The organism is Alginatibacterium sediminis, from assembly GCF_003610775.1.
GTDB classification, from domain to species: Bacteria; Pseudomonadota; Gammaproteobacteria; order Enterobacterales; family Celerinatantimonadaceae; genus Alginatibacterium; species Alginatibacterium sediminis.
Window position 1 is genome coordinate 1,081,865 of the sequence record NZ_RAQO01000004.1, and the last position, 57,671, is coordinate 1,139,535.

The 57,671-nt window shown below is 43.2% G+C and carries 55 protein-coding genes and 2 pseudogenes (2 of these 57 running past the window's edge); 30 read left to right on the forward strand and 27 right to left on the reverse strand.

The features are described 5' to 3' along the window. Together DBZ36_RS07905 and DBZ36_RS07910 are read right to left on the reverse strand one after the other, a co-directional pair. A protein-coding gene (locus DBZ36_RS07905; protein WP_120354358.1) for a M3 family metallopeptidase crosses the window boundary here: on the reverse strand, positions 1-424 show its 5' end (the start). It extends 1,424 nt beyond the left edge of the window; the window shows 424 of its 1,848 coding nt (coding positions 1-424); it begins with the start codon at positions 422-424; its stop codon lies off the left edge, out of view. 473 nt (positions 425-897) lie between these two features. After that, entirely contained in the window at positions 898-1,245 is a 348-nt protein-coding gene (locus DBZ36_RS07910; RefSeq protein WP_120354359.1) for a GNAT family N-acetyltransferase, read from the reverse strand. A 236-nt stretch (positions 1,246-1,481) separates the two neighbouring features. Here DBZ36_RS07910 and DBZ36_RS07915 point away from each other — a divergent pair, with 236 nt between their 5' ends. The 8 genes from DBZ36_RS07915 to DBZ36_RS07950 all read left to right on the forward strand — a co-directional run bounded on the left by DBZ36_RS07915 (position 1,482) and on the right by DBZ36_RS07950 (position 10,345). Next, positions 1,482-2,978 carry an arylsulfatase gene (locus tag DBZ36_RS07915; RefSeq protein ID WP_120354360.1) on the forward strand — a complete coding sequence of 499 codons (1,497 nt, stop codon included), beginning with the start codon at positions 1,482-1,484 and terminating at the stop codon, positions 2,976-2,978. Between the two features lie 106 nt (positions 2,979-3,084). Next, on the forward strand, positions 3,085-3,939 hold the full coding sequence (locus DBZ36_RS07920; RefSeq protein ID WP_233558103.1) for a formylglycine-generating enzyme family protein: 855 nt from the start codon (positions 3,085-3,087) through the stop codon (positions 3,937-3,939). A 63-nt stretch (positions 3,940-4,002) separates the two neighbouring features. Then, the gene (locus DBZ36_RS07925) at positions 4,003-4,989 is read left to right on the forward strand and encodes an AAA family ATPase (RefSeq protein WP_120354361.1); all 987 of its coding nucleotides are present in this window, start codon (positions 4,003-4,005) and stop codon (positions 4,987-4,989) included. A 9-nt stretch (positions 4,990-4,998) separates the two neighbouring features. Continuing rightward, on the forward strand, positions 4,999-5,949 hold the full coding sequence (locus tag DBZ36_RS07930; protein WP_120354362.1) for a DUF58 domain-containing protein: 951 nt from the start codon (positions 4,999-5,001) through the stop codon (positions 5,947-5,949). Between the two features lies 1 nt (position 5,950). After that, positions 5,951-6,436 (forward strand): DUF4381 domain-containing protein, encoded by a 486-nt coding sequence (locus DBZ36_RS07935; protein ID WP_120354363.1) that lies wholly within the window; start codon positions 5,951-5,953, stop codon positions 6,434-6,436. After that, entirely contained in the window at positions 6,429-7,484 is a 1,056-nt protein-coding gene (locus tag DBZ36_RS07940) for a VWA domain-containing protein (protein WP_120354364.1), read from the forward strand. Before DBZ36_RS07935 ends, DBZ36_RS07940 begins: the two co-directional genes overlap by 8 nt. Continuing rightward, positions 7,474-9,093, forward strand: coding sequence for a vWA domain-containing protein (locus DBZ36_RS07945; protein WP_120354365.1), 1,620 nt, complete (start codon positions 7,474-7,476; stop codon positions 9,091-9,093). The genes DBZ36_RS07940 and DBZ36_RS07945 overlap by 11 nt, the downstream gene beginning before the upstream one ends. Beyond that, positions 9,071-10,345, forward strand: a complete 1,275-nt coding sequence (locus DBZ36_RS07950; protein WP_120354366.1) for a BatD family protein — start codon at positions 9,071-9,073, stop codon at positions 10,343-10,345. Before DBZ36_RS07945 ends, DBZ36_RS07950 begins: the two co-directional genes overlap by 23 nt. A 357-nt stretch (positions 10,346-10,702) precedes the next feature. On the opposite strand, the gene DBZ36_RS07955 is transcribed toward DBZ36_RS07950, so the two are convergent. The 3 genes from DBZ36_RS07955 to DBZ36_RS07965 form a co-directional block, all read right to left on the reverse strand. Then, a complete protein-coding gene (locus tag DBZ36_RS07955) occupies positions 10,703-11,218 on the reverse strand; it encodes a P-loop NTPase family protein (RefSeq protein ID WP_120354367.1) in 516 nt (171 codons plus the stop codon). A gap of 483 nt (positions 11,219-11,701) precedes the next feature. Beyond that, positions 11,702-12,202, reverse strand: coding sequence for a hypothetical protein (locus DBZ36_RS07960; RefSeq protein ID WP_120354368.1), 501 nt, complete (start codon positions 12,200-12,202; stop codon positions 11,702-11,704). A 124-nt stretch (positions 12,203-12,326) separates the two neighbouring features. Continuing rightward, positions 12,327-14,300: an alkyl sulfatase dimerization domain-containing protein gene (locus tag DBZ36_RS07965; RefSeq protein ID WP_120354369.1), complete on the reverse strand. Its 1,974-nt coding sequence runs from the start codon at positions 14,298-14,300 to the stop codon at positions 12,327-12,329. A 320-nt stretch (positions 14,301-14,620) separates the two neighbouring features. Between DBZ36_RS07965 and DBZ36_RS07970 the strand changes: the two genes are divergently transcribed. Then, the gene (locus DBZ36_RS07970; protein ID WP_120354370.1) at positions 14,621-15,547 is read left to right on the forward strand and encodes a LysR family transcriptional regulator; all 927 of its coding nucleotides are present in this window, start codon (positions 14,621-14,623) and stop codon (positions 15,545-15,547) included. 314 nt (positions 15,548-15,861) lie between these two features. Here DBZ36_RS07970 and DBZ36_RS07980 read toward each other — a convergent pair whose 3' ends face one another. The 6 genes and pseudogenes from DBZ36_RS07980 to DBZ36_RS08005 form a co-directional block, all read right to left on the reverse strand. Then, complete coding sequence (locus DBZ36_RS07980; RefSeq protein WP_120354371.1) at positions 15,862-16,422, reverse strand: CDP-alcohol phosphatidyltransferase family protein; 561 nt, start codon at positions 16,420-16,422, stop codon at positions 15,862-15,864. Further along, positions 16,419-17,129 carry a phosphatidate cytidylyltransferase gene (locus DBZ36_RS07985; RefSeq protein ID WP_158589048.1) on the reverse strand — a complete coding sequence of 237 codons (711 nt, stop codon included), beginning with the start codon at positions 17,127-17,129 and terminating at the stop codon, positions 16,419-16,421. Before DBZ36_RS07985 ends, DBZ36_RS07980 begins: the two co-directional genes overlap by 4 nt. Positions 17,130-17,414: 285 nt before the next feature. Further along, a pseudogene (locus tag DBZ36_RS07990) lies at positions 17,415-18,411 on the reverse strand (transposase). Positions 18,412-18,764: 353 nt separating this feature from the next. Then, positions 18,765-19,751, reverse strand: coding sequence for a hypothetical protein (locus tag DBZ36_RS07995; protein ID WP_120354373.1), 987 nt, complete (start codon positions 19,749-19,751; stop codon positions 18,765-18,767). Positions 19,752-20,008: 257 nt separating this feature from the next. Further along, positions 20,009-20,611, reverse strand: coding sequence for a DUF5384 family protein (locus DBZ36_RS08000; RefSeq protein WP_120354374.1), 603 nt, complete (start codon positions 20,609-20,611; stop codon positions 20,009-20,011). Positions 20,612-20,655: 44 nt separating this feature from the next. Then, positions 20,656-21,234 (reverse strand): glycine zipper 2TM domain-containing protein, encoded by a 579-nt coding sequence (locus DBZ36_RS08005; RefSeq protein WP_120354375.1) that lies wholly within the window; start codon positions 21,232-21,234, stop codon positions 20,656-20,658. 253 nt (positions 21,235-21,487) lie between these two features. Here DBZ36_RS08005 and DBZ36_RS20685 point away from each other — a divergent pair. The 6 genes and pseudogenes from DBZ36_RS20685 to DBZ36_RS08040 all read left to right on the forward strand — a co-directional run bounded on the left by DBZ36_RS20685 (position 21,488) and on the right by DBZ36_RS08040 (position 27,092). Further along, positions 21,488-22,225: pseudogene (locus DBZ36_RS20685) on the forward strand (magnesium transporter CorA family protein). Between the two features lie 159 nt (positions 22,226-22,384). Next, positions 22,385-23,200 carry a hypothetical protein gene (locus DBZ36_RS08020; protein ID WP_120354378.1) on the forward strand — a complete coding sequence of 272 codons (816 nt, stop codon included), beginning with the start codon at positions 22,385-22,387 and terminating at the stop codon, positions 23,198-23,200. A gap of 22 nt (positions 23,201-23,222) precedes the next feature. Further along, the gene (locus tag DBZ36_RS08025; protein ID WP_120354379.1) at positions 23,223-23,708 is read left to right on the forward strand and encodes a hypothetical protein; all 486 of its coding nucleotides are present in this window, start codon (positions 23,223-23,225) and stop codon (positions 23,706-23,708) included. Between the two features lie 367 nt (positions 23,709-24,075). Then, complete coding sequence (locus DBZ36_RS08030; protein ID WP_120354380.1) at positions 24,076-25,062, forward strand: TRAP transporter substrate-binding protein; 987 nt, start codon at positions 24,076-24,078, stop codon at positions 25,060-25,062. 211 nt (positions 25,063-25,273) lie between these two features. Next, a complete protein-coding gene (locus DBZ36_RS08035) occupies positions 25,274-25,801 on the forward strand; it encodes a TRAP transporter small permease (protein ID WP_120354381.1) in 528 nt (175 codons plus the stop codon). Positions 25,802-25,805: 4 nt separating this feature from the next. Continuing rightward, positions 25,806-27,092, forward strand: coding sequence for a TRAP transporter large permease (locus DBZ36_RS08040; protein WP_120354382.1), 1,287 nt, complete (start codon positions 25,806-25,808; stop codon positions 27,090-27,092). Between the two features lie 76 nt (positions 27,093-27,168). Here DBZ36_RS08040 and DBZ36_RS08045 read toward each other — a convergent pair whose 3' ends face one another. Further along, positions 27,169-28,275, reverse strand: a complete 1,107-nt coding sequence (locus tag DBZ36_RS08045) for a phosphoribosylaminoimidazolesuccinocarboxamide synthase (protein ID WP_120354383.1) — start codon at positions 28,273-28,275, stop codon at positions 27,169-27,171. A 189-nt stretch (positions 28,276-28,464) separates the two neighbouring features. On the opposite strand from DBZ36_RS08045, the gene DBZ36_RS08050 reads away from it, so the two are divergent. From DBZ36_RS08050 to DBZ36_RS08075, 6 genes are read left to right on the forward strand one after another with little or no spacing between them, the layout of a single operon-like run. Then, positions 28,465-31,260: a monovalent cation/H+ antiporter subunit A gene (locus DBZ36_RS08050; protein WP_120354384.1), complete on the forward strand. Its 2,796-nt coding sequence runs from the start codon at positions 28,465-28,467 to the stop codon at positions 31,258-31,260. Then, positions 31,260-31,613 (forward strand): Na+/H+ antiporter subunit C, encoded by a 354-nt coding sequence (locus tag DBZ36_RS08055; RefSeq protein WP_120354385.1) that lies wholly within the window; start codon positions 31,260-31,262, stop codon positions 31,611-31,613. Before DBZ36_RS08050 ends, DBZ36_RS08055 begins: the two co-directional genes overlap by 1 nt. Positions 31,614-31,616: 3 nt before the next feature. Continuing rightward, positions 31,617-33,128: a monovalent cation/H+ antiporter subunit D gene (locus DBZ36_RS08060; RefSeq protein ID WP_120354386.1), complete on the forward strand. Its 1,512-nt coding sequence runs from the start codon at positions 31,617-31,619 to the stop codon at positions 33,126-33,128. Beyond that, positions 33,128-33,613 carry a Na+/H+ antiporter subunit E gene (locus DBZ36_RS08065; protein WP_120354387.1) on the forward strand — a complete coding sequence of 162 codons (486 nt, stop codon included), beginning with the start codon at positions 33,128-33,130 and terminating at the stop codon, positions 33,611-33,613. The genes DBZ36_RS08060 and DBZ36_RS08065 overlap by 1 nt, the downstream gene beginning before the upstream one ends. Further along, a complete protein-coding gene (locus DBZ36_RS08070; protein WP_120354388.1) occupies positions 33,607-33,876 on the forward strand; it encodes a K+/H+ antiporter subunit F in 270 nt (89 codons plus the stop codon). Before DBZ36_RS08065 ends, DBZ36_RS08070 begins: the two co-directional genes overlap by 7 nt. 9 nt (positions 33,877-33,885) lie before the next feature. Then, on the forward strand, positions 33,886-34,239 hold the full coding sequence (locus tag DBZ36_RS08075; protein WP_120354389.1) for a Na+/H+ antiporter subunit G: 354 nt from the start codon (positions 33,886-33,888) through the stop codon (positions 34,237-34,239). Between the two features lie 20 nt (positions 34,240-34,259). On the opposite strand, the gene DBZ36_RS08080 is transcribed toward DBZ36_RS08075, so the two are convergent. The 14 genes from DBZ36_RS08080 to DBZ36_RS08145 all read right to left on the reverse strand — a co-directional run bounded on the left by DBZ36_RS08080 (position 34,260) and on the right by DBZ36_RS08145 (position 48,680). Then, complete coding sequence (locus tag DBZ36_RS08080) at positions 34,260-34,541, reverse strand: D-Ala-D-Ala carboxypeptidase family metallohydrolase (RefSeq protein ID WP_120354390.1); 282 nt, start codon at positions 34,539-34,541, stop codon at positions 34,260-34,262. A 95-nt stretch (positions 34,542-34,636) separates the two neighbouring features. Then, on the reverse strand, positions 34,637-34,855 hold the full coding sequence (locus tag DBZ36_RS08085) for a D-Ala-D-Ala carboxypeptidase family metallohydrolase (protein ID WP_158589049.1): 219 nt from the start codon (positions 34,853-34,855) through the stop codon (positions 34,637-34,639). A gap of 68 nt (positions 34,856-34,923) precedes the next feature. Then, a complete protein-coding gene (locus DBZ36_RS08090; RefSeq protein ID WP_120354392.1) occupies positions 34,924-35,889 on the reverse strand; it encodes a D-2-hydroxyacid dehydrogenase family protein in 966 nt (321 codons plus the stop codon). A 338-nt stretch (positions 35,890-36,227) separates the two neighbouring features. Then, positions 36,228-38,117, reverse strand: a complete 1,890-nt coding sequence (locus tag DBZ36_RS08095) for a SurA N-terminal domain-containing protein (RefSeq protein ID WP_120354393.1) — start codon at positions 38,115-38,117, stop codon at positions 36,228-36,230. 102 nt (positions 38,118-38,219) lie between these two features. Further along, positions 38,220-38,495, reverse strand: coding sequence for an HU family DNA-binding protein (locus DBZ36_RS08100; protein ID WP_120354394.1), 276 nt, complete (start codon positions 38,493-38,495; stop codon positions 38,220-38,222). A gap of 228 nt (positions 38,496-38,723) precedes the next feature. Further along, positions 38,724-41,078, reverse strand: coding sequence for an endopeptidase La (gene lon / locus DBZ36_RS08105; RefSeq protein ID WP_120354395.1), 2,355 nt, complete (start codon positions 41,076-41,078; stop codon positions 38,724-38,726). A gap of 179 nt (positions 41,079-41,257) precedes the next feature. Continuing rightward, a complete protein-coding gene (gene clpX, locus DBZ36_RS08110; protein ID WP_120354396.1) occupies positions 41,258-42,535 on the reverse strand; it encodes an ATP-dependent protease ATP-binding subunit ClpX in 1,278 nt (425 codons plus the stop codon). Between the two features lie 104 nt (positions 42,536-42,639). After that, complete coding sequence (gene clpP / locus DBZ36_RS08115; RefSeq protein ID WP_120354397.1) at positions 42,640-43,263, reverse strand: ATP-dependent Clp endopeptidase proteolytic subunit ClpP; 624 nt, start codon at positions 43,261-43,263, stop codon at positions 42,640-42,642. 97 nt (positions 43,264-43,360) lie between these two features. After that, on the reverse strand, positions 43,361-44,659 hold the full coding sequence (gene tig, locus DBZ36_RS08120; protein WP_120354398.1) for a trigger factor: 1,299 nt from the start codon (positions 44,657-44,659) through the stop codon (positions 43,361-43,363). A gap of 227 nt (positions 44,660-44,886) precedes the next feature. Beyond that, positions 44,887-45,741, reverse strand: a complete 855-nt coding sequence (rluB, locus tag DBZ36_RS08125) for a 23S rRNA pseudouridine(2605) synthase RluB (protein WP_120354399.1) — start codon at positions 45,739-45,741, stop codon at positions 44,887-44,889. 39 nt (positions 45,742-45,780) lie between these two features. Beyond that, positions 45,781-46,329, reverse strand: a complete 549-nt coding sequence (gene scpB, locus DBZ36_RS08130; protein ID WP_120354400.1) for an SMC-Scp complex subunit ScpB — start codon at positions 46,327-46,329, stop codon at positions 45,781-45,783. After that, on the reverse strand, positions 46,310-47,143 hold the full coding sequence (locus DBZ36_RS08135) for a segregation and condensation protein A (RefSeq protein ID WP_158589050.1): 834 nt from the start codon (positions 47,141-47,143) through the stop codon (positions 46,310-46,312). Before DBZ36_RS08135 ends, scpB begins: the two co-directional genes overlap by 20 nt. Next, positions 47,143-47,763 (reverse strand): L-threonylcarbamoyladenylate synthase, encoded by a 621-nt coding sequence (locus tag DBZ36_RS08140; RefSeq protein ID WP_120354402.1) that lies wholly within the window; start codon positions 47,761-47,763, stop codon positions 47,143-47,145. The genes DBZ36_RS08135 and DBZ36_RS08140 overlap by 1 nt, the downstream gene beginning before the upstream one ends. Positions 47,764-47,852: 89 nt before the next feature. Further along, complete coding sequence (locus tag DBZ36_RS08145; RefSeq protein ID WP_120354403.1) at positions 47,853-48,680, reverse strand: PHP domain-containing protein; 828 nt, start codon at positions 48,678-48,680, stop codon at positions 47,853-47,855. Between the two features lie 259 nt (positions 48,681-48,939). On the opposite strand from DBZ36_RS08145, the gene DBZ36_RS08150 reads away from it, so the two are divergent. The 9 genes from DBZ36_RS08150 to DBZ36_RS08190 all read left to right on the forward strand — a co-directional run bounded on the left by DBZ36_RS08150 (position 48,940) and on the right by DBZ36_RS08190 (position 57,281). After that, positions 48,940-50,517 (forward strand): anthranilate synthase component 1, encoded by a 1,578-nt coding sequence (locus tag DBZ36_RS08150; protein ID WP_120354404.1) that lies wholly within the window; start codon positions 48,940-48,942, stop codon positions 50,515-50,517. Next, a complete protein-coding gene (locus DBZ36_RS08155; protein ID WP_120354405.1) occupies positions 50,510-51,118 on the forward strand; it encodes an aminodeoxychorismate/anthranilate synthase component II in 609 nt (202 codons plus the stop codon). Before DBZ36_RS08150 ends, DBZ36_RS08155 begins: the two co-directional genes overlap by 8 nt. A 22-nt stretch (positions 51,119-51,140) precedes the next feature. Beyond that, positions 51,141-52,148: an anthranilate phosphoribosyltransferase gene (trpD, locus tag DBZ36_RS08160; protein ID WP_120354406.1), complete on the forward strand. Its 1,008-nt coding sequence runs from the start codon at positions 51,141-51,143 to the stop codon at positions 52,146-52,148. After that, positions 52,141-53,550: a bifunctional indole-3-glycerol-phosphate synthase TrpC/phosphoribosylanthranilate isomerase TrpF gene (gene trpCF, locus DBZ36_RS08165; RefSeq protein ID WP_120354407.1), complete on the forward strand. Its 1,410-nt coding sequence runs from the start codon at positions 52,141-52,143 to the stop codon at positions 53,548-53,550. Before trpD ends, trpCF begins: the two co-directional genes overlap by 8 nt. 4 nt (positions 53,551-53,554) lie before the next feature. After that, positions 53,555-54,745, forward strand: a complete 1,191-nt coding sequence (gene trpB, locus DBZ36_RS08170; RefSeq protein ID WP_120354408.1) for a tryptophan synthase subunit beta — start codon at positions 53,555-53,557, stop codon at positions 54,743-54,745. After that, positions 54,745-55,554, forward strand: coding sequence for a tryptophan synthase subunit alpha (gene trpA / locus DBZ36_RS08175; RefSeq protein ID WP_120354409.1), 810 nt, complete (start codon positions 54,745-54,747; stop codon positions 55,552-55,554). Before trpB ends, trpA begins: the two co-directional genes overlap by 1 nt. Before the next feature lie 103 nt (positions 55,555-55,657). Beyond that, positions 55,658-56,233 carry a septation protein A gene (locus DBZ36_RS08180; protein WP_120354500.1) on the forward strand — a complete coding sequence of 192 codons (576 nt, stop codon included), beginning with the start codon at positions 55,658-55,660 and terminating at the stop codon, positions 56,231-56,233. Between the two features lie 5 nt (positions 56,234-56,238). Next, positions 56,239-56,538 carry a YciI family protein gene (locus tag DBZ36_RS08185; protein WP_120354410.1) on the forward strand — a complete coding sequence of 100 codons (300 nt, stop codon included), beginning with the start codon at positions 56,239-56,241 and terminating at the stop codon, positions 56,536-56,538. 62 nt (positions 56,539-56,600) lie between these two features. Continuing rightward, positions 56,601-57,281 (forward strand): DUF2982 domain-containing protein, encoded by a 681-nt coding sequence (locus tag DBZ36_RS08190; RefSeq protein ID WP_120354411.1) that lies wholly within the window; start codon positions 56,601-56,603, stop codon positions 57,279-57,281. A 7-nt stretch (positions 57,282-57,288) separates the two neighbouring features. Here the strand turns inward: DBZ36_RS08190 and lpxM are convergent, their stop codons facing one another. Continuing rightward, positions 57,289-57,671, reverse strand: the end of a protein-coding gene (lpxM, locus tag DBZ36_RS08195) for a lauroyl-Kdo(2)-lipid IV(A) myristoyltransferase (protein WP_120354412.1). 559 nt of this gene lie beyond the right edge of the window; 383 of the gene's 942 nt are visible here — the last part of the coding sequence; its start codon lies off the right edge, out of view; the stop codon is at positions 57,289-57,291.

Genomic DNA, 57,671 nt, shown 5'->3' on the forward strand with positions numbered 1-57,671 from the left:
TCGAAGCTAATACCGGCAGTGAGGCAGCAACTGACTCGCCATTCTCGTTGGTATAAAACTGTTGATGAGCTTGTTTTTTCTCAAATAAATCCGCTTCAAATTCAATCAGCTGACGCTTAAGTGTTTGCGCTGACTCTCCTTCAATGGCGTTTACTCTAAACATATTTAGCCAGCCATTAAGTCCTTGTACGGTCTGCTGTTGCTCTTGTGTATCAACAATAGATTGAGCCAATGTTATTTGCTGCTCAAGCTGGGGGATTTTGCTCGCATCGCTTACAAAAGCAGTCCATTGGGTTTGCGCCGCTGTTGAACCTTGGTGGTCATCACTAACACCCATGTAGGTTTGCCAAAAGAAATCTTCTTTGGTTCGGTGAATGCGCAGGTAATCCTGGTTGAGTTGATTGAGATAATCTGTAGCCGACATATAAATTTCATTCCTTGGCTTAGGTAGCCCTATGATTTGAACAAACGAGATGGTGGCCTGGGGCCTTAAACAAGCACTATTCTAGCGCTGAATCATTATTAAAGCAGCTTAAACGCCTAAGTTTATTCAGTTTTACATCCCTAATGTAATCACGATTAGAAGCGTAATTGCGGAGTGCGGCTGCTTGGTCAGTTTAGGTTTAACGAAGACTTTTGTGTATCGCATTCCAATGAGCGGACGAAAGCGACTTAATACAGGCACTTGAATGCCAAGCTCATACCAATCCCATTATATTTTTAGTCTTTTACTTGTTGTACTAAAACGCTTAGCTTTAGGAAGAAGTCGCGGCTATTAGCGGTCTAATGAAAAAGTTATGACGACAAGGTTGGTGTTTTAGTCAAACAATGGTTATCAATAAATTACTGTGATTGGTATCAGCACATCGATTCGGATTTTAGACTCCGGTTGACCAGCTACGATTTAACAATCAAGGTCTTTTGATAAAAAATCTTATCAACACCACGCATAGGGTAATCATTGTAGCGGCCAGCCTCTTTGAAGCCTAGCGACTCGTAAAACAAAGGTGCTTGAAAACTGTAGGTATCAAGGAATACATTAATAACACCCTGCTGATTTGCATCTCGCTGTGCAAGCTCAATCAGCTTTTTACCAAACCCAAGCCTACGAATCGATTCTGATATCCAAAGGTATTTGACATGCAGGGTAGTAAACATCAATTTAGCAATGAGTCCGCCGACTATGTCTCCGTGTTCATCACGAATAAAGTAGCCGACGCTTTTCTCATCAAGGTCTGGATGCATTATTCATAGAATCGGGAAAGACCATTACATCTTGACCTATCAATGTCATTCACATTTCCAAAGTAGTGCTTTGTGAAACCAATAGTCGATATACTTTGCAAGTATAGGAAAACAAACTTTCATCAAAAAAAAAAGAACCTATGAATTTAACAATAAGTTACCTACAATAAAAAATCACCTATACGCAACTAAGTATCTAAACTTAGTTACAATAGAATAACAATGGATGGTTAACTATGAATAAGTTGAAGATGAGTGCTCTTGCGTTGGGGGTGATTTTTTCCCAATCCGCCTTCGCAACAACTGACACCAATAAGCCTAATATTTTGGCAATATGGGGGGATGATATTGGTCCATTTAATATCAGCGCCTACAATCGCGGTGTCATGGGCTACCAAACCCCAAATATTGATCGCATCGCAAACGAAGGGATCCTCTTTACTGATTCATATGGCGATCAAAGTTGCACAGCGGGTCGTGCTGGTTTTATTCTAGGTCAGCATCCTATTCGTACAGGCTTAACTAAAGTCGGCTTACCAGGCGCAAAAGAAGGGATTAATAAAGCAGACCCTACAATTGCTGAGCTATTAAAGCCGATGGGTTATATGACAGGACAATTTGGTAAAAATCACTTAGGTGACCAAGATGAACATTTGCCAACCAACCATGGCTTCGATGAGTTTTTTGGTAATCTTTATCACCTGAATGCAGAGGATGAGCCAGAACACGCCGATTACCCTAAAGACCCAGAGTTTAAAAAACGTTTTGGTCCGCGAGGCGCAATTCACTCTTTTGCAGATGGCAAAATTGAAGACACCGGCCCTGTAACCAAAAAACGTATGGAAACCATCGATGAAGAGTTCTTAGGTGCTGCATTAAGCTTTATCGATAAGGCTCATACTCAAAAGAAACCTTTCTTTGTATGGTTTAATTCGACTCGTATGCATATCTGGACGCGCCTAAAAGCAGAATCAGAAGGTGTGACTGGCCAAGGAATCTACGCAGATGGCATGACGGAGCATGATGGACACGTTGGTCAGCTGTTAGACAAACTGGAAGAGTTGGGCATCGCTGAAAACACAATCGTTATGTATTCAACCGATAATGGTGCTGAACTACTATTGTGGCCAGATGGAGGATATACGCCGTTTAGAGGAGAGAAAAATTCTAACTGGGAAGGCGGTTACCGTATACCTATGCTGGTAAAATGGCCAAATAAAATAAAACCAAATCAAATATCAAATGAAATAATTTCATTACAAGATTGGATGCCAACACTGTTAGCCGCTGCTGGTGATGACCAAATTACCGAGAAGTTAAAGAAGGGCACAACTATCGGTGGTACTGAGTATAAAGTGCATTTGGATGGACATAATTTCTTACCACACTTTATGGATACATCTATACCTGGGCCACGTAAAGACTTTATATATGCATCGGATACAGGTGATATTGTAGCTATTCGTGATGGTGATTACAAAATGGTATTTAAAGAACAACGTGCACATGCACTAGCGACTTGGCAAGACCCTTATGTAGAACTCCGCGCACCCAAAATATTTAATTTGCGCATGGACCCTTATGAGCGCATGGATCATGAGTCAGAAGGTTATGGTAAGTGGTGGGCTGAACATATGTTCCTTATGGCTCCAGCTATGGTTAAAGTTGGACAATTTAAAGCTACCTTTGAAGAGTTCCCACAACGTCAAAAACCCGGTAGTTTTGTTCCTTAGAGCAATTGACGATTTTAAATAACAATCTCACAAGGCTGTTTCACCAATTGAACGGCCTTTTTTAGTGACGATAGGCAGTTTGAACGTTTTTGTTTAAGGAGAGCTTTTGAAGTTCTTACAGACTATTTTTAAATCCAGGCTAACCGTATTAGTCCTATTTACCTTACAAATCCATCCTTCGTTTGCTGGATCTGCTCAGTATATTTTTCCGGGTTTTTCGTCATTAGATAAAACTAGCCCAACTTACGCTGCGAATCTAAAAGCATTAATTTTGGCCGACCTTGTGCGTGTTGAAGGTGGAACGTTTAACATGGGTTCGGATCTACCCAGCGCAAGAAAGAGAGAAAAACCTGTCCACGAAGTAGAACTAGATACGTTCTATATTGCTAAAACCGAGCTAAGTCAGCAGCTTTTCGAACATATAATGGGCTGGAATTATAGCTATTTTGCCTGTGAGTTTTGCGCTGTAAACAATTTGAGCTGGAAAAATGCACAATCCTTCATTTTAAAGCTAAACACCATTACTGGATTAAAGCTCAACTTTCCAAGCGAAGCTCAATGGGAATTTGCCGCAAAAGGTGGAAACCAATCAAAAGGCTATACCTTCAGCGGTTCAGATAACATTGATGAGGTAGCGTGGAATGCCAATAATGCGCAAAAACGCAGCCGCGCTGTCGCTTCACTCAAACCAAATGAACTAGGCTTATATGATATGACTGGGAATTTGTGGGAATTTGTATTGGACGATATGAGCCGAGTTGCCTACCAGCATAGTGAGCTTAAAAACCCAGTCTATAGCATCACCGATGATTCAAGTAAAACGACCATGAAGGTAATACGCGGTGGAGGTTATGAGTTTTCTGCGGCCGAGTCTGAAGTGTTCAAGCGCGATGGGGCAACCAGCAATGTTCGCATGCCTGATATTGGTTTTAGGCTTGCAATGAATGACGATGCGAACTAAAGATAATTAATTTAAATAAATTTTGCGACACGTTTTGATTTTACAACATGAGGGATATCGAACATGAGCCTTGCGTACCAAAGCATCATTGCACTCGAAGAACAGCTAAATAAGTCGGTCATAGGTCAAGAAAACGTCGTGCGCGCCTTAATACTATCGCTAATCAGTGGTGGTCATGTCTTGCTAGAAGGATTGCCAGGAACGGCCAAAACTCGCTCAGTAAAGCTACTCGCTGAAAATCTAAATATAGCGTTTGGACGAATACAATTTACCCCAGACCTACTGCCCTCAGACGTCACCGGATCGGAGGTATATCGTGAAGTAAACGGCAAACCCGATCTCTCGTTTAAACCTGGCCCAATATTCAACTCGATTGTACTTGCCGATGAAATTAATCGCGCCCCAGCAAAAGTACAAGCTGCGCTCTTAGAAGCGATGGAAGAAAAGACAGTGACCGCCGCTGGCGTTACCAACAACTTACCCAACCCGTTTATGGTGCTTGCCACGCAAAACCCCATTGAACAAGAAGGTACCTATCCCCTGCCCGAAGCGCAGATGGATAGATTTCTTATGAAAGTTGAAGTCTTTTACCCGGATGCTGATTCAGAGCTGGATATCATTCGATTGGTGAGATCTGAAGAACAAGACGCCAAGTCTGATAATGATTCAAACCAAGCGCAGCCTCACTTCGATATCAATACTGTACTCGAAGGCAAAGAAGCGATAAAAACAATCCATATATCTGAAACCGTTGAGAAGTACATCGTTGATCTGGTGATGGCAACTCGCAAACCTGAACTGTATCCAAATGGTTCACTCAGTCGCTGGATTTCCGTTGGTGCGAGTCCTCGAGCTTCTATAGCTTTAGACCGCTGTGCCCGAGCCAGCGCTTGGATAGAAGGACGTGACTTTGTTAGTCCGGATGACGTTCGAGCTGTGATCCATGCCGTTTTAGGTCACCGAATTACCTTAACCTTTGATGCTGCGGCAGACAGTATTTCTAGCAAAGAGGTCATCAACGAAATTCTTGACCTGGTTGTATTGGCATAAGGATTTCCAATGGCCAAAAAAAGTCAACTAATACCAGGCGAAGACGACCCTCGTATTTACGCAGACTTTCAACGCTTAATTAAGTTTAAGTATATGAAGAACAATTTCACCTTAACGCCTTATGATAAATCTGCGGGCTTAATGTCAGGCCGGCATGTATCCAAATTTAGAGGCCGGGGCTTAAATTTTGAAGAGTTTCGTCATTATCAAGAAGGTGACGACATTCGTTCTATGGACTGGCGCGTCACCATGCGAACAAGGCAACCTTACGTTCGCGTCTATAGCGAAGAAAAAGACCTGCCAGTAGTATTGCTGGTTGATCAACGTAAAAGTATGTTCTTTTCATCTCAAGATACCATGAAGTCAGTGATCGCAGCGGAGCTGGCTTCGGTATGTGCATGGCAAGTTCTCAAAGACACCGACCGCGTGGGTTGCATGACCTTTGCTGATAACCAACACTCATGGATAGCACCACAGCGTAGTCAGCAAAACACCTTACAAATCATCCGAGAAATTGAGCAATATAATCGTAAGCTAGGAGCACTAGTACCAAACCAAGTATCCCCATCAGAGTCGCTGAATCATGCCTTAAAGCGATTAAATGAAATGAAACTCAAAGGGGCCTTAGTTCTCATGTTCAGCGACTTTAAAGGGCTTGACGAAAAAGCAAAAGCCCAACTCCAAGCCATTCAAAGTGCCAATGATGTACTCGGAATAAGAATCTCCGACCCTCTTGAGCATAAGTTTAAAGACTCACTTGAGTTCTATGCTACTGATGGCGATCATCAAGTTGCGGTATCCAAAGATTCATCTGAGCTCGCTACGCGCTATAAACAGTATGCTAGCTTGCAAAGAGAACAATTAAAGAAACTATTTACCACTAAATCCACTCCCTATATTGAAATAGGCACCGACGGCTTACACGTAAGTGAATTTCAATTGGCAATGGGGGGGAAATAGAATGTCCTCTAACAACTCCTTGCTTGCATCACTTATCGACCCGGTATTACCCGAAACCATATCGATGTGGCCAGTAACCCTAGGTTGGAAGGTTTTACTGTTACTGGGCATTTTAGTTGCGGCTTATTTATTGGTAAAAAAAATACTGTTGTGGAGGAGCAATCAATATCGAAGAGACGCGCTTAAAGCACTAACTAATTTGGACTCTCTACCGACCTTACAAGCTCTGGGATTAATGAATCATACCCTTAAGCACGCCGCCTGCATTGCTTTCAGTGCTGAAAAAGTCGCATCTTTACATCATGCACCCTGGCTCGATTTTCTAAACCAAACATCGCCCAATGAATTTGTAACACCAGTCACTCAACAATGGCAAGCTGCGTTATACGATCCCCGAGCCTGTAAAACAATCAGTGCCAATGAGCGACAACAACTAGCAGAATTAGCCCGCTGTTGGCTAAAACAACATGAGGTAAATCATGATTGAATTTGCACATCCTTGGGCGTTCATCTTGTGCATACTCCCTTATGCTGTATACCGATTTGCCCCCCCTTATCAGACCAAACAGTCGGCGGTGCAAGTTCCCTTTTTTGATGTCTTGGTTAATGTACTAGGCCTTAAGCCAAGTAAGGGAGCAACACAATTACAACCCACACTTTGGCAACGCGCTTCTTTGGGCTTTGGTTGGTTGTTGTTAGTTGTAGCAATGGCAAAACCTGTTTGGTTAGATGAACCACAAACACGCGATGTAGTAGGCAGAGACTTAATGGTGGTGGTTGATCTTTCGGGTTCTATGGCTACCGAAGACTTCAGCGACTCTCAAGGCAACAAAATATCACGGCTAGACGCCGCTAAAAATGTACTCAGCGACTTTAGCCAACAACGAAAAGGTGACCGTTTAGGTTTAATTTTATTTGGAGATTCTGCATTCTTACAATCTCCATTTACAGCAGATCACAAGGCATGGACCGATTTGCTAATGGAAACCCGCGTCGCAATGGCAGGCGCTGGTACGCATCTAGGCGATGCCATTGGACTAGGAATCAAAACCTTTAGAAAAGAAAACGATACTGCCGATACTGCGATCATCAGCGACGAGCAGACTGAAAAGCAAAAGGTGCTGATCGTACTTACTGATGGCAACGACACCAACAGCCTGGTGCCCCCTATTGAAGCGGCAAAAATTGCGGCCCAAGACGCTATTCGTATTTATATGGTTGCGATTGGCGATCCAGTCACCGTTGGCGAAAATGCCATGGATATGGACGTCATTGAGCAAGTAGCAACACTTACTCAAGGTAAAGCGTTTGTTGCCTTATCACCATCAGAACTTACTGAGATTTATCAAACCATTTCAGAATTAGAGCCGGCGCTTTTCGAAAGCTTTACCTATCAAGCTAAAGTATCAATACACCATATTCCAATTTTGATTTTGATGCTCAACTATCTAATTATGATGTGTTTTTATACCTTGAAACGATATGTATTAAAGGAAAAAAATAAAACGACAGAGGAGGCAAAGCATGGAATTTGAGATCATTAAGCAGTTTCATTTTCTTCGACCACTTTTCCTCTGGTTATTAGTCCCTGTGCTTGTTTTTATTTATATAAACTGGCGAAGCACTGAGAAGCAGCAAGACTGGATGAATGTGCTACCGGCGCATTTAGTCTCAGTGCTACGTGTAGGCGAAAGTGGTTGGTCTAAACAGCTCCCCCTAAAACTTGGTTTACTCGCCTGTTTTATTTTCATCTTTATTATTGCTGGTCCTGCTTGGCACAAACAAGCATCCCCCTTTGGTGAAGATGCAGCAAATATGATTATTGTTGTTGACGTTTCCGAGTCCATGTTGCAAAAAGATGTAGCACCCAATCGCTTGCTACGAGCAAAACAAAAAATCCTAGATATACTAGATTTACGTAAAACTGGGCAAACCGGACTCATTGTTTTCTCAGGTAGCGCACATATAGCAATGCCACTGACCAAAGACCAACAAGTATTCTCACCTTTACTTGAATCAATATCGCCTAAAGTGATGCCGCGAGAAGGGAAGTTTGCGCAATATACAGTCCCTTTAATTGAAAACATGCTCAAAGAAATCACTTCTCCCAGCACCATTTTGCTATTAACTGATGGAGTAAACGAAGCCAGTTCGATGGCATTTAGTAACTATCTATCAAACTCACCCAATCAATTACTAATTTTAGGTATTGGCAATGAAAAAGTACAAGCTGATATCCCCTATGAATATCAGACACTTAAGAAACTAGCTTCGGATACCGGAGGGGCGTTTCGTAGTATTAGTGCCGATAACGACGACGTAGAATGGGTGGTGAAAAAAGCTGAATACAACATGTTGATTAGCGCTGACAACACCATGCCTTGGGTGGACTCTGGTTACCCGCTCACTTTTTTAGTTGCATTGGTATTCTTATCTTGGTTTAGAAAAGGCTTTTTAGTGAAATGGTGCCTCATCATTGGATTCACATCGATATCAATGGCACCAGCCCCCGTTCAAGCAGCGCAATGGAATTTCATGGACCTTTGGCTTACAGCCGACCAACAAGGACAACTTTTGTTCGAAAAACAGCAGTACAGTGAAGCTGCCAATACCTTCGAAACCACCAGCTGGAAGGCCGCCAGTTATTATTTAGCCGGTGAATACGATCTAGCACAGAACTACTTTTTACGAGAAGACTCATTGAGCGCGAAATTTGGGGCAGCCGCGGCGTTGGCACATCAAAGAGAGTATGTTGCAGCACGGGCTATGTACCAAGAGATCGTTAGTGCTGACCCTGAGTTTCCAGGGGCGCAGCAAAATGCTGAGCTTATGCAAAGCATTATTGACCAAATCGATCAGTTTTCAGAGAGTCAATCCAACAACAACGAAGACCTATCAAGTAAAGAGCTGGGAGATGAACCCCAAACCAGCGAGGGCAGCGAGACCCAAGTAAGCCAAGAGCAGTTGATTGAAGAAACACTGTCTTCAGAGGACATCATGAATAATGAAGAGCTCAGCGAAAAGTGGATGAAACGGGTTGAGAGTAACCTAGAAACATTCCTTGGATCTAAATTCTATTATCAACTCGAAGACGGCAACGCGACCATGGAGTACAGCTCAGATGATAAAGCTCTTAGTGAATAAATTTATCTTACTGCTGATTATGTCGCTGCCTTTTCTAAGTGCTTCAGCGCTGACAATTTCCGACTTAGTCAACAATGAAAGCATCATTGCAAGCAGTTATGTCGATATTAAAGATCCCATTTCTATTGGAGGGGAAGTCACCTTAACTATTGATATATCTACCGATACTCAATTTGCACAGGGAACTCTAATTAAACATTTTGATCTCCCCAACGCAATCGTGCTTAAGCAAGGACCATTCGCGATCAACTCGGTGCTGCACAAAAACGGTAAACAGTATGTCAATCAGCTGTGGCAAATTCCTATTTATCCTCAACAAGGCGGGGATTATGTTATTCCTCCAATCGTCATAGAAGTGGGTGTCAAACACGGCGATGAAGTTATCAGTGGTAAGTTGCTTAGTGAGACAATCAATTTTTCCGCTTTTGTCCCCTCCCCTTATATGACAGACGAAAACCACTGGTTGGTTGCCGAAAATGCCAAACTGTCTGAAAAAGTGGTGACAACCATCGTTAATCAAACTGACAGTAGTGATGTGAAAGATCAGCAATCAGAGCCACAACTAAGCTCTAAACAATTGCATGTTGGCGACTCGATAGAACGTGAAATAACCTTAAGTGCTAATGGATCTCTAGCTATGTTGTTTCCATCATTGATAGAAACTGGGGATTATCAAAGCTCTGGTGCCCGTGTTTATATTTCCCCAAGCGAGTATAACGATAAAGAATCGCGCGGAGTTCGCACCTCCAATCACATCGAAAAAGTGACTCTAATAGCGGATAAACCTGGTGAGATCGTTCTTCCCACTGTGGAACTTATATGGTGGGATATAAAAAAAGAACGCGAAGAGCGCTTACAACTTGAGGCTCAACGTTGGCAGGTTAAGCATACCTTTGTCAGCTTCGTTACCATGTACTGGCATTGGCTACTTGCGTTGCTCTTAGCCATTATCACGCTAGCGTATATTAGCTACCGCTTGTGGCTTGAGTTTAAGCATAGAAAAGCAACCGGTACCTTACCGTTATGGTATCAGTTTAGAGTTGCACTTAAACAAAACCAAAAGGGACAAGCTGAAAGCCTTATTTATCGCAAAATGATGCTAAAACATAATCGTCTAACTCTATTGGATCCATCGCAAGATGACCTTTTTAAAGAAAAGGCCCTAAGCTTGCAACAAATCCGATATCAAAAAGCTTCGTCTCATAGTGTTAAAAGATCATTGCTTCGTTCACTTTGGGATAAAATTCGCTAAGGCCTTAAAGTTTTCGTTTTTAGCCCCAAAACTTAGCTAATGCTTTGATGCTTAAAGCAATTAAAATAGCTGGCAGTTTAGCTAAGTAGAACTAACCGCTGGCTAAAAGCACGTAGTTTCACTGATAACAAAGCTTAAAAGACATAAGGTTTACATCTAAGGTGAACTAAGACGATTGTTATTACTCCGCAGCCTATTCACGAGTAGCAAGTCCCTTTAGCTAGCCGCTAAACTATATTTTGTCTGAACTTCTGAACCCGATCAAAGTCCAAGTGCATCGCAGTTTAACAGTCTGAATTCGCTCTCATAAACCTCTTTCATCCAAGACTGACCCTGCGCATGCGCTACCCAAGATCTTCACTGTACAGACTTCACAACAAATTGATTTAGCTCATCCACAGTTTTAATGACATAAACATTCTTAGATGCTGAAAATTCGTTTAACCGAGACCTAAAGTCGTCGTTCCAGAATCGTGGACATAAGCGAAGTACTTTGTAACTCTGTAAGCTGCCTTTAAAGACTGAACTGCCATCAGGCCAGCCCTCTGGTTTTACCAACAACCCTTTAAGCAGGCGTTTAGTGACAAACCAATAGCTAACAAAATACGGTAGATCGATATAAATTAGAGTATCAGCTGCCCGTAAGCGTTTATCAAATGCAGCTAAGGGGCCAAAGCCATCAATGATCCAGCTTTCACTTTCTAATATTTGTTCATGGGCCGCGTCAAAGATATCGCGATCGACAAGGTCACCATTGTTTTGGTAAACGATAGAGTCTAGCTGATGCAGTTGTATGCCAGTTGCCAACGCTAAAGCTTTACTCATTGTTGACTTTCCGCTACCCGGTTTGCCAAAAACTGCTATTTTATTCATGTGTTTGCCTTCGTTTAAGTGGATCCCGTCAGGCAGATACAAAAAACCCACCTTAGGTGGTGGGTTTGATAAATAAAGCGCACATCAACATCCCACCATAACTATGGAATGATGATAATTCGAACTGGATTTTGCGCTACATTCATTTTCATTTAATCACTTTTATCTAAGCGGGGTTAACTGTCAAACTATTTGTATACAACTAAGCTTAAAATATCTAATAGCTGCAAATCACTTTGGCTAGCCATTACTTGTATATTCGATTACAAAGCAGCGTTCTATTTACTATAGGTTTTACCGCTATAACTATTCCAATAAATGCTTTTGCGTAGGCAGTTGATTAGTAATGTTTCAGTAAGGCTCATAACAAGGTCTGATAAGACTTTTGTGCAGTGATAGAGCGGCTTTAGGGGAACTACGGCGCAAAGACAAGCATGCGTAACAAGAGCTATAAGGCAACCCTAGGCGCTTACCGCCAATTTCTCAGACGGATGAAACTGAAAAAATATCGGTAAACCAGGTATCGAAAGCCTCAGTATCATTCACGGCACCATTTACCGTGACTAAACCTTGGGCTTTAGCTTGTTGCCAAGACAATACATTGTTTGCTAATGCTTCAAGTACATCGAACTCGGTAATCAACAACACGGTATTGACGCTCGACGAATAGTAAGCCTCTGAAACCATACGATTTCGACCCAATTGAAGTTGGTTATAGTGGCCTTTGATGGGTTCAAATATAATAAATCGGGTTTTATCTGGGTAAGTTTGACTAACCGCTTTGGCAAATGAAGTTAGTTTTATCGTGTCGAGTTTATCGGCATTGCCTAATGCATTTGATTGTCGAACAGCGATGACATTTTCAAACACTACCAATGAACCAGGTTCAGTAACGAAATGAAAGCCAGCCACATCGTGCAGAGCACATGCAAAACTGTTGAATGAGACGATAATAGTGAGCAGTAATAGCGGTAATGATTTCATAGTCGTTCGCAGCTTAGACTGACGTTAAATGATTTGAGCGGGTTAATGGACTTAAAACGCATCAATAAAAGAGCGCCATCATCACTATATGTGTGACGCTCTATTTAGGGTCTGCGTACTTCGATTAACGTACGATTAGCATTATTTCTTCTGGCGACATTGGCTTGTCAAAGAAGCTCATAAACTTACCAAATTCTTGAATACCGCCTTTTGCGAAAGCAAAGTCACCGGATTGTAGATTGCTAGCGATCACTTGCTGCGCATTCGGACCCGCAATCAGGATTTGATTTAGCACTGCTCGCGAGGTCTTAATTTGAACATCAGCTTCAGTTAGCGCTGTTTCATGCAACTGTGCAATACCGTTTCGAATTTCAATGGTGAACGACTCCTGGGTATCCACAAAGCTGTAACTAAGTGCCATTTCAACATCAAGGGTCTGTTCTGCAATTAACGTAGCGGTCATCATGTCTAAGATTTGATGACTCGGTAGTGCGGTCAGTACATCAACCGATGCAAAACTAATCAACTGAGAAAAGTCACGAGTTCCCTCAAGTTCAGCCGCAGCATTTAAGCCCCAGTTACGCCAGTTAATGTTTACTTGATCAGCTGCCCAAGCTTTATAAGCAGTTGCTTTAAGTTGGCGTGCTTCCATGTCGTCTTTATCAATGGTTATTGGATAAGACAATATTTCTGCTGCAAATGTATAGTTCTCAGCTTTAATTGCCGCTTTTGCCGTAGACATAATGTTGCTACGTCCGCCCATGATTTCAACAAATGCTTTTGCACGTTGCTCATATGCCATTGGCTCTAGTTGCCATGGATCGGCTTCAAAAAAGCCATTGTAGCCTACGTAAATCTGACGAACCGCATGCGCGACAGTACCGTAATGCTCGCCTAGCCACGGGTGTTGTGCTAAATGGCTAGGTAGTTTCACTACTTCAACCAACTCATCTGGCGTCAAGCCTTTGTTCATATAACGAATGGTTTGGTCATGGGTATATTGAATTGCGTCGCGGTAAGCCGTTAATACGTTGGCAACCGCTTCTTTGCCTTCAACCGGGCGACCATGGGAGTTAATCATGACTTCAGTATCAAACTGACGCATGGTATCAATCCCTTTAAACCACATTGCAGGATCGCGGAACTTTGTTCCTCGGATTGAGTGAAGATTAGGAAAGTTTTCGCCTTGAAGCACTTCTGCTGCGTGCAGGATTTTTTGCTTTGGCAAGTAAACAACCACTTCGTCTTTGGTTTCTGAAGGGACATTTACAATTTCCAAATCTACGCCTGCGATTGTGATGTCTAAGCGATCTTTTAGTACCACATTTGGTTCTATGAACGAGATATCACCTTGCATAAAGCGTGGGCCTAGTCCGTCATTTACCGTACCGTGCTCGCCTTCGTCAACATGTTTGGCACCGGTATATGAGGTTCTATGACCAAATAGCGTGCCTAAGTTTGAAGACCAATTGGCAACCGCTGCAGTTAAACCTTCTTGCGCAATAATCTTAACCGCACCAGACTCTACCTCTTCATCGCTTACCCAAGCTCGAACCCCAGAGATATGATCAATATGGTTGTGCGAATAAATAATGGCTTTTACCGGCTTATCGGTAATCTGACGGAATTGCGCTTTCACTGACTCGGCCATTTGCACCGACTCACCGGGATCAACGATGATAATACCGTCATCACCTTCAATCATCACTGGCGTATCAAGACCGAAGCCATAACCTAGGTAGACATTGTCATCGATCTGAATAATAGCCTGGTCCATCTTGCGACCGTGCTTAGTCAAGGTTGGATGAACATGATCCGATGCTTGCGTGTAGGCCAAAGACTCGCCCGTTTTAGACAACACCTTTATCCGCTCGCCTTTACCCCAAAATAGGTTCGATTCATGTTCAAAGAGAACATCGCCTTGGTAGCGGGCATCAAGATCGATATTTTGATATTGAGCAGCAGAGCTGGTTTGAAGTTCTTGGCCAATCCTTGACGTAGCATGTGTGTGCGCTGTACTTGCTGAAGTAAATCCAGATGCCAACAAAGCACTCGTAACCGCGAGCGGCAATGTCATTTTTTTAAACAAATTAGTCATGATGACGACCTTAGGTGTTGTATGAAACAATTGAGAATTATCTTAAGGTCGATAGTAGGTATCTTAAGCCTAGCAATCCATAGGCTAAAACGATTTCGATTCATCGTAATTACGATACTTTAGAAGATTGAAAATTTAATGTTAACTAGCGCACTCGTTACCTAACATAAGTACAAGAAAGGGGTAAGGAAGATTAGGTGGGCATTTAAATTCAAGATCAAGTCTTTAGAAAAACCATCCGAATATAGTAAACTAAAAAACACATCGTATATCCGATGCCTTAATCGCAACTGCTGAGCCAAATACGAGTGCCAAGTCCTATGAGCAACGAGATCCCAAACTTGAACCTGTTGGCAGTATTTGCAGCGGTTATGGAGCAAGGTAGTTTAAGTAAAGCCGCTGAACACTTAGCGACCAATCAGTCGACGATCAGTACTGCCTTATCTCGACTAAAAAAAGAGACCGGTAAAGAGCTGTTTGTTCGAAGTGGTCGCGGCGTGGTTCCAACGGCCTATGCTTCCAACCTTTTTACCCAAATTCAACCTTCTGTTCAGCAACTTAGCCAAGTGTTTCATTCACTAAAGGATTTTGACCCAGGCAGATCTACCCGCAAATTTGTAATGACAGCACCCGAGCACCTGCAATGGCTATTACTGAACCACTTTGAAAACAAGGGCAACAAAAACATTAGCCTAGAGGTTTTTGATCAAGCCGATGACGACGAAACACTCTACCACGGCCTTCTCACCCAAAAGTTTGATGTCATGGTGGATATATTGCCGCCCAATCATCCAAATATTGAATCTATCCACTTGTTCGACGGCGAATTTGTTATCGCGTGTCGGCAAGGTCATCCACGTATAAAAGGCGCATTAAGCGAAGCTCAATATATGAGTGAGACGCACGCGGTACTAGAGCGCACCAGAGACAAAATGCGCTCTCTGGCGCACTATACCGACATTGACACCAGCAAGCGGAAAGTTGCTTATCATGGTAAATCATTGTTCAACAATCTACTGATGTGTAGTCAGTCTGATTTTATCACCGTTGTGCCTTTGTCCATGGCCTTACAGTTTGAAAAGCAATTACAACTTCAAGTCTTTAAGCCGCCCTTTAACTACAAAAAGGTATCTAACTACCTGATCTGGTTAAAGCAGTTAAATCATGACCCTAGCCATCGTTGGTTTAGAACTGAGTTAGTTGAAGCCGCAAAGCGTATCGAAACTCAAATGCTTAATGCGCTATAGCTAGCATCTATCGGAAAAATGCCTGTGAATTTGAGCCGTAGTCCCCAACCCATTCGCGAGCTTGGTCAAAACTACGCCCACTTACCGCATATTATCCACACAAGAAAGCACGACGTAGACAGCGGAAAATACAATGGTAGTAAGGCGTATCCGATAAACTAACTTGCTCCGTACGTGGCCTTGGCATCACAGAACCATTATTGATGAAGTAGGCATTTAAGCCTAGACCATCATCCCGTGAGTGCCACTATTATTGGGGTTTTGTTATTTCCTATTGCTATGGAATTTGGATGTATCCACTCTTAACAGTTACATTATAAACAACTGTGACCTGACTCTATCCCCCCTCTACGTTGCTTTTCATCTAACACGCTTATAATGTAATAAAATGACTCCGTTAAACCAGAAATTAATGCCACATATAGAATCCAATGCGTTATATCCCATGATAAATACATCGATAAAATCAAAACGCTTTGACAATAGAATGTTATTTTACCTGTTACATGATTTACCGAATAAACCCAAATGTTTAGAATAGATTTGCTAACAAGAAATCGAAGTAAGTAACTCAAAGAAAATAATGAAATGAGTAACAGGGAAAACCCGTTTAAACTGTCAGGTAAGAAAACAAATAGGCCCACAGCGCCAGTAAGGTAGCTACAGGAATCGCCCAGGATATCTAACTTAGAACCCAATTCAGACTGGGCATCTAGTTTTCGCGCAAGAAATCCATCTAGAAAGTCTGTCAATTGCATCGAAATGAGAGTAATAAAGAAAAGTTCATTTTTTCCATTTAATGCGAGATAGATTCCGGCAGGCATCATAAAAAAACGGAAGCTAGAAACTATATTTGGAAAATCCTTAGTTGTCATATTTTAACCCCCATCATGTAAAAAGGAGCAGCGATGGCGGAAGCTACAATTAGACTATCAAACCGATCTAAAAAACCACCATGGAATGGTATAAACTCACTAAAATCCTTCACGGAAGATTTCCGTTTTAAATATGACGCTAATAAATCCCCAGCTAGAGCAGCAATTGCTATTGTTGTGATCATCAAAACCCCAAGGATGTTCACATCCATCTGCCTAAGAAATAAATACCCTATCATTACACTAAAATACCCGCCTAAAAACCCCTCCCACGATTTGTTTGGGCTAATATTTTCCGCGATAGCATTTTTACCAAAAGCTTTACCAAATAATTCACTAAAACCATCTAGAGCGAGCACTAAACACAATACTATTGTTGCATCATAAGTAGCGCTTATATAACCAAAATATACGAAAAAACACGACAATATCATGAAGAAAGAGATCGAAGAAATTTTCATACTATTTGTCAAATCTAATGCAAGTATTTCAATTAAACCAACTAGGCAAATAAACAGGCAAATCAAAAAGTATAAATCTGAATAAATGGAAGCAATAAACATCACTAGTGACATCAAAAGATAGACTGAATATTTTCCTCGCATAGTAAGCTTAACTTCTTTAGTGCCATCTTTACTCAAAAACCAAACACCAACGCCACCTAATGCAAATAAAAAAATAAACCTTAACCACAATTTTTCTTCCATAGCATAAAAATCCCTATTTAATTTTGACTGTCGACCTAGATTTATTATTAAGACAGCCATAATAAGTTAAACGCATTATTATTATTAACAAGCATTATCTAAACAGCCATAATAATTTGATACATCACTACCTCAAACATAATCATCCTTTTCGACTCCGGTTACCCACGCTCTTTACAACAAAATTGTTAGTTCTAGTGAATTTAGTCGCTTTTGCTAAATCACAGACAGCACCAAGCCAACCTATGTGAGTAGGTGCAAGATGAACATCCAATATAGAGGAAGTTAAGCGCTGTTAAGTAGCCGTTTGGCTGCGCCCATGCCATGCAGGCGTTGGTGTTTATGCTCTCTTTTGTAGAGCAACATACTCGCGCAATTACCAACCACCCCGCCGAACTGCTGCTCTAAGCCTGTCGTAAGCGTAAGCCAACTGTTTTGGTCGATGTTTAAACGGGCTAAGATTGGGCTAAGGTTAGCACTAATATACCCGCGCTTATCCTGACGGATAGCTCTGCCGGTTAAATCAACGAGGGTTAGATAGTCTTTAAGCTCAAATGGCAGGCCTTTGGGCATGTTATTACGAGGGTTACCCACGAACGGATATAAAGCTTTAGGCTTTAGGCTGCTTAGCTTGTTTGGCCTGTTTGATTCGCTGTTTTACACTGGTGTGGTCAGAGCTTTCTGGTTTGTCAGCTATTTTCGCGCGTACCGGGTTTAAATCGACGTAAGCCATACAGGCCGTAAGCGCGGCTTCATCAAGTAAGGCTTGGGATTTGAACCGACCTTCCCAAAATCGCCCGGTACATTGGTCTTCTTGGTTGGCTTCGCGAGCGATATATTCGTTCAAATGGCGCATAAACCAACTTAAATCGAACAGTCGTTGGCGATAGATTTCGGCAGTATCACTCACGGCCTGCAGTTGCACAGCATCAAGCTCTGATTGTAAAGTTGGATTAAGGTAGCGCTGAGTTAACAGGGTGCCTTTGTGTAAGCGATGCCAACGCTGCAGAACTTCGTCCATCGACCATTGCTGAGCTTTCTGTTGATCCACATGCAACACCAAATGGGTGTGGTTGCTCATCACCGCATAAGCACAAACATCTATAGAAAATATGTCAGCGAGTTTAAGTAGGTAATCCTCAACCCATTGCCGTCGGTGCTCAAAGCTGCGCCCACTTACTTCGTCTTCACCACACAAGAAAGCACGACGCACACAGCGCGAGATACAGTGGTAATAGGGCGTATCCGATAAACTAACTTGCTCCTTACGTGGCCTTGGCATCATAGAACTCTTATTGATGGAATAGTCACTTAATCCTAGACCATCATCCCACGAGTGCCACTATTATGGATGTCTTGTTAATTCTTCTTCCTATTATGGGTGTCTTGTTAATTCTTGGCATCTCAGAACTATTATTGATGAAGTAATCATTTAAGCTTAGATCATCTTCCAACGAGTGCTACTATTATGGGGGGCTTGGTATTTTTCGTTTTAGGGCAAAACCTTCTCAGAGCGAAAGACAAGCGACGACAAACGACGACAAAAAGCATTGAAAAGTTTCAAAATTTATTGTCATTGTTCTAGTCTTTATTGTCGAGTTCCTATCTTTGAGGGCCTTGCAGCATCCATCGACTTTAGTTGCGCTGACTATCCTGGACCTGCTTTTGGTATTCAGAGTTCATATAAACACTCATGAACGCTTCTAATTCTAGGATTTCTGATGTCAGCTCTTTAGGTGCTTGATTAATGTACACCAAAAACAACTGGGAACATCCATGTAGTAAGCTAGAGTTAATAGGCGAAGTACTGGTAATTGTTCTGCAAGGGATTAATAGTTGCTGGGCTGAACCAAGTTCTATTCGTTTTTCTAGCGATTGCATGTAGTTCGCGATTTGACTCATTTCTTGTTGGTTGTGTCTAAATGGCGCTTTCGGTAGGTTGATATTAAGGCTTTGAGAACCTTTGTTGCTTGGATCTACCGAAGCAGATCCAGTCGAGGGCTGTAGCGATCTTTTTGTGCCCATTGGTTTGTATTGTGCCAATACTTTTTGAGCGCCTTCGATAATAGGTGTTGCTACTTTTTGTTTGGTGGATTCAAAGTTATAGCCACTATTCTTAGGAGTGCTTTCAATTACGGCCTTATTGAAGCTTTGCCAAGTCTTGTACATGCCACTTTGCATCACAAAATCACGCAAAATAGGGTTTTCACAATTTTTTGCGGATAACGAATAGCTAATCGAAGCTTCGACATTTACGCGATGTTGATGGGTAACTTCATTGAAACGACGGTGAGCTTCTTGGCAAAAAGCCAGCGAAATATAAGCTCTTTCTAGGTCGTTGTACATTTTGTTGTACTGTGGATGGTCGAGGTTTTTGGCTAGATGGTTTTGAATACCGCTCATATGTTTTACTACTTCGTCGTTTTGGCGATTAAGAAACAAACGTAGTTGTCTGTAGTCATCCGGTTTGTTTTTAATGAAAAGTCCTACAGCACTGTTTAGGTATTGGGCGCGCATTATTTGAGTTGCGGATTCTATAGTTGCTCTCGCAGAATAGATTGCAGTGCAAGATAGAGTGACAGCTATTAGCATGTTAGTAATGATGGAGCGTGTATTTTCCATTGCAGAATATCCTCGAACGTTGAAATTACTCTTGCCAGTTCTGTATATTATTAATCAAGGATAGCTTACAAATGACTCTACGATTAAAACTAACTAGTGGACTTCTCAGATTTTGGACTTTCCAGCTTTCACTAGACAGCTTAATAATGAGAAAATGTAACTCTAAATCTCAATTGATGAATCTTTCTGATAGATCTAACTAAAGCATTTTGGGGCAAAAATGAGTTACCCACCAACCGCCATCCATGGCTCTACCACTACCAGTTTTCTTTCACTTTATTATCAACCTGAATATTAATCTCGGTTGGGTTTTTGGCCTCTTCAATTAAGGCGTCCCCTACTTTGCTTTTCAGTTGATTGTCTCCGGCTGCGTTGGCTTTGCGAATATCAATCTCGGCTTGTTTGGCACTAACTGCTGTTTCCGCCAATTGAACATCGGTGTCGATGAAGTCGTCAGCTCGATTAACCCGGGCGCTGCTCATGGCTTTCTTCTCGTCCAAGGCCATGCGGCGTTCTTCAAGCTCAAGTTCGAACAAGCGGTCTTCCATTGTTAGCTTGCGATTTTTATCCGATAAGGCCTCTGCGTCGAGCTTTTGTTGTTGCATTTGCTGTTGTTGTTGCGCTGCCAGTTTACGACGCGCTTCTTTTTCTGCGGCAGCCTTAGCTTGCTTGCGCTGCTGCGCCAGCTTGTTGTTTTCGGCTTCAAGTGCGCGTTGGCGTTTGGCCTCGGCGGCGTTGCTTAATCGAAGCACTTCAGCTTTCTCTTGCTGGTGAATGGCACCCAGTTGTGATTCTAAGTTGGCAGCTGCGTTAAACGAAAGCATATAGGCAATGGCTGCAAGCCCTAGTTTATTTGTCATCTACGCGACTCCTATTTCTAATTTAATCCCAAGATAAAGTCTGCTTACGATGCGCTATCGCTAGCTAAACAAGCGTTGTTAGGCTGAATACGGGTTTCGTTACGTACCGTTGTAACCAACAGCGCAACCCCATTTTTAAACTCACACATGGCGCCTACTTGCGCAGAAATGAAGGTCTTTTTGTGTTTTACGGTTTCAACTGCGCGTTTGCCATCCACAACGGTTTCAATGTCTTCGATAACTTCTTGGCGGTAGGTAAGCTGCACCCCATCGACCATGGTGGTGTCTTCTACCGTTGAGCCAATCGCAGAGCCAACCCCTGCACCGGCAACTCCACCGGCTGCCGTGCCATAACGTGAATTAGACTCACTACCGGCAGCAGCCCCAACTAGCGCACCAATGATGGCGCCAGCCATTTGTGCATTTTCTTTGTTGGCACTGTTATCAACCGCAACCTTGGCCGGCAAAATGGCTACAATTTCAATGGTTTTAGCTTCAACCTGGGTATTGATTGCATCAACGTTGTAGGAGTCAGCACGATGCTGTTCGCCGGTTGCAGCGCAGCCGCTGAGGCCAAGCACAATAGCGCCAGTTATGAATGTGGTACGGATGGATGTTTGCACGGTGTGTCGCCTTTATTCGCAAGATTAATATTGCGTACAAAGTAAGCGTAAGCCCGCTTTTGAGCAAATAATTATGGGCTTGTTCTATTCGATTGTTTGATAGGTTATAAGTTGACAGATGCTAAGCGATCCCATATGGCGTAAGTATTTACACAGCTCATGACATCGCTGTGCTTAGCCTTTGAGCAGCGCTACGGCATCAAACCATAGCGCTGCTTATTTTATGCAGATTCGGGACTATTGATAATGGCTAATGAGCCATCAACATGGGTGTCACGTTGCGGGTACGCCACGACAATTTTGTTTACTTCAAATAGCGATGTTTGTAGGAACCAATATATTAATAACGCGCCATGCACAAAACTCAATGTCTATCGATGCCTTATTTACTAACGAAGGTAAAAAACACTTACTAAAGAGTCCAATGACACTCGCATTACGCATTTTTCATTATAGCTGCGGTATATATTTACAAAATGTATTCGAATTTGAAGACAAACTAGAAAATTTAGAAGATACCTTCCAAAGTGGCGGCAACGACAAAATGATGCAAGAAATTACTTTGTATCGTTCGCGGCTTACTAAGTTGAAACGTACCTTTAATTACCACAGCAATATAGGGGCTTAACTTAAAACACTAGTTGAAGATGAAACATCTATCATAAATCAAGCGGAACTTCATACTGTTATTGATGTTCATGAAAGGATAGAACGCCTTCTCAGTCTTTCGCAAATGCATTATGATATTTGCAGCGATTTAGTAAATGGTTATCTTTCAGTGACTTCGCATCAGCTTAATGCCACTATGCGGGTACTAACAGTGATCACGGCCATTTTTATTCCATTAGGATTTTTAGCCGGTCTTTATGGCATGAATTTCGAATATATACCTGAGTTAAAGCTTACACATGGTTATTTCTACCTGCTTGGCTTTATGTCTATACTCGCGTTAGGTTTAATAGGCTTATTCAAAAAAATCCGCTGGTTGTAGATTAAATATTAGTTGTATCTAATAATAAAATTCAGAAATATAAGTAGCGTGCCCATTTGGAACGCTATTTTTTTGGTTTAAAAATATAGTGTTTTGACATGGCTTGCTTTAATAGATTTACGTAAATTAAGGCTTTAATTACTTAAGGATAAGTATCATATGATTACCAATCGGCTAGCTTATGTTAGCAGAAAAATATGCCTAACAATTTTATTATTATGCCTACCAACAACGAGCATTGCTGCTGAATCAAGTAAAGTATTCCATAGTGTATCGCTCGATTACGATGCTCGTCTTATCGTGGTACCTTTTAGTGAAGAAACCGACAATAATCACTACATCATTAGTTTCGATGGTCTTGAAAAATACTTACCCATGCAAACTGGCTTATATGAGAAACAACGAATCGATAATAGCCAAGAATACCAATACCAGTTAATCGATACGCCGCTTACACATCTTCGAAGCAATCAAGGTGGAACCCTCATCGATAGCAACTGGATCGACACTTATCGTGTCTATCTTCCTGATGGCCTAAAGTTTGACGTGGTCTACGCTGGCGAAGCAGACATAGTTAAAGCGCGTAATATTCGAGCGTCCTATGCTTTAGAGCAAGGACAGTTTGAAAGTAAAATAGCAGCCAAGCGCGAAGTGGCCAAAGCACAACTCGCTTTTGAAGAACAATGCCAACACAGTGTTGAAATTAATCTCAACTGGAAACAATTTGCTGACGCCGGCCAAAAGGCATTGCCAGGACAATTTGCTAAATCTTTGTTAGCGTTGCAGCAGATTTGCGCTATTGACGCCGACTATAAAGAGGCAATCCAAGATATCAGTAAAATCAGTGTGCTAGCTCAAACTCAAGGCCAAGCACAAAGCATTGAGCTTAACGCAAATCAACTTACCTTTAAGCTAGTGGCTAATGCCGCCAACGTGCAACTAGCAAGCTTCCACCATATTCTAGATTTACTATAGAACTCCAAATAAGGACATTTGAATGAAACTCAAAGTAATTGCTTTAGTCGTGCTTCAGCTTACAGCAAGCTACGCATATGCTGGTGTTAAAGACAAAAAAGCGATACGTGGCGCTGATGAAGTGCTCATTGAAAATGTAGCCAAAACCCAAGCTGCCTGTGGTAACGCTGTTTTAGAAACAACCAGTGACTGGGCTTCTTTTGAAGCGATGATAGAATCAAACGCCGACGTTCTCGCAGATAAAAAATATCAAACCCAGTGGATCTATAGCCAAGCTGGCGAACGTAACGCAGCTGTACTTGAAGCTTTAGCTAAGGTTTGTGCTGATGATGCGGATTACAAAGAAGAGATAGCAAATCTCAGCCAAGTAATCTTTGTTTCCAAAGCCGACTTCACCGATACATGGTCAGATCTTAGCCTCGAAGGCAACACTTTAACGGTTAACGTTGGCCACTATATGACGCGTCGCAGCGACGACTACATTAGCAAAATCAAAGCACTATACTAGCACTAGTAATCTTAGGCTCCCATGATTGGGAGTCATGTCTTCGATAAACTCCCCTCCTCCATTTAGCCCTTTTTTTGTTGTGCCAGAATGCTGATATTTATATGTGCATTTACTAATTCATAATTTATTTAATCATACAATACTGAGAACTGGTTCAAGTTTTTAAAGGCTCGTTGCTGAATGCTACATCTTTGTAAGCACTATGTAGCGCGGATCTCATTTCTTTGATGAATTTTTCACCTTTGCTTGACCTAGCCACGCGCAATTACCATATTGTATTGTAAATACACATGGTACTGATGTTGTGTTTAAGATTGACGGGCTAAGAGAAACGTCGTTATTGCTATAGATACTCAAAGGATTGAAAATGAAATCGTTTAAAAAATCATTGTTAACACTAAGCGCGGTCGCCCTTGCAATGGCAAGTGCCGCATCAGTAAATGCAACCGAGTGGAAAGGTTGGAACATTCATAAAGCTGGCTACCCAAATACCGTTGGTATGGATAAATTTGCCGAGCTAGTTGCTGAAAAATCTGGTGGCGACTTCACGATTAAAATGTTCCATGCTGGTGTACTAGGTAGCCAACCTGATGCCATTGAGCAAGTTCGTATCGGTGGTTTAGAAATTGCCAACTTCAGCCTAGGACCTATCGGCCCTATCGTACCTGAAGCAAACGTGCTTTCGCTTCCATTCGTATTCAAAGATGTAGACCACATGCACCGTGCTATGGACGGAGCTGTTGGCGATACTATTAATGCAGGCATGGAGAAAAAAGGTTTAATCAGCTTAGCTTGGTACGATGCTGGTGCACGTTCTTTTTATAACTCTAAAAAGCCAATCATGCAGCCAAGCGACCTTGAAGGCATGAAAGTTCGCGTAATGAACAACGAGCTTTATTCTGGAATGATTAGCTCTTTAGGCGGAAACCCATCACCTATTGCTTATGCAGAAGTATTCCAAGCTCTAAAAACCGGCGTTGTTGATGGTGCTGAAAACGGTTGGCCTGAATATGAGTCAATGGGTCACTTTGAAGTCGCTGGATATTATTCATTATCTCAGCATTTGATCATTCCACAGTGTTTATGTGTGAATGCAAAAATGTACCGAGCGCTTTCAGAAGAAGACCAAGCGATGCTTAAAGAAGCAGCCGTGGAGTCCGCAGCAGTACAACGTGACCTTTGGAAAGCACGCGAACTATCTAGCCGCGCAATTGTTGAGAAAGCCGGTAATAAAATCAACGAAATTCCAAACAAAGCCGAGTTCCAAGCAGCAATGCAGCCGGTATACACTAAGTACCTTGGTGATAACCCAGAACTTAAGCCTTTGGTTGAGTTAATTCAAAGCACGAACTAGAAACATATAAAGTAACACGCCGCTGCCCTCGCAGCGGCCTTTTAGTTTAAGCATTACAATCAGCATTTACATTTTGTTTTTGTTTCGGGCAATCCACATACCGTTTGTAAGACTGTAGCCGCGTAGTTTGCAGCTTAGGTAAATGAACTATTTAAGATGATTGTTTGAACTTATGGCTACGCTGTAAATGATTTGCTATGGATGGTTTTCGATGTCTCAGCAACACATACCACAACGCTCCAAATATGATACCTTTTTAGACGGTTTAGCCAGTTTTAGCATGGCGATTGCCGGCTCCGCACTGGTGGTATTAACCGCTACTTTTGGTTGGTTGGTATTTGGCCGTTATATACTAAATTCAACCCCGACCTGGGTTGAGCAGTCCGCTTTACTGCTAGTCGTATTGATCGGATTTTTGGGTGCCAGCGTTGGTATTCATCGCCAGACTCACCTTGGTGTTTCGTTTTTTAGAGACCGAAGCCCAGTTTGGCTACAACATATTTTTGATCTTATTTCACAACTCTCACTTGGTATTTTTGGCTACGTGATGATGGTCAATTCCTACGAGTTGATGTTGTTTAAATGGGGGTCTGATATTCCTTTACTTGGCATTCCTGAAGGCGTGCGCGCCATTCCAATTATGCTTTGCGGTGGCTTAACCATGCTTTATTCAATTGGGCATCTTATCCATCTTCTTCAATTCATTGTTTCTTCAAACAAAACAGACGTAAAGGGATAGTTTCATGGGTTTGTTTTTACTTATGGCAGTATTTGCCATCGGCGTTGTTATTGGTACCCCAGTTGCGTTTGCCTTGGGCATTGCAGCAGTATCCGCGTTCGCCTATGAGGGTTTACCACTTCTAATTGCCTTCCAACGGATTATTGCGGGAATTAGTGTTTTTTCACTGCTTGCTATCCCATTCTTTATTTTTGCTGGTGAGTTAATGTTTCACGGTGGGATCGCGGTGCGCCTCGTGCGCTTCGCATCTTCTGCTGTTGGCGCTGTTCGCGGCGGCTTAGGCATTGTGAATGTCATGTCTTCGATGCTGTTTGGTGGTATCTCAGGCTCAGCAGTGGCTGATATTTCAGCGCTAGGTTCAATTTTGATCCCAGTAATGAAAAAGAAAGGTTACGACGAAGATTACGCGGTAAACGTAACGGTTACCTCTTCTATTGCAGGGATCATGATCCCGCCAAGTCATAACATGATTCTGTATGCAGTTGCAGCAGGTGGGGGTATATCGATAACCCAGCTATTTATGGCAGGTGTTGTTCCCGGCGTAATGATGTGCTTAATTTTAGCGCTCACCGCCTACTTGGTAGCCGTTAAACGTGGTTACACCGCCGAAAAATTCCCTGGGTTTTACGCGTTGTTTGTTCACTTCATAGTTGCTTTGCCTGGATTAATGACAGCGGTGATTATTGTTGGTGGCGTACTCTCTGGTGTTTTCACTGTCACAGAGTCTGGAGCCTTTGGTACTATTTACGCCATTGTAGTCACAGTGTTTGTCTATCGCGCTTTAACTTGGGAAAAGTTTAAACTTGCGGTACTCAACTCGGTGAAAACCACGGCAATGGTCATGGTATTGATAGCCTGTGCGGCAGCCTTTGCCTACATGCTCACCTATTATCAAGTACCAAGTTTGATGATCGAATTTTTAACCGGGATTTCAGATAATCCTATCGTTATTATTTTGTTGATCAATCTCATGTTGCTAACTCTGGGTATGGTTATGGATATGGCAGCATTAATTCTTATCTGTACGCCGATATTCCTACCGGTTGCTCAAAGTATTGGGATTGACCCGCTACAGTTTGGCATGATCTTAATGATGAACTTAGGCCTAGGTTTGTGTACACCTCCGGTTGGGGCTTGTTTATTTGTGGGTTGCGCCGTAGGTAATGTGCCCATGGAAAAAGCAGTTAAGACTATATGGCCATTCTACGCTGCTATCTTAGTTGCGCTAATGCTAACCACATTTTGGCCTGCGGTTTCACTTACCCTACCCAATTACATTGCTGGGTTGTAAAGGTTTAATCACCATAAAAAAACGCGCTATTAAGCGCGTTTTTTTGTATCTAAGCCGCAGCCACTAACACTACGAACTACTTTACAATCAAACCATACTCTTTATCGAGGATATCGATAACATCTTGACGAGGAGTGTCGCTGATCTCAATTTTGCGACCGGTAATTTTTTCAGCAATACCAGTGTATACCCGTGATACTTCCATCAGTACCGATTCTGGTAATAGATTGTCAGCGGCAAGTGCTTGACGCTCTTGCATACGGTCTTTATTCAACAAAATATCTGGATCTGGGAAATGGTTTAGCAGCAACTGGCGGAAACTCTCTTTCGAGTTTTCAACCACTTTACCGTTACGGTATTGTTCGCCATCCCAAATACGTGATGAATCAGGCGTACCCACTTCATCCATATAAATGAGTTTCTCTTGGCCCTTAGCGTCTTCTACGTAACCAAATTCGAATTTGGTATCAACGAACACCTGGTCAATTTTCGCTAACTCGTTGTGAATGACATTAAAGCCTTCTGTTAACAAACGCTCATACACGGCGATGTCTTCAGTGCTTCTAAAGTTAAACGCGGCAAAATTATTAGCAATGTCGTCACGACTGATGTTTACATCGTCAACAGCAGGAACGCCAGGAATACCCTCTAAGATACCTTTAGTTGAAGGTGTCATGAGTAGCTCAGGTAGTTTTTGATCTTTTTGCAGACCTTCGCTTAGCTCAATACCGCAGAAGTTACGTTCGCCTTTACTGTACGAGCGCCACATAGAACCGGTGATATATTGACGACATATCGCTTCAATCATGACTGGTTTAGCTTTTTGTACAATCCAAACCAGAGGATGAGGAATATCAAGAATATGACTATCAGCCAAACCTTGTTGTTTGAAGCATTCAAACCAATGGTTTGAAATCGCATTGAGTGCTGCACCTTTACCAGGTACGCCCCGCATGCCACCCTCTCCTTGCCAAATACAATCGAAGGCAGAAATTCGGTCGCTAATTACCATTATTGCCAGTGGTGCATCTGCTGCCACATCATAGCCGCGCTCTTGTATCAAGCGTTTACTATCTTCAGCATTCAACCAATAAACAGAACGAACTTTACCACTATGAACTGCACCATCAGTACGAATTGGCAGGTCATCATTAACCGCTAAAACCTTATCGGCAAGACTCATCTTCAAACATCCCTCGTTGCTTTAGAAAATTGCTGTCGGATATTATCAGAACTAATTCGCTTAATCAGCACTTGTGATCTGGATCGCCTGAAAAATGTCCTAATAGCACGATAAAAACCGATAATTCTGGCTTTATGTATTACAAATAACTAAGATTATACGATTGTTTAGTAATCGAACGATAATCACATGAAATTGTTTCTGCTGTGTTTTCTCCCAATTATTGGGGTAATCATACCAAGCTTAGTTAAAGGGTTAGGCCGAAGCCAAATAGCCTTTTTTACCGCATTATTACCAGCTGCTAGTCTTGCACTTCTATTGAGCGAGATGTTTGCCGTCTTTGATGGTGCAGTTATATCCCATCAAATCGCCTGGGTAAGTTCTCTAGGCTTAAATTTAAGCTTACGTTTAGACGGCTTAGCCTTTTTGTTTGCGGCGCTAATCCTCGGTATTGGTTTGCTTGTCATTTTATATGCTCGCTACTATTTAAGCGAACGCGATAACATGTCGCGTTTTTATAGTTATCTTATCCTCTTTATGGCAGCCATGTTGGGCGTAGTGCTCAGCGGAAACTTAATCCAGATGTGGTTCTTCTGGGAAATGACCAGTATTGCCAGCTTCTTGCTGATCAGCTTCTGGACCCATAAGAGCGAGGCACGTAAAGGCGCGCGCTTGGCCTTAACCGTGACCGGTTTAGGCGGTCTGTGTTTATTGGCTGGGGTTATCCTTATTGGCGAAACTGTGGGTAGCTACGAACTTGACGTGGTACTTAACGCAGGCGATCTCATCCGAGCTAGCAGCCTATATCCAGCAATATTGGTACTTGTCCTACTCGGCGCCTTTACTAAGTCTGCGCAATTTCCTTTCCACTTTTGGCTTCCTCATGCAATGGCAGCTCCAACCCCAGTAAGCGCCTACTTGCACTCTGCTACCATGGTAAAAGCCGGTGTATTCCTGCTCGCACGCATGTATCCAGTGCTTTCTGGTACTGACATGTGGTTTGTTTTAGTCAGCGCAACTGGATTAATGACCCTATTGTATGGCGCGTATACCGCGGTCTTCCAACACGATCTAAAAGGACTGCTTGCCTACTCAACTATTAGTCATTTGGGACTTATAACCCTGCTATTTGGGCTTAATCGCGATATGGCAGCAGTGGCTGCTATTTTTCATATTATTAACCATGCCACCTTTAAAGCTTCGTTATTTATGGCTGCCGGTATTATTGACCATGAGTCAGGCTCGCGAGACATGAGAAAACTCAATGGCTTGTTCCGATTTATGCCAATAACCGCCACCCTCGCGATGGTGGCAGCGGCAGCTATGGCTGGTGTCCCCTTACTGAACGGATTTCTATCCAAAGAGATGTTCTTCACTGAAGTGCTAGGACAACGCACCTTAGGAGCAATTTCCTGGTTAATACCGGTGTTGGCCACCGTTGGTGCAGCGCTTTCAGTAGCATATTCACTGCGTTTTATTCACGATGTATTCTTTAATGGCGAGCCACGGGACTTACCCAAAACCCCGCATGAGCCCCCACGCTATATGCGGGTTCCGGTGGAAGTTTTAGTAGCGATGTGTCTTTTGGTTGGTGCTTTCCCAGCATTTACCATTGGTTCGCTGCTCAATGCAGCCAGCGAAGCGACTCTCAACACCCCTGTACCTGAATATAGCTTAGCGATTTGGCATGGCTTCAACATACCACTGCTGATGAGTGCCATGGCTATTATTGGCGGCGTACTTATTTATATGAGTCGTAAACAGCTATTTCGATTCCAAGCTAGCTTTAAGGAAATTAACGCCAGCGAGATTTTTGACAAGGTCATATACCAAGTTCAACGTGCGGCGCATGCAACTATCGATTGGATAGACAATGGCAGCTATCAACGTAGCGCCTTTATATTATCGGCATTTGCTTTGGTGATGTTGGCCATTCCAATTTCTCATATAAGCGAACCGTTAGACCGTTTAGCCCATACTGAGGCACAAATGCCTGTCATTGTTGGCAGTATTTTGTTGATATTAGGCTCTTTAGCAACCGTTCTTGTCAGTCATAAACGAATCATAGCCTTAGCAATGCTCTCGTTAGTTGGATTAGTTGTTTCTATCGCCTTTAACTTCTTCTCGGCACCTGATTTAGCCTTAACTCAAGTGTTGGTCGAAGTAGTTGCAATCATCTTGCTACTACTAACCCTATACTTTTTCCCGCAGACCACACCTCGCAGTGCGACTGGTCCGGCAGGCTTCGCCAGAGATATTTTGCTCGCATCGACCATTGGTGCAGTAGTCGGTACGGTTTGCTTACTCATGTTGACCTATAACGCGGAATCTGTTTCGCAGTTTTACATCGACAATGCAAAAACTGGCGGTGGCGGCACCAACGTGGTTAACGTTATTTTGGTTGATTTCCGTGGTTTCGACACGATGGGAGAGATACTAGTTCTCGGCATTGCTGCGCTAGGAATATACAAATTGATTGCGCGTATGCGTTTGTCTATACGAACTCGTGATGCGCAAGGCCGCTTATGGAGTGAAGACAAACATCCAATGATTTTGTCGGTTGTTTCTCAAAGCTTGTTACCACTAGCGTTGCTGATTTCTGCTTATATCTTCCTACGCGGTCACAACTTACCTGGTGGCGGTTTTATCGCAGGCTTAATCACCGCTGTTGCAATGATTTTGCAATACTTTGCTCATGGTGTCAGTTGGGTGAGCGCCCGTCATAAAATAGTATATCAAAGCTTGATCGTCAGTGGCTTGATGATAGCTGTGCTAACGGGGCTAGCGCCACTAATATGGGGTTATCCGTTCCTAACTTCTTGGTTTGACTACTTCACGTTACCAGTAATAGGTAAATTTGAACTGACCTCAGCCTTGGTATTCGATTTAGGTGTTTTCCTTACTGTCGTAGGTTCAACCATGTTGATTCTTTCGAATTTGGGCAAACTTACAACCAATCAACGCTTAAAAGTGGAGCAACAATAATGGAAATCTGGTTTTCAGCCGCCGTTGGCGTTGCAACAGCTTGTGGTGTGTTTCTAATGTTGCGTGCACATACCTTTACTTTGGTTATAGGACTTACACTACTGTCTTACGCGGTAAACTTATTTTTGTTCGCCAGTGGCGGACTCACCACCGATAGTGCTGCCATTTTGGGAGAGAATACAATTACTAGTGACCCGCTGCCACAGGCCTTGGTGCTCACCGCAATTGTAATTGGTTTTGCCATGACAGCATTTGCATGTATTCAAGCCATGCGCGCTCGTTCTGATAGCGGAAATGACCATGTTGACGGTAAAGAACAACAAGAAAGTTCAACTAAAACGGAGGCATCGTAGTTCATGCTTCAAGATCATTTAGCAATATTACCGATTATCACGCCCATGCTTATGGGCATCATATTGTTGTTTGCGCGCCTGCGTGAAAACATCAATGACCAACGCGTCATCGCCATTTGTGGTCAGGCCATAGGCTTACTAATTTCAATTGTCTTGCTGCGTAGTGTACTGCTCGATGGGCCGATTGTTTATCAATTGGGTAATTGGCAGCAACCCTATGGTATTGCCTTATACGTTGACCAACTAAGTGCTTTGTTAGTACTGCTAACCAGCTTAGTCGCATTTTGTGCGCAAGCTTATAGCTGCGCTGGTGAAGATAAAAATGGCGCCTTCTTTCACCCCTTAATGATGTTCCAGGTTGCGGGTATTAGCGGTGCATTTTTAACTGCCGACATTTTTAACCTGTTCGTATTCTTCGAAATACTACTGATGGCGTCGTATTCACTAATGATACACGGCGGGGGCAAAAATAAGGTTCTGGCTAACTCTCACTATGTATTTTTGAATCTCTTGGGTTCTTCAATATTTTTGATTGCTCTTGGAACCATTTATGCAGCCTTTGGCACCTTAAGCTACGCAGATTTATCACTAAAAGCGCAAAATATTGAAGGCACTCAACTGCTGCTAGCTCAAGCGGGAATATTCTTGCTGTTTGTAGTCTTTGCACTTAAATCAGCGATGCTTCCCCTGCACTTGTGGTTGGCCAAAACCTATAGCTCAACTAGCGCGCCGGTTGCTGCCTTATTCGCGATACTCACCAAGGTAGGTCTGTATTGTATTTGGCGTATCCATGGCGTGGTCTTTGGTAGTGGTGTTGATCCGCTTTCAGCCCCCGTTTTGCAATGGTTAACGCCTCTAGCACTTCTAACCTTAGCATTGGCTGCTGTTGGTATATTGGGTAGTAAAACACTGCGCCAATTGGCCAGCTATCTAATTATTGCATCTGTCGGTAGTTTACTGCTGGTTATTGCTCAACATAATCCGCAAGCAAGCGCAGCAGGTTTCTATTATTTGATTCATAGCACATTGGCTGGATGCGCAATATTCTTACTCGCCGGCATTGTGGTGCGTCTGCGGGCCAAAGCGCAAGATCGCTTTGTGAGTACACGTGCTATGCCATCGTCGGGTTTATTAAGTTTTCTATTTTTGGTGATAGCTATTGCGATGATAGGACTACCGCCGTTATCAGGCTTTATAGGCAAAGCACTTCTGCTCAAAGCCACCATGAGTAGCAATTGGATGGTATGGAGTTGGGCTCTCATTCTAATTAGCTCATTTGTAAGCCTTATTGCAATGTCTCGCGCGGCAAGTTACTTATTTTGGAAAGCCAGTGGCGAGCCTGCCGAGGGCGATGTAGTACATAAACTTGAGCTCATTCCATTGTTTGTTATTTCAATGCTTTTATTAGCGTTAGTCGTGTTTGCTAATGATGTTGATGGCTTTACCCAAAGCGCAGCTCAACAAATGCATGCTTATCCAATGCCTGAAATGATTGGCCTTAAAGGAGCGCAGTAATGACTCGATTATTTCCAACGCCCTATCACAGCCTAATGCTGTTTACAGTTTGGCTACTACTTAACGGTTTCGCAGCTGCGGATCTATTATTAGGTGCTTTCTTTGCAATTGGTATACCTGTTTTGGTTGCACCCCTTTGCCCCAAGGAACCGGTTACCAATCAACCAATAAAAGTAATTCTGTACTTTTTGCGCCTACTACTGGACATCGTTAAAAGTAATATAGATGTAGCTGTTCGCGTTTTACAGAACAACAAAACCCTTAAACCAGGAATGATTGCGTACCACTTGGAGCTCAAAGGCGACTTACCCTTGACAATTCTTAGTAGTACGATCTCATTAACTCCGGGGACACTTAGCGCTGATTTTTCTCGAGAAAAAAGTATTTTGTACGTGCATGTACTGCATCTTGAAGATGAGCAAGCCATTATCGACAACATTAGAAACCGATACGAAATGCCACTAAAGGAGATTTTCAAATGTTAGCTTTAAGTCTTCAATTCGCAATAGCCTGTGTGTTTATCTCATTGCTATTAAATGCTTGGCGCTTAATCATTGGTCCAGAAACGACCGACCGAATACTGGCAGTTGACACCATGTACGTAAATTGCGTGGCCTTGATTATCATGTTTGGGATCCATACTCAAAGTGATGTTTACTTTGAAGCAGCGGCTCTAATCGCCCTGCTCGGCTTTATTAGCACTGCGGCATTTTGTAAGTTTTTGCTGCGCGGCGACATCATTGAATAGGTTATTTTCATGCTAGAAATTATTTGTAGTGTATTACTTATTATTGGCGGTTTGTTTATCTTTCTGGGCTCATACAGCATGGTCAAGTTGCCAGACTTTTACACCCGTTTGCACGGACCAACCAAAGCCTCAACTTTAGGTGTTGGTTCTATCATTTTAGCTGCGATTATATTCTCAGCTATCAATGGCGGCATCTCTTTAAAAGAGCTGATCATCACACTGTTTTTGTTTATCACAGCTCCGGTAGCGGCGCATATGTTGGCCAAATCTGCGCTACATATTCAAGTCAAACAACGCAAAGGCAGCATTAACGACGAACTTTTTGAAAACGCTAAGCAACAAAAAGATAGTCCAAGCGATTAAGCGATTAAGCGATAGTAAAACTAAGCAACTAAGCCCTGACTATAGACTCGATTACTATAGGTAAGGGCGATGTTGCGATTGTCTTTATGAGATTGCGCTAATCCCACATGCACCCAACCAGAGCGCGGTTCCCCTTGCCGGTAACACTCTAAGATTAATTTGTCGTAGTCTAAGTTGTCACGTATCCATGTCGCTAACTCTATATTACTAATACCTGGGACTTCAATGTCGACAGCTCTTCCCAAACAGTGCTTTGAGTTAGTTGAACCTCCAATGTGTTTATACCAATCACAGTAATTTATTGATCACTATTATTTGACTAAAACACCAATCTTGTCGTCATAACTCTTGTCATTAGACCGCTAATAACCGCGACTTCTTCCTAAAGCTAAGCGTTTTAGTACAACAAGTAACAGACCAAAAATATAATGGGATTGGTATTATTGAGCTCTAGTGAGCGATAGCCGCTATTGGGTTTGAAAGCCTGTCCGTAATGTTGTCTTACTGGTTCAAGCACCTCTGTACACAAACGTCTAAGCTTGGGGATCAAATCGGCACTGGGATGGTTATCAATACCTAAACGCTCAGCCGTTGGGGAATCGATCAGTTCAGCCAAAGCAAAATGTCGTGATAACTTGTCCCTTTGTAGTATTTGTCGTATCCAAACCAGCGGCAAAAACTAATTTATAGACTCTCAATCAGGTTCTGTGGCTTTCCCTGTGCATAGGCAAGTACATTTTCGAAGGCTTTTTTGAAATACAACTCGTAGCTGTTGGTTTCCACATAACCAAGGTGTGGCAAGGCCAGTACGTTAGGTAAGCCAAGCAAGGGCTCATTACTTAGCATAGCAGGCTCATTTTGGTAGACATCCAGCGCGGCACGTTTACTTGGGCTGTCAGACAAAACCTCAAATAAAGCTCCTGGCTCAACTAACTCTGCACGACTGGTATTCACAAATAAGGCGTCAGCTTTCATCATAGCTAAGTCCGTGCGTTGTACACAAAATTCGGTCACCTCGTTTAAACGTAGGTGCATACTTAGCACATCAGATTGGCAAAAAAACTCGGTCTTGGATTGAGCTGCTTTAAAACCATCCGTAACTGCTTGCTGTCGAGAACGCTCACTTCCCCAAACCATGACCTGCATGCCAAAGGCTTTAGCGTAGTTAGCAATCCGCTGACCGATTTTGCCATAGCCCCATATTCCCATTGTAAGCCCATTTAAGCTCCTACCTAAACCAAGGTCATGAGTTTGCTGCCAAAGCCCACTCTGAAGCTTTGAGGCGTAACTAACAAGGTTGCGAGAGGCCGCCATGATCAAGGCCCAGCATAGTTCCGCTGGTGCGACCGGCGAGCCTATACCTTCGGCTACATCTACACCGTACTTTTGACAGAGTTTAGGATCGATGTGCTGACTGATTTTTCCGGTTTGACTTATAAGCTTTAGACGAGGAAGCGCAGCCAGCATGGATTCACTAATCGTGGTACGTTCACGTATCAACACTAAGGCCTCTACATCTTTAAGTTGGGCTATCAACGCTTGCTCGGTGTACGTTTGGCTTAGAACGGTGGTATTATGTTCGCTTAACAAACTAAAACACGCCAAATCTCTTACGACATCCTGATAATCATCGAGTATTGCAATTTTCAAAACAAAGTCCTTTCACCAAACTACTTTAATGAGACTTAATCCTACACGGTTTATCCAATCAGCCCCAGCCCTTGCCTTTCGTTGCGGCGAGTACTGCAGCTGGTAGATTTGTGAAATTTTAATACCAGTCCCACTAATTTTTTAATCAGCCTAGTCGATTATAATCACTTATATCAGCGTCAAAAATCTTGTCATTAGGTCAACTAGTAACTGCGCTTTTTTCCTTGATCTAAGCAATTCTATATACGACGAATGACGACCAACTAATTAGTAGGAATGGTATAAGTAAAAAAAACGCCCCTAAAAGGAGCGTTTTTTACATTAAAGGCAAAGCACTATTAACTCTCAGTATTGCCTCTAGTGGTGTACTCAATTTCGCTTTTCGCACGAAGACTTTGCAACAAGGCTGCATAACTACCTTCGTTTTGTATTTGCGTTAAACGACCGGCAAAACTACGTTGTAGCAATTCGTCAACTTCACCGTCGGTACTAACATTTTTAAGTTGAATAACCACGCTGTCGCCATTGAATAGTTCAGTGGTACTAAAGCTTGGTTTACCATCACTTGGCTTAGGCATGGTAAACGCAGCTTGGGTTAAGCTTGGTTCAATGCGATCGTTTTGACGTTCAAGTTCAGTCGCAAACTCAATACTCAAGACATTTTCAGCAAGAAGGTCGCTAATATCATCGCCAGCTTTCCAAGACTGCTCTAGGCTAGCAGCCAATTCGGCAGCTTTTTCAGCAGCGATTTGTGAAATAACCGCTTGTTGTACTAAGTCCTTAACTTCATCAAAGTCTTTTGCCCCTGCTCGCTGATGAGCAGTGACACGCAATACCACACTTTGATCATCCCCAACTTGAATCAGGTCTGAGTTTAACTGCTCTTCAATAACATCAATGTCAAAGGCCACGCTTAAAACTGCGTTATGAGCTAAATGCTCCGGAGCATTGTTACGACTTAAGCCTTCAATGGTTTTCACTTCAAGACCTAACTCAGTGGCTACGTCTGCTAAACCATCTGGTAGTTCAAACGATACTTCGCCTAAGCGTTGGCTCACTTCATAAAATTTATTCAAGGCAAGCTCTTGCGCTAAGCTTAACTGAATTTGCTCACGAACGGTCTCAAGATCAGCGACAGTACTTTCACGTTTTTCGATAAGCTTTATCAAGTGGTAACCAAATTCACTTTTAACAACGCCAGAAATTTGTCCAGCATCGTTCAATGCAAAGGCTGCGGTTTCAAACTGTTCGTCCATAACACCAGGCTCGAACCAATCTAACTCACCACCATTTTCTCCACTAAAGCTGTCATCACTTTCGGTTTTAGCGAGTTCAGCAAAATCTTCACCAGCTTGTAAACGTGTTTCAAGTGCCAGTGCCGTGTCTTCTTCAGCAACTAGAATATGCGCAACTTTGATTTCAGCACTACGCGCAAATTGATTTTGATTTTCGCGGTAATAATTTTCGATGTCTGCTTCGTTAACTTCTATATCAGCTAGAACATCATTAAGGGCTAGGTTGATGTATTCGATATCAACACTTTCATCGGTCTGGAAAAAGTTAAGGTTATCGTTGTAATAGCTTTGTAATTGCTCATCACTAGGCTCAGCGGTGCTAGTAAAATCGGCAGCACTAACCCGAACAAAATCAAAGTCACGCTTTTGCTGTTGAATGTCGGTGAGAAGCTTCGTTTCAATAGGCAAAGCAAAGTCACTGCTGAATAACGCAATTTGAAGTTGAGCTCGCGTAAGATCAGCACGGACAGATTCGCGGAATTGATCAACACTCATATTTGCGCGATAAAGCAAAGCGAGGTAGCGGTCATTATCAAACTGACCATCAACACTAAATTCAGGCATATTTCTGATTTCAAAGCGCACCTGATCATCGCTGACTCTTAAACCTAGGCTCTCTACTTTTTGGTCGATCAATCGTCGATCAATCAGTTGGTCTAGAACATTGCGACGTAATTCTTCGATATACCCTGGGGTAGCGGCTAACTGGGCAAAACGATCGCCGTATTGCTCTTCCATTTGAGAGCGCTGATTTTGATAGGCTTGATCAAACTCAGCTTGGCTAATGTCTTCACCATTAACTGTTGCCGCAATTTGCGCTGTAGGCGCTGCGATGTAGCTACCTATCCCGGCTAGAGCGAACGACAAAATAATCAATGCCAATATGATTTTGGCGAGAGGGCCTTGACTGCCTTCGCGGAGCTTTTCCAACATGTTTGTTAACCTATAATCCTAAAAACTACAAATACTCTAACAGTAAAAAAGCGCATCAAAGATGCGCTTTCTGGTACCTAATAAACTTCGGTACACAACGACTTAGTCGTTAACAGCATCTTTAAGTGCTTTACCGGCTTTAAATGCAGGTACTTTCGCTGCGGCGATTTGGATTTCTGCGCCAGTTTGCGGGTTGCGGCCAGTACGTGCTGAACGCTCACGAACCAAGAAAGAGCCGAAGCCAACCAATGAAACAGTATCACCCGCTTTGAGTGTGTCTGAAATTGCATCGATGAACCCATCAAGGGCACGAGTCGCTGCTGCTTTTGAAATGTCTGCTTGCTCCGCAATTTTATCAACGAGTTGCGCTTTATTCACAATTATATCCTCTTGTCCTTTTGTCGAAGCTACTTAATGTGCCTCGAAAATTGTAACGACACTTAAAGTGCTTCTTTATTATCTTTTACTGATACTCACCTTTCACATCCATTATAAGGTAAGGCGTATTAACTACCAGTAAGCGGTATTATACCAGCCCCTAGGCTATAGTTAGCGGGCAGAGCTGGCAAGTACTATTTGGCACTATTGTTCACATTTAGGGTTGTTTCAAACTTTTGCATCAATGCTGAAGGCTTCTGGTGGATGTTCAAGTGCAATTTCAAGCACTTCGTCGATCCACTGCACTGGTTTGATGCTTAAATCACCAATCACATTTGCAGGAATCTCCTCCAAATCTCGCTCATTATCTTTAGGGATAATCACGGTTTTGATGCCACCACGATGCGCTGCAAGTAATTTCTCTTTTAAACCACCTATTGGAAGTACTTCACCACGCAAAGTTATTTCGCCCGTCATCGCAACTTCAGCCTTAACCGGATTTCCAGTCAAACTTGAAACCAACGCAGTACACATACCAATACCGGCACTTGGACCATCTTTTGGTGTTGCCCCTTCAGGTACGTGAACATGAATATCACGTTTTTCGTAAAAGTCTTCTGCAATACGAAGTTTGTCAGTACGTGAGCGAACCACTGTCATCGCCGCTTGAATGGACTCTTTCATGACATCACCTAGCGAACCGGTAAAATTGAATTTACCTTTACCGGCAACCGATGCAGTTTCAATGGTGAGCAACTCTCCGCCAACCGAAGTCCAAGCCAAACCGGTAACCATGCCAATACGGTTGTTTTCGTCAGCTTTACCGTAATCAAAGCGTTGAACCCCAAGATAATCTTTGAGGTTAGCAAGATTAATTGCTACATGTTTGGTGTCTTTGTTGAGTAAAATTTCTTTTACCGCTTTACGGCACAATTTCGAAATATCACGCTCTAGACTCCGAACCCCCGCTTCTCGGGTGTAATGACGGATAATACCTAAAAGAGCACTATCGTCAATTTCGATTTCATGCGCTTTAAGACCATTTCGCTTAATTTGCTTGGCTAGCAAATGCTGTTTTGCAATGTTTAGCTTCTCGTCTTCGGTATAACCAGAAAGACGTATGACTTCCATCCGGTCTAATAGTGGACCGGGTATGTCCATTGAATTAGAGGTAGCGACAAACATGACATCACTGAGGTCATAATCAACTTCTAAATAATGGTCATTAAAGCTATTGTTTTGTTCTGGATCTAAGACTTCCAATAATGCAGATGCTGGGTCGCCGCGCATATCCGAAGACATTTTGTCTATTTCATCGAGTAGGAATAGCGGGTTTTTTACCCCAACTTTAGACATTTTCTGAATCAATTTACCCGGCATGGAACCAATATAGGTTCGACGGTGTCCACGAATTTCAGCTTCGTCACGCACGCCGCCAAGCGCCATACGAACGTATTTGCGTCCAGTAGATTTTGCAATCGATTGACCCAACGAGGTTTTACCCACACCAGGAGGCCCTACCAAACACAAGATGGGTCCTTTCAACTTATTGACACGGCTTTGTACGGCTAAATACTCAAGAATGCGTTCTTTTACTTTATCCAAGCCATAGTGGTCTTGATTAAGGACTTCCTCAGCTTTGGCTAAATCCCGTTTGACCTTCGAGCGCTTAACCCAAGGTACACCAAGCATCCAATCCACATATCCTCGTACGACGGTGGCTTCAGCTGACATCGGTGACATCATTTTGAGCTTATTTAACTCTGCCTCAGTTTTGATTCGAGCTTCTTCAGGCATCTTAGCGTCGATAATTTTTTGAGCTAAGACTTCAAACTCGTCTTGTCCATCTTCCATTTCACCGAGTTCTTTTTGAATAGCTTTCATTTGCTCATTCAAATAGTACTCGCGCTGGCTTTTTTCCATCTGCTTTTTGACTCGCCCGCGGATTTTCTTCTCCACGTGCAAGATGTCTATCTCAGACTCCATCATTGCCATGAGGTATTCAAGACGCTCGACTGTTCCTGCTAGTTCAAGCACTTCTTGTTTGTCATCAAGCTTGATTGGCATATGTGCAGCCATGGTATCAGCGAGGCGAGACGCATCTTCAATCCCAGACAACGAGGTTAAAACTTCCGGTGGGATTTTTTTGTTAAGCTTAATGTAGCCTTCGAACTGAGAGATAGCAGTACGTACCAGTACTTCTAGCTCTTTGTCTTCGACATCATTGCTTTCGATTAACTGTGCTTTAGCGACAAAAAACTCTCGCTCATCATGCATCGACTCAATTTTGGCGCGCTGGCTACCTTCAACCAATACTTTAACGGTTCCATCAGGAAGCTTTAGCAACTGTAGGATGTTGGCAACCGTACCTACTTCATATACATCTTCTATGGTCGGATCATCGTTGCCAGCGTCTTTTTGGGCAACTAATAGCACTTGTTTTTCTTGCTCCATTGCTGCTTCTAGACAGCGAATCGACTTTTCACGTCCGACAAACAATGGAATAACCATATGCGGATATACCACTACATCACGTAACGGTAATACTGGAATCTCAATACTTTCGGTTTGCTGCTGGCTCATAAACTTCCCTTCACCCGAATTTGGCTTTTTTATCTATCAAAAATATATTGGGATTAAAGCGGCAGATTCAATTCGTTTTTGAGTGAAAACCCAAAATAAAACCGCGAGTGCTGGTTATTTAAACAAAAAAACCACGTTTCGCCGCAAAGCCAAACGTGGTTTTAAGATCTTAGCTCACCCTACTCGGAGGATGCGGCTTGATTCTCGCTGCTATAAATCAAAATCGGATCGCTTTCGCCAACAATAACCGTGTCATCAATTACAACTTTGCTTACATTTTCCATTGATGGCAGATCATACATGGTATCAAGTAGTACCGCTTCAACAATTGAACGAAGACCACGAGCACCTGTTTTACGTTCCATTGCTTTAGTTGCAATCGCACGTAAAGCATCTTCTCTAAACTCAAGTTCTACATCTTCAAGTTTAAACAAAGCACCATACTGTTTGGTTAAGGCGTTCTTAGGCTCACTCAATATTTGAATAAGCGCTTTGTCGTCAAGTTCAGTCAATGTCGCTACTACTGGCAAACGGCCAATAAACTCGGGGATTAAGCCATATTTTACCAAATCTTCGGGCTCAACCTTTGCAAAAGTCGCGGACAATGAGGTTTTGTCTTTCTCACTTTTCACATCAGCATTGAAACCAATACCTGTGCCAGTCGCGGCGCGTTGCTCAATCACTTTATCGAGTCCCGCAAATGCTCCACCACAGATAAATAAGATTTTAGAGGTATCAACTTGCAAAAACTCTTGCTGAGGGTGCTTACGCCCACCTTGCGGTGGTACTGAAGCAACCGTGCCTTCAATTAGTTTTAGAAGTGCTTGTTGAACACCTTCACCACTAACGTCTCGAGTAATACTTGGGTTATCAGACTTGCGAGAAATTTTGTCAATTTCATCGATGTAGACAATACCTCGTTGGGCTTTCTCTACGTCGTAATCACATTTCTGAAGTAGTTTCTGGATGATGTTTTCAACATCCTCACCCACATAACCGGCTTCAGTTAAGGTCGTTGCATCGGCCATCGTGAAAGGAACATCCAGCAAACGCGCTAAGGTTTCAGCTAGTAAAGTTTTACCTGAACCTGTAGGACCGATTAATAGGATGTTACTTTTACCTAGCTCAATGCCTTCAACTTTGTCGCCATTGCGTAGACGCTTGTAATGGTTATAAACCGCTACCGCTAGCACTTTCTTGGCATGGTCTTGTCCGATAACGTACTCATCGAGATGACTACGTATTTCACGAGGAACAGGTAAAGCATCCCCGCCTTTTTTCGGCGAAATTTCTTTTATTTCTTCACGAATGATGTCGTTACAAAGCTCAACACATTCATCGCAGATATAAACCGACGGCCCAGCAATGAGTTTACGAACCTCATGTTGGCTTTTGCCGCAAAACGAACAGTACAACAGTTTGCCGCTGTCGCCTTCGCCCTTGCGCTTATCAGTCATTCGTTTACCTCTTTTGTTCTTCGGATCTTCTGCGGTTTAGCAGCTATCCCTCAATTGTAAGACAGCTCGCGTAGAAAACCCAATTTTTATATGCATGCTACAGTCTATGGTCGTTGCGCTAGTACATCGTCAACGATGCCATAAGCTACAGCTTCGTCAGCACTCATATAATTATCACGATCGGTATCAAGTGCGATTTTGTCGTATTCTTGACCCGTATGCATCGCTAACATTTCGTTCATGCGACGTTTCGTTTTAATAATCTCATTAGCATGGATTTCAATATCAGACGCTTGTCCCTGAAATCCGCCTAAAGGCTGGTGAATCATAACTTTTGAGTTAGGTAAGCAATAACGTTTACCTTTCTCGCCGGCGGCCAGTAAGAAGGCTCCCATACTTGCAGCCATACCCATGCAAACCGTGCTTACATTAGGCTTGATAAATTGCATCGTGTCATAGATTGCCATCCCAGCGCTGATCGATCCGCCTGGAGAATTAATATATAAGAAGATGTCTTTTTCTGGATTTTCTGACTCTAAGAAAAGCAGCTGCGCGACAATCAAGTTCGCCATGTGATCTTCAACCTGACCGGTTAAAAAGATGACATGTTCCTTGAGTAGTCGAGAGTAGATATCGTAAGAACGCTCTCCCTTTGCAGTCTGTTCGACTACCATTGGGACTAACGCTGCTAGAGGATCGGTAATAATTGGCGATACATCTTTTAACATCAGTTCAATTTTCCTTAAAAAAAATGGCTCGTATGAATCGAAGTCACACGAGCCATTATATGCGCTAACGCTTCGTTTAAGTCAAACGAAGTTAGTATTATGCGCCTTGATTGTTCATGATCTCATCAAAAGCAACGTCAACTTTAGTGACTTGTGCTTTTTCTGCGATAAATTCAATCGCTTGTTCTTCAAGAACAACATTTCGAACATTGTTCATCATTTCTTCGTTTTTCGCGTAGTACTCAACAACTTCAGTTGGATCTTCGTATGCTGAAGCCATGCTAGAGATGTGAGCTTTAACTTTTTCGTCATCTACGTTTAGTTCGCTAGTTTTAATCACTTCACCAAGTAGTAATCCGATTTTAACACGGCGCTCTGCTTGGTCAGTGAACAACTCATCAGGAAGAGTTGGTGCGTTAGCGGCATCGCCACCAAAACGTTGTAGAGCTTGTTGACGTAGTTGCTCAGTTTCTTGAGAAACTAGTGCTTTTGGCACTTCAATTTCGTTTTGCTCAAGAAGGCCTGCAAGTACTTGCTCTTTCAAAGCATTTTTCAGGTTTTGCGCAAGCTCGCGTTCCATGTTCTTACGGATTTCAGCTTTAAGACCGTCAAGCTCGCCTGTTTCAACACCAAATTTCTTAACGAAGTCGGCTGTGATTTCTGGAAGCTCTGGCGCTTCTACTTTATTCACTTTGATGTCGAAAGATGCAGCTTTACCTTTAAGGTTTTCAGCATGGTAATCTTCTGGGAAGTTCACTTCAATTGTGAATTCATCACCAGCTTTTTTACCAATCACACCATCTTCGAAGCCTGGGATCATACGACCAGCACCAATTTGAAGATCAAATCCTTCAGCTTTACCGCCTTCGAATTCTTCGCCATCAACTTTACCTAAAAAGTCCATGTTTACTTTGTGCTCATCAGCGATAACAGCGTCAGTTTCTACCCAGTTCGCTTGTTGCTTACGCAAGGTTTCAATCATGGTGTCAACGTCAGCATCGCCAACTGTTGCAACTTTTTCTTCAACTTCGATTTTCTCGAGGTTTTGGATTTCAACTTCTGGGAATACTTCAAAAGTAGCGGTGAAGTTAAAAGAACCTTCGCTAGTCTCGCCAGCTTCAAAGCTTGGAGCACCAGCTGGGTTTAGCTTTTCTTGTACCAATGCTTCGTAAAAGTTACGTTGCATAAGTTCGCCCATAACATCTTGAGCAACAGCTGCGCCAAAACGCTTTTGAATAACAGTTACTGGCACTTTACCTGGACGAAAACCGTCCATGCGCTGTGTTTTAGCCATTTGAGTCAAGCGGCTTTTAACTTCGCTATCAATTTTTGCTGCGTCTATCGCAATCGCCATACGGCGCTCTAAACCCTGAGTTGTTTCTAATGAAACTTGCATTTTTTTAAACCTCGGAACTATTTCAGCCGCAGCTGATTCAATAACAATAAAAAGTTAAATAAGGGCGTTTAAATCAAATTCAAGGCCCTAACTATAAATAAATGAAGGCGGCGGCCTGTCAAAGCGCGACAGTATAGCCTTGCCACCATCATATTTCGAGTCAATCAAGGTAGGTAATTGCAAAAAACCTGCGCTTGAACCCGTTTTTGTCGACTCTGTCTTACTCTTTAGCGACGACGACGAGTCGTTGCAGCTTTTTGTTGGTGCATTCGGTGTTTACGTACCGACTTGCGGATCCGGGCCCGATTGACACGCGTTTTCTCGCCAACTTTAACAATCGACTGGGTTTCTTCGGGAAGCTGAACTAAATTCAGTAAGTAATTGACGTCTTCAAGGCCTAGGTCTTGCCAGCCACTGCGCGGTAGGGCTTTAGGCAGCGCCATTTTTCCATATCGGACACGGATCAAGCGCGAAACTTGGCAGTCTTGAGACTCCCATAGACGTCTAACCTCTCGATTACGGCCTTCGTTCAAGGTGACGTGATACCAGTGGTTAATCCCTTCACCCGGTTGTTTCATGATTTTAGTAAAATTTGCTTTACCATCTTCAAGCTCAACACCTTGGCGAAGATTTTGAATGTTTTTGTCGCTCACTTCACCAAATACTCGAACCGCGTACTCACGTTCAATTTCAAAACGCGGGTGCATTAAGCGGTTAGCCAGCTCGCCGTCGGTTGTGAATAACATCAAGCCTGAAGTGTTGATATCGAGGCGGCCTACAGCAACCCAACGTCCAACTTTAAGCGGAGGTAACCTATCAAATACAGTAGGACGCCCTTCAGGATCTTGACGAGTACAGATTTCACCCTCGTCTTTGTTATAGATAAGAACCCGACAAAATGCCTGTGCACTGGTATCAACCGAGTGCCCATCAAGTCGAATAACATCTGATTCTTCTACGCGATCGCCAAGTTTTGCAACTTTGCCATTAACTAACACTCGACCGGAATCGATGTAAGTTTCCATTTCTCGCCGCGAGCCTTTGCCGCTGCGAGCCAAAACTTTTTGCAGTTTTTCACTCATTTCGCTTTCTCTATTTCGCGCTGCCAAATCAAACGCGGGCTAAGTCTGAAAGTCTTTATCCAATTTAGCAAGTAAATCTGCATCCAAAGTAGGAAGCTCTTGCAAAGACTTCAATCCAAAATCATCTAAAAATACGCTGCTCGTCTTCCAAAGTGTCGGTTTACCTGGGATTTCTTTCTCACCCGCTTTGACTAACCATTGTTTGTCGAGCAGCGCTTGAATCACACTTGATGCCACTGCGACCCCGCGTATGGCTTCAATTTCAGCGCGAGTAATCGGACCGCGATAGGCAATGATGGTCAAGGTTTCAAGCACCGCCTTACTCAACTTGGTTTTACGCTGAGGCCACAATTTCGCTAAATCATTGGAATACTGTTGACGGGCTCGAAATTCAAAACCACGTTTGATCTCGCATAACTCTACGCCGCTGTCATGATAACGAACAGCTAGTTGGTCCAAAATTGCCTTTACTTCCAAACTGCTGAAGTTTTTTTCAGCAAGGATGGTTTGTTGCAGGGTCTTAATCGTCAACGGCTTTTGTGCAACAAATAATGCAGCCTCAACCAGATTAAGCACGTTGTTGGGCATGCGGCGCTCCTAGCAACTGTAGAAGTAATTGCGAACCGGTACTCGGGTTGCTCGCATGGCAACAGCTCACTTTGCGCAGTTTAAGAAGCTCTAATATCGAAATAAAAGTGACGATAACTCCCATTCGACCTTCATCTAGCAACAATAGTTGTTCAAAACTAAGACTCGGTTCTTGGTCTAAGCGTGATAAGACGTAATCCATTTTACGTCGAATAGAAAAAGTTTCGGCTTTAATTTGATGGTGCTGTTGGTGATCTAGGCGTTGCAGTATCGATTGCATGCACTGACTTAAACGTTGTATGTCTAATACTTGGCTTTGCTGTTCATCCACATCATTTTGCACAAACTCTAGACTTGCGGTAAACCAGTCGCGTTCAACACGTGCAACACCGTCTAAATCTTCAGCGGCCTTTTTATACAACTCATATGCTTGAAGTTGACGTATCAAGTTAAGTTGGATTTCTTCGGGATCTTGTTCAATTTCAGCCAACTTAGGCAGCAGTGAATTAGACTTAATTTGGGTCAGTAGGGCTGCCATCAACAGGTATTCAGCGGCTAAGTCCATATCCATCTCTTGCATGGCATGGATGTAATTTAAGTACTGGGCAGTTATTTGAGAAATCGCCAATACGTCTATGGTTAGTTTTCGCTTTCTAATAAGATAGAGCAGCAGGTCTAAAGGCCCCTCAAAACGCTTTAAATAAACCAGCAGAGCTTCCGGTGGGATGAACAGGTCTTTGGGCGTATCGCTCCAAGACTCTCCATCAACCTTAGCGAAGCTTGGCTTTGGTTTGGCGTTCGAAGTAGGTTTCACTATTCAAAGGCTTCGGTGTTACCGATGCCATGACGCAATATATTCACGTCGCCTTCCGAGAAATCAATAATTGAGGTTAATTGCTCCGGTAAAATGCCACCATTAATAATTAAATCAACTTGGCGCTCTAAGCGATCACGAATAAGTTCAGGATCAGACTCGGCAGTATCGTCATCAGGGAAAATAAGACTAACCGACATCAGCGGTGCTCCAAGTTCTTCGAGCAAGGCTAAAGCAATACGGTTATCAGGTACCCGCAGGCCTATCGTTTTACGTTTCGGGTTAAGTAGACGTTTCGGTACTTCTTTCGTTCCTTTCAGGATAAACGTATATGGCCCAGGGCTGTGATTTCTGATCAGACGAAAGGCATTGTTCTCCACTCGTGCAAATACCGAAAGCTCAGTTAAGTCCTTACACATCAGGGTAAAATTATGGTCTTTCCCTAACTGCCTGATTTGGATGATTTTATCCATTGCAGACTTATTACCAATGGCACAACCTAAGGCGTAGCCTGAATCGGTGGGATAAACAATAACGCCACCTTTTTCGATGATAGCAACCGACTGTTTTAAAAGACGTTGCTGAGGTGTATCGGGGTGAATATAAAAAAACTGACTCATGATCGTTTCTCTCAGCGTTCACAACGCGGAATTGGAATAATTTAAGTGTAGCTTATCAATGTATTAGGAAAAAGCTCTGGCTGTTTAGCTTAGTTGGCTAATAGTTCCATCACGCTTTTACTTTGTTCAGGCAATGCATAGCCTCTGCCGAGCTCGCGCCAACGTGACACTTGGTGAAAGTCACTCCCCAAGGACGCATATAGGCCATGTTCATTAACTAAATCAGCCATCCAGTGTTGTTTATCACGGGGAAATTGCGGCAAGCCGATTTCAACGGCGTTGCCTCCAGCACTAGCAAACTCAGCGACCAGTTTTCGTAACCATTTGTTTGACAGTTGATAATGGTTGGGATGCGCCAATACCGCCACGCCGCCCGCTGCTTGAATGCATGTAATAGCTTCTGGGATCGTCATCCACTGGTTGGGAACGTAGCCAGTATTGCCACGGCTTAAAAACTTATCAAAAACTTTCTGAAAGTTATCCGCATGTCCTCGATGCACTAGCTCTTGAGCAAAATGAGCACGTGTTAGCGACCCCTCTCCTGCTCGCGCTTTAGCCGCTTCGTATATACCCTCAATGCCAGCTTTGGCTAAACGTTTACCCATTTCTTGAGCGCGAATATCGCGTTTCTCTCGCTGTTCGCTAAGCTGAGCTTGAAACTCGGCCTGTTCAATATCAACATTTAGTCCTACAACGTGAATATCAAAGGCATGCCAGGCACAAGAAATCTCTACCCCGTTGATTAGTCGCATTGCGTGACCCGAGTTTTGCGCATGTGCAAGCCCGAGACCGGCAGTGGTATCGTGATCGGTGATAGCAAAAATATCCAGCTGCATATTATGCGCCCGAATGATGAGTTCTTGCGGTGTTAATGCGCCATCGCTGGCTTTGGTATGGCTATGGAGGTCTATTCGCAATTTATTTCTTAATTTATTTCTTCAGATAATGCTTGCATCAAGCAACATTTTAGAGTTAATTTACTTTAACAAAATTTGAAGGTGAGCACATGACTTTTATCACACAGCAAAGCGCAACGCGCTTTAACAACATTTGGTGGTGGCACTCTACATAATTCAGTGGGAGTGTTTTGTCGTGTCTATCTAGATACCTTGAAAAAAGCCCGCAGCAGCGGGCTTTTTTTTTAGTTTAATTTGTAAATACCAATACGAGATGAATATGCAGCAGAAATTGATTATTAATAATGCCGTACGGTCCGCCCCCTACTTAAGCGACCCACTAGCGTTATATCAGCAACTTCACTCACATACTCAGCACAGCATTTTGCTTGAGTCTGCTGAAATCAATAGTAAAGAAAACCTTAAAAGCTTAATGCTGATTGATGCTGCTGTGAAAATCAGCTGTAGCGGCCGCGAGGTTGAGTTTAGTGCCTTAAGTGACAATGGATTGGCATTTATTGAGCAGATCGCTCCATATTTTCCAGCGCCGCTGATCAGCCAATCAACGAAGCAAACGCTTTGTTTAAGTTATCCGCATCCAGACCCCAGTATTGATGAAGATAGCCGTTTAAAAGATAGCTCTCCAATTAATGCTCTTCGACGGGTTATTGAGGTCTTTGGTCCGCATAGCCAACATCCTAATGGTTTGTTCCTCGGCGGCGTTTTTGCCTATGACTTCATCGCCAGCTTCGAGCACTTAGAACAGGTTAGTGACAGCACCAATAGTTGTCCTGATTACCAATACTACGTTTGCGAAAGTTTGCTACTCATTGATCATCAACAACAGCAAAGTGAACTTATCGGTTGCTGTTTTGGCGGCAGCAATGAGGCCTTATCAACAATGCAAACGCGCCTCGATGAACTGGCCTTGTTATGCGAAAACCCAAGTCCACTGGTCACTCAAATTGACAGCCAGCAGCCTCCTCGACTTAATGTAGATATCAGCGATGAAAAGTTCTGCCAGCAAGTAGAAACGTTGAAAGATGCCATTCGACGCGGCGACATATTCCAAGTCGTTCCTTCACGCAGTTTCTCTATTGATTGCAGTGACCCGATAATTGCCTACCATCATTTACGAATAACCAATCCTAGTCCTTATATGTTTTTCCTACGTGACCCAGATTTCGTATTGTTTGGCGCAAGTCCCGAGAGTTCAATTAAGTTCACGCAAGATACTAAAGACGTCGAAATTTACCCAATTGCAGGGACACGCCCTCGCGGTTTTAATGCCGATGGTAGCATCAATAAAGACTTGGACGGGCGGCTTGAATTAGAGTTGCGTTTAGACAAAAAAGAAACTGCAGAACATATCATGTTGGTTGATTTAGCGCGTAATGATGTGGCTAAAATCAGTGAGCCAGGAAGTCGACACGTGGCTGACTTACTCCAAGTAGATCGCTATTCTCACGTAATGCACCTCGTTAGCCGCGTTGTTGGAACCTTGCGTGCAGACTTAGATGCGCTGCATGCGTATCAAGCGTGTATGAACATGGGTACTTTAACCGGCGCTCCAAAAATTCGCGCCACAGAGTTGATTAGAGAGATCGAAGGAAAACGGCGCGGCAGTTATGGCGGCGCTGTTGGCTACCTAAATGGCCATGGGGATATGGATACCTGCATCGTTATTCGAAGTGCCTTTGTACAAAATGGGGTGGCCCACGTGCAAGCAGGTGCCGGTGTTGTTTATGACTCGATTGCACAAGCTGAAGCCGATGAAACCCGCAGCAAAGCCGCTGCTGTACTAAATGCCGTTGCCCTAGCCCATGGCAGTTCGTTGAAGGAAATTACACGTGTCTAATCTAAATATTGTATTGCTCGATAACTTTGATTCGTTCACCTATAACTTAGTTGATCAGTTCCGCTGCTTAGGGGCTTCTGTTGCCATCTATCGAAATAGCATTGCAGCGCAAGAAATTTACACTCATCTACAACAAGCGGGTTCAAATACGGTATTGGTATTGAGCCCGGGGCCAGGCAATCCAGAACAAGCCGGCTGTTTATTAGCACTAATTGAGATGTGCCGTGGAAAATTTCCCATTTTAGGCATTTGCTTAGGGCATCAGGCCTTAGTACAAAGTTACGGCGGTCATGTTGGTCGCGCTTCTGAGATCGTACACGGCAAAGCCAGCGCCATCGAACATGATCAAGAACTTATGTTTAATGGGTTAAGCCATCCGCTGCCAATTGCCCGTTATCATTCCTTAGTCGCCACGCAAGTTCCGAGTCAGCTGCGAGTCAATGCCCATTATCAAGGTATGCCGATGGCTGTGATTAATGAATCGGACCGGGTATTGGGCTTACAATTTCATCCGGAATCGATTTTAAGTACGCAAGGCGCTAAACTCTTGGCTCAAAGTTTAGAATGGGCCAGTCAAACCGGCAATTTCGCTGCCAAATAACCGATTACAAGGAAGCTAAACGATGCAAACTCTATTGGAACAACTCTATCGTGGCGAAGCTATGGATATGGAGCAAAGCCGCGAGTTTTTTGCCAAGGTAGTCAACGGAGAAGTTGACCCCTTAATCTTATCTTCTGTGCTCACAGCACTAAAAATTAATGGCGAAAAGCCGAGTGAAATAGCTGGTGCGGCAAAAGCACTACTTGAGAATGCGCTTGCGTTTCCTAGTCCAGACTATGAATTTGCCGATATTGTTGGCACCGGGGGCGATGGCCATAACACCATCAATATTTCAACGACCTCGGCTTTTGTTGCTGCCAGTCTAGGGATTAAAGTAGCTAAACACGGTAATAGAAGCGTATCTAGTGCTAGTGGCTCATCAGACTTACTCGCTCAAATGGGTATAAATATTGAAATGAGCCCTCAAACAGCTCGCCGTTGTTTAGACGAAATAGGCTTGTGTTTTCTATTCGCTCCCCAATACCACAGTGGTATTCGCCATGCGATGCCCGTTCGTACCACCTTAAAAACACGCACTATTTTTAATGTGCTTGGACCGCTAATCAATCCTGCTCATCCAAGCATGATGGTTATGGGCGTTTACAGTGCTAACTTACTGCGCCCAATAGCCGAAACACTGATAGAACTTGGTATGCAAAAGGCCTTAATCGTGCATGGGTCTGGCTTAGACGAAGTTTGCCTGCATGGCAAAACTCAAATGATTAAGATCGAAAATGGCCAGCTAGAGTCTTTAGACCTTGAACCCTCAGATTTTGGTTTTGAGCAATACAGTTTAAGCGATATTAAAGGTGGTAGCCCTCAAGAAAACCGCGTTATCACCGACCAACTGTTAAAAGGTGAAGCCACCGATGCGCAAATGAGCGCCGTCGCCGCCAATGTTGCGTCCTTGTTGTGGCTCAGTGGTAAAGCAGATTCTTTAAAACAAGGTGCTGAATTAGCCATGCAAGAGATGCGCTCAACTCGCCCTTATCAATTAGCCCAAAAATTAGCGGAGCTTAGTAATGTCTAGTAGTACCGGCACTATACTTGACCAAATTGTTGCAGATAGACGTATTTGGCTAGAAGCCCAACAACAAAAGCAACCATTAGACAGTTTTATCTCAAAGATAGAGCCTAGCGACCGGGATTTTTACGCGGCTTTATCAGGCGATAAAACCCATTTCATTTTGGAGTGTAAGAAAGCATCCCCTTCAAAAGGCCTAATACGCGATGAATTTGATCTTGATATCATTTCATCAGCCTACAAAAACTGGGCGAGCGCAATATCAGTGCTAACCGAAAGTAAGTATTTCCAAGGTGATTTTGCTTACATCAATCAGGTTCGCCAGCAAGTAAGCCAACCGATACTTTGTAAAGATTTCATGATAGACCCTTATCAGGTTTATTTGGCCCGCTATTCCAATGCTGACGCTATATTACTGATGTTGTCTGTTCTCGACGATAAGCAATATCAAGAATTATCCAAGCTTGCAGCAGAACTTAATCTTGGTGTGTTAACCGAGGTTAGTAACCCGCTAGAATGCGAACGCGCTATTGCTCTAAACGCGAAGGTTATTGGGATAAACAACCGCAACCTTCGTGACCTAAGTATTAGCCTAGAACGAACCGAACAGCTCTCAAGTATGATCCCGAGCGATAGAATTGTGATTTCGGAGTCAGGCATTCATACCCATCAGCAAGTGATGGACATTAGTCAGTTTGCCAACGGCTTTTTGGTGGGTAGTTCGATTATGGCACAAGCCGATATAGACATGGCCTGTCGTCAGCTCATTCTAGGTAACAATAAAGTTTGCGGTTTAACCCGGGCCGAAGATGTTCACGCTGTATATGCTGCCGGGAGTGTGTACGGCGGGCTTATTTTCGCAGAAAAATCCCCCCGATGTGTTAGCTTCGAGCAGGCTAAGCTTTTGGTCAGCGAAGCTGCTCTTAAATTTGTTGGGGTGTTTGTTAACGCACCAGTTGACCAAGTAGCTAGCTATGCTATTGAACTAGGGTTGAGTGCTGTTCAATTGCATGGCAGTGAAGACGCAACATATATTGAAAGCTTACGTACCGCTCTACCGGCTTCCACATCCATCGAAATTTGGAAGGCACTAGGTGTTAACGATAGTGTTCCAACGGCACCAAAAGGTATTGACCGCATATTACTTGATGCAAAAGTAGGCTCGCAAAGCGGTGGTACGGGCCAAGTCTTTGATTGGCAACTTATCAATCACAAATATCCCGAGGCCATGCTAGCCGGTGGACTAAACCCTAGTAACATTGAGCTGGCCCTAGCCCAAGCCTGTTACGGATTGGACTTGAATTCTGGATTGGAAACCAGCCCTGGAATCAAAGACACCGACTTAATCAAGCAGGCTTTCACCACACTCCGCGCTTACCCTTATTCAGAATTGAAAAAAGAGAGTTAATACTATGTCCAAACTAAACCCTTATTTTGGTCAATTTGGCGGCCGCTTTGTTCCGCAAATATTGATCCCTGCATTGGACGAACTTGAAGAGGCGTTCATTGAAGCCCTAGACGACCCTGAATTCCAAAGCGAATTTTCCGGTTTGTTAGAGGAGTATGCGGGCCGCCCAACACCATTAACTTTATGTCGCAATATCACGACGGGCACCAAAACCAAAATTTACCTCAAGCGTGAAGATTTACTGCATGGTGGCGCGCACAAAACCAACCAAGTATTAGGCCAAGCCTTGCTTGCTAAACGCATGGGCAAGAAAGAAATCATAGCCGAAACTGGAGCTGGTCAACATGGCGTAGCCACAGCGCTAGCATGTGCACTACTGGGGCTTAAATGCCGGGTGTATATGGGTGCTAAAGATTGCGAACGCCAAAAACCAAATCTATTTCGCATGCAGTTAATGGGCGCAGAAGTTATTCCAGTACATTCGGGTAGCTCAACGCTCAAAGATGCCTGTAATGAAGCACTGCGCGATTGGGCTGCCAGCTATGACACTAGCCACTACTTACTTGGTACAGCAGCTGGGCCTCATCCTTTCCCAACCATTGTTCGCGAATTTCAAAAAATGATTGGTGAAGAAGCCAAACAACAGATTCTGAAAAGCGAAGGAAAATTACCTGATGCCGTAATTGCATGCGTCGGTGGCGGTTCGAACGCCATTGGCATGTTCAATGATTTTATTCCTGAAGAAGGGGTACGTTTAATCGGCGTAGAACCCGCAGGCAAAGGTATTGATACTCCACAACATGGCGCGCCGTTAAAGCATGGTCGCGAAGGTATGTTTTTCGGCATGCGCTCTATGATTATGCAAGACCAACACGGGCAAATTGAAGAGTCATACAGTGTGTCTGCAGGCTTAGATTTTCCATCAGTTGGGCCACAGCATGCGCACCTAAATGCTACAGGCCGAGCAGAATACGTCTCGGTTACTGATGATGAAGCACTAGAAGCCTTTAGCGACCTTACCCGTAACGAAGGTATTCTGCCGGCACTTGAATCAGCGCACGCTCTCGCTTATGCAATTAAATTAGCAAAAGCGGAACCTGAAAAAGAACAGATTTTCATTGTTAACTTGAGTGGCCGTGGTGATAAAGACATCTTCACCGTTGCGGAAATATTTGAACAGCGAGGAACTCTCTAATGGCTCAGCGTTATGAAACACTTTTTGCATCACTTAAAGCTAAAAACCAAGGTGCGTTCGTGCCATTCGTGACTTTAGGTGACCCTAATCCAGGCCAAAGCCTTGCTGTCATCGATTCGCTAATAGAAGGCGGCGCCGATGCCTTGGAACTAGGATTTCCATTCTCAGATCCAGTTGCTGATGGTCCAACGATTCAAGGGGCAAATATTCGGGCTCTTGACTCAAACGTGAGTCCAGACACGTGCATAGAGATGCTCACTAGTATTAGGGCTAAGTATCCAGATATTCCAATTGGCTTACTTCTCTATGCCAATCTAGTGTTTAGTAACGGCATTGACGCATTCTATCAGCGCTTAGCTGCTGCTGGTGTTGACTCCGTATTGGTAGCTGATGTGCCGTTAAGTGAATCGTTGCCGTTTCGTGAAGCAGCCAAACGCAATAACATTGACTGTATATTCATTGCACCACCTAACGCTGACGAAGACTGCTTAGCCCAAGTTGCACAATATACGCAAGGCTACACCTACCTCTTAAGTCGAGCAGGCGTCACAGGTACTGAAACCAAAGCCGGAAAACCTATATCGCAATTACTGGACAATTTGAATCGCCATCAAGCTGCGCCAGCGCTGTTAGGCTTCGGTATATCAAGCCCCGAACAAGTAGCACAAGCCATTAGCGCCGGTGCTGCAGGTGCGATCTCTGGCTCGGCCGTGGTTAAAATTATTGAGTCGAACCTAGAGCTGCCGGAACAAATGCTCAGCGAGCTAAAAGCATTCACCCAAGCGATGAAAGCCGCTACTCAGCTCTAAACGTTAACAAGGTGCTTTGAGAGGCAATTCAGCTTGATTGCCTCTCATCCTCGCTCTTGTTATCCTGCAAGCCAATTTATTGAATAGAGTACTTACGCCTGCTATGAAGCAATTTTTTGAGTTCATTCCTCTCATCGTGTTCTTTGCTGTGTATAAAATGCAAGATATCTACCTTGCTACCGGCTCATTAATTATCACCACCGGCTTATTGCTCGCATACAACTGGTTTAAACACAAAAAAGTGGAAAAGATGCACCTCGTCAGTTTTGTGATGGTATTGGTGTTCGGTACTTTAACCATGATATTTCGCGATGATGCCTTCATTAAATGGAAAGTGACGGTTGTTTATGCCATTTTTGCAGTGGCCTTATTTATAAGCCAATATGTGTACAAAACGCCTTTGTTGCAGAAAATGCTAGGGAAAGAAATTGAAGTTCCTGCTGCGATATGGGCACAAGTGAATTTAGCATGGACAGCATTCTTCGCTATCTTGGCTGGACTCAATATCTATATTGCTTACAATTTCAGCCTCGAGTTTTGGGTTAATTTTAAAGTGTTCTGGTTGTTCGGATTCACGATTGTGTTCACTGTTTTGACTGTGGTTTATTTGTTTAAGCACATGCCCAAGGACAAACAAGAGACCATAGTCTCAGCCAAAAATGAACAAAATAAGGATTAATAATTATGTGGTATTTGATCTATTCAGAAGATAAAGAAGGTAGCCTTCCGGCACGCATGGCTGCTCGCCCTGCACATTTACAACGACTACAAGAGTTAAGTGACGAAGGTCGATTACTGGTTGCCGGCCCCAATCCAAATATTGATGCCCAAGACCCAGGCGAAGCAGGTTTTAGCGGCTCCACCGTGATTGCCGAGTTTAACAGCTTAATTGACGCCCAAGCCTGGGCAGATCAAGACCCTTACTTAGAAGCTGGGGTATATCAAAGCGTCACAGTAAAACCTCTTAAAGTGGTTTTACCTTAGTTGATAAAATCTAGGCTACACTTATATTAAAGTGCTATTGAGCACGTTTAAGGGTAGCTTGGATGACTTCTCAATATATCCCCTATTATCAACATCATTCTCGTCCCAAGACTTTGGTCTATTTAGGCTGCATTTGCTTAGGATTTGCGTGGATCTTACTGATTTCACAGTTGATGCTGAGTAATGTTTTAGCATCAGTGATGCTATTCATTTCTTTTTTAAATTTCAAACTTGCGTACAACCAAGCCAAGTTGCCGCGTTTTGCCGTGGTGTTATGTGAAGATCACATTCAATATCACCATTGTTACGGGGGCTGGAGCCTACCATGGCAACAATTACAGTCAATTGCGATTCCAAGACTAATTCAGCATGGCGACTATCAGGATAGTCATTATATAGGTTTGCGCCTGCAGCATTTAGACAGCTTTATAGAACAATTAAATCCGCGATTCATCTCCCAGATATTAACCGAGCAGCGCCCTATTTTGCGTTTGGCTTTGGCGACAGAGCGCCATGATTTAGATATTCAGGATAAACTATTTGAAAGTGATTATTACCGCTGCGAAGACGGCCGAATTATCACCGGATTGCAGGCGATGTTTGCCCACCGCATGCTAACCCTACAGAAATTGACCGGCTTTCACTTGTGGATTGATCTTAGCAACATAGCCCTACCCTCAACTGAACTATTAAAGCTCAGTCGAACTTACTGGCAGCAAGCACCGAGGCAGACCAAAAACTAAATCCGATTTAGTAACGCAGCTCTTTTTGACCTTCAATACTCTTCATTAAACTTAGCGTCCACATATACTGCTCAGGAGCACGCCGCACCAATTTTTCAACTTCTTTGTTCATTAGAGTGCTATCCACAATAGCATCACCACTCGGATAGCCCGTTAAGGGTGGATGTGCAATTAGTTTAATTTTGTGTTGCTCACTATCATAGGTTGCGAATATAGGAAGTACTCGCGCATCACAGATTTTAGCCATTTTTCCAAGTACTGGAATCGTAGCTTTGTTATTACCAAAGAAAGGTACAAATACACTGTGCTTGGGGCCTAGATCTTCATCTGGTAAGTAAATACACCCCATACCCGCTCGTATAGTTTTCATAAGCGCTTTAAGGCCGGCTT

Coding starts and splice junctions, on each gene's coding strand:
- trpA (WP_120354409.1), top strand. CDS start 54,745: ATGGCTCAGCGTTATGAAACACTTTTTGCATCACTTAAAGCTAAAAAC.
- DBZ36_RS07945 (WP_120354365.1), top strand. CDS start 7,474: ATGGAATTTGAGATCATTAAGCAGTTTCATTTTCTTCGACCACTTTTC.
- tig (WP_120354398.1), bottom strand. CDS start 44,659: ATGCAAGTTTCATTAGAAACAACTCAGGGTTTAGAGCGCCGTATGGCG.
- clpP (WP_120354397.1), bottom strand. CDS start 43,263: ATGTTAAAAGATGTATCGCCAATTATTACCGATCCTCTAGCAGCGTTA.
- DBZ36_RS07940 (WP_120354364.1), top strand. CDS start 6,429: ATGATTGAATTTGCACATCCTTGGGCGTTCATCTTGTGCATACTCCCT.
- DBZ36_RS07970 (WP_120354370.1), top strand. CDS start 14,621: ATGAGCAACGAGATCCCAAACTTGAACCTGTTGGCAGTATTTGCAGCG.
- DBZ36_RS08075 (WP_120354389.1), top strand. CDS start 33,886: ATGCTAGAAATTATTTGTAGTGTATTACTTATTATTGGCGGTTTGTTT.
- trpD (WP_120354406.1), top strand. CDS start 51,141: ATGCAAACTCTATTGGAACAACTCTATCGTGGCGAAGCTATGGATATG.
- trpCF (WP_120354407.1), top strand. CDS start 52,141: ATGTCTAGTAGTACCGGCACTATACTTGACCAAATTGTTGCAGATAGA.
- DBZ36_RS08035 (WP_120354381.1), top strand. CDS start 25,274: ATGTCTCAGCAACACATACCACAACGCTCCAAATATGATACCTTTTTA.
- DBZ36_RS07955 (WP_120354367.1), bottom strand. CDS start 11,218: ATGAATAAAATAGCAGTTTTTGGCAAACCGGGTAGCGGAAAGTCAACA.
- DBZ36_RS08180 (WP_120354500.1), top strand. CDS start 55,658: ATGAAGCAATTTTTTGAGTTCATTCCTCTCATCGTGTTCTTTGCTGTG.
- DBZ36_RS08190 (WP_120354411.1), top strand. CDS start 56,601: ATGACTTCTCAATATATCCCCTATTATCAACATCATTCTCGTCCCAAG.
- DBZ36_RS08060 (WP_120354386.1), top strand. CDS start 31,617: ATGCTTCAAGATCATTTAGCAATATTACCGATTATCACGCCCATGCTT.
- DBZ36_RS08065 (WP_120354387.1), top strand. CDS start 33,128: ATGACTCGATTATTTCCAACGCCCTATCACAGCCTAATGCTGTTTACA.
- DBZ36_RS07925 (WP_120354361.1), top strand. CDS start 4,003: ATGAGCCTTGCGTACCAAAGCATCATTGCACTCGAAGAACAGCTAAAT.
- DBZ36_RS08150 (WP_120354404.1), top strand. CDS start 48,940: ATGCAGCAGAAATTGATTATTAATAATGCCGTACGGTCCGCCCCCTAC.
- DBZ36_RS07985 (WP_158589048.1), bottom strand. CDS start 17,129: ATGGAAGAAAAATTGTGGTTAAGGTTTATTTTTTTATTTGCATTAGGT.
- DBZ36_RS08185 (WP_120354410.1), top strand. CDS start 56,239: ATGTGGTATTTGATCTATTCAGAAGATAAAGAAGGTAGCCTTCCGGCA.
- DBZ36_RS08070 (WP_120354388.1), top strand. CDS start 33,607: ATGTTAGCTTTAAGTCTTCAATTCGCAATAGCCTGTGTGTTTATCTCA.
- DBZ36_RS08040 (WP_120354382.1), top strand. CDS start 25,806: ATGGGTTTGTTTTTACTTATGGCAGTATTTGCCATCGGCGTTGTTATT.
- DBZ36_RS08050 (WP_120354384.1), top strand. CDS start 28,465: ATGAAATTGTTTCTGCTGTGTTTTCTCCCAATTATTGGGGTAATCATA.
- scpB (WP_120354400.1), bottom strand. CDS start 46,329: ATGCCCAACAACGTGCTTAATCTGGTTGAGGCTGCATTATTTGTTGCA.
- clpX (WP_120354396.1), bottom strand. CDS start 42,535: ATGACTGATAAGCGCAAGGGCGAAGGCGACAGCGGCAAACTGTTGTAC.
- rluB (WP_120354399.1), bottom strand. CDS start 45,741: ATGAGTGAAAAACTGCAAAAAGTTTTGGCTCGCAGCGGCAAAGGCTCG.
- DBZ36_RS07995 (WP_120354373.1), bottom strand. CDS start 19,751: ATGGAAAATACACGCTCCATCATTACTAACATGCTAATAGCTGTCACT.
- DBZ36_RS07930 (WP_120354362.1), top strand. CDS start 4,999: ATGGCCAAAAAAAGTCAACTAATACCAGGCGAAGACGACCCTCGTATT.
- DBZ36_RS08025 (WP_120354379.1), top strand. CDS start 23,223: ATGAAACTCAAAGTAATTGCTTTAGTCGTGCTTCAGCTTACAGCAAGC.
- DBZ36_RS08020 (WP_120354378.1), top strand. CDS start 22,385: ATGATTACCAATCGGCTAGCTTATGTTAGCAGAAAAATATGCCTAACA.
- DBZ36_RS08045 (WP_120354383.1), bottom strand. CDS start 28,275: ATGAGTCTTGCCGATAAGGTTTTAGCGGTTAATGATGACCTGCCAATT.
- DBZ36_RS07915 (WP_120354360.1), top strand. CDS start 1,482: ATGAATAAGTTGAAGATGAGTGCTCTTGCGTTGGGGGTGATTTTTTCC.
- DBZ36_RS08140 (WP_120354402.1), bottom strand. CDS start 47,763: ATGAGTCAGTTTTTTTATATTCACCCCGATACACCTCAGCAACGTCTT.
- DBZ36_RS08000 (WP_120354374.1), bottom strand. CDS start 20,611: ATGACAAATAAACTAGGGCTTGCAGCCATTGCCTATATGCTTTCGTTT.
- trpB (WP_120354408.1), top strand. CDS start 53,555: ATGTCCAAACTAAACCCTTATTTTGGTCAATTTGGCGGCCGCTTTGTT.
- DBZ36_RS07980 (WP_120354371.1), bottom strand. CDS start 16,422: ATGACAACTAAGGATTTTCCAAATATAGTTTCTAGCTTCCGTTTTTTT.
- DBZ36_RS08095 (WP_120354393.1), bottom strand. CDS start 38,117: ATGTTGGAAAAGCTCCGCGAAGGCAGTCAAGGCCCTCTCGCCAAAATC.
- DBZ36_RS08030 (WP_120354380.1), top strand. CDS start 24,076: ATGAAATCGTTTAAAAAATCATTGTTAACACTAAGCGCGGTCGCCCTT.
- lon (WP_120354395.1), bottom strand. CDS start 41,078: ATGAGCCAGCAGCAAACCGAAAGTATTGAGATTCCAGTATTACCGTTA.
- DBZ36_RS07935 (WP_120354363.1), top strand. CDS start 5,951: ATGTCCTCTAACAACTCCTTGCTTGCATCACTTATCGACCCGGTATTA.
- DBZ36_RS07960 (WP_120354368.1), bottom strand. CDS start 12,202: ATGAAATCATTACCGCTATTACTGCTCACTATTATCGTCTCATTCAAC.
- DBZ36_RS08055 (WP_120354385.1), top strand. CDS start 31,260: ATGGAAATCTGGTTTTCAGCCGCCGTTGGCGTTGCAACAGCTTGTGGT.
- DBZ36_RS07965 (WP_120354369.1), bottom strand. CDS start 14,300: ATGACTAATTTGTTTAAAAAAATGACATTGCCGCTCGCGGTTACGAGT.
- DBZ36_RS07950 (WP_120354366.1), top strand. CDS start 9,071: ATGATAAAGCTCTTAGTGAATAAATTTATCTTACTGCTGATTATGTCG.
- DBZ36_RS07910 (WP_120354359.1), bottom strand. CDS start 1,245: ATGCATCCAGACCTTGATGAGAAAAGCGTCGGCTACTTTATTCGTGAT.